58 protein-coding genes and 1 tRNA gene (1 of these 59 cut by a window edge) are annotated in these 54,308 nt (G+C 68.7%); 34 read left to right on the forward strand and 25 right to left on the reverse strand.

Annotated features, from left to right (window positions below; all coding sequences use genetic code 11):
- The first annotated feature begins 231 nt into the window (after positions 1-231).
- The 4 genes from H6900_08815 to H6900_08830 are packed head-to-tail and all read left to right on the forward strand — an operon-like array spanning position 232 to position 4,486.
- Positions 232-1,818, forward strand: a complete 1,587-nt coding sequence (locus H6900_08815) for a L,D-transpeptidase family protein (GenBank protein ID MCC0073377.1) — start codon at positions 232-234, stop codon at positions 1,816-1,818.
- Between the two features lie 51 nt (positions 1,819-1,869).
- On the forward strand, positions 1,870-2,976 hold the full coding sequence (gene lpxD / locus H6900_08820) for a UDP-3-O-(3-hydroxymyristoyl)glucosamine N-acyltransferase (GenBank protein MCC0073378.1): 1,107 nt from the start codon (positions 1,870-1,872) through the stop codon (positions 2,974-2,976).
- Between the two features lie 15 nt (positions 2,977-2,991).
- Positions 2,992-3,279, forward strand: coding sequence for an acyl carrier protein (locus tag H6900_08825; protein ID MCC0073379.1), 288 nt, complete (start codon positions 2,992-2,994; stop codon positions 3,277-3,279).
- Position 3,280: 1 nt separating this feature from the next.
- On the forward strand, positions 3,281-4,486 hold the full coding sequence (locus H6900_08830; GenBank protein ID MCC0073380.1) for a beta-ketoacyl-[acyl-carrier-protein] synthase family protein: 1,206 nt from the start codon (positions 3,281-3,283) through the stop codon (positions 4,484-4,486).
- Here H6900_08830 and H6900_08835 read toward each other — a convergent pair.
- From H6900_08835 to H6900_08850, 4 genes are all read right to left on the reverse strand, one after another.
- The gene (locus H6900_08835; protein ID MCC0073381.1) at positions 4,483-5,118 is read right to left on the reverse strand and encodes an invasion associated locus B family protein; all 636 of its coding nucleotides are present in this window, start codon (positions 5,116-5,118) and stop codon (positions 4,483-4,485) included. The genes H6900_08830 and H6900_08835 overlap by 4 nt on opposite strands.
- 400 nt (positions 5,119-5,518) lie before the next feature.
- Positions 5,519-6,736: an MFS transporter gene (locus tag H6900_08840; protein MCC0073382.1), complete on the reverse strand. Its 1,218-nt coding sequence runs from the start codon at positions 6,734-6,736 to the stop codon at positions 5,519-5,521.
- Between the two features lie 173 nt (positions 6,737-6,909).
- On the reverse strand, positions 6,910-7,839 hold the full coding sequence (gene fabD, locus H6900_08845; protein MCC0073383.1) for an ACP S-malonyltransferase: 930 nt from the start codon (positions 7,837-7,839) through the stop codon (positions 6,910-6,912).
- Between the two features lie 98 nt (positions 7,840-7,937).
- A complete protein-coding gene (locus tag H6900_08850) occupies positions 7,938-9,134 on the reverse strand; it encodes a class I SAM-dependent methyltransferase (GenBank protein MCC0073384.1) in 1,197 nt (398 codons plus the stop codon).
- Positions 9,135-9,377: 243 nt separating this feature from the next.
- Between H6900_08850 and rpsF the strand changes: the two genes are divergently transcribed.
- The 12 genes from rpsF to H6900_08910 all read left to right on the forward strand — a co-directional run bounded on the left by rpsF (position 9,378) and on the right by H6900_08910 (position 18,294).
- Positions 9,378-9,746 carry a 30S ribosomal protein S6 gene (gene rpsF, locus H6900_08855; GenBank protein MCC0073385.1) on the forward strand — a complete coding sequence of 123 codons (369 nt, stop codon included), beginning with the start codon at positions 9,378-9,380 and terminating at the stop codon, positions 9,744-9,746.
- A gap of 25 nt (positions 9,747-9,771) precedes the next feature.
- On the forward strand, positions 9,772-9,999 hold the full coding sequence (locus tag H6900_08860) for a 30S ribosomal protein S18 (GenBank protein MCC0073386.1): 228 nt from the start codon (positions 9,772-9,774) through the stop codon (positions 9,997-9,999).
- A gap of 10 nt (positions 10,000-10,009) precedes the next feature.
- Entirely contained in the window at positions 10,010-10,585 is a 576-nt protein-coding gene (gene rplI, locus H6900_08865; protein MCC0073387.1) for a 50S ribosomal protein L9, read from the forward strand.
- A 150-nt stretch (positions 10,586-10,735) separates the two neighbouring features.
- Positions 10,736-11,149, forward strand: coding sequence for a winged helix-turn-helix transcriptional regulator (locus H6900_08870; protein ID MCC0073388.1), 414 nt, complete (start codon positions 10,736-10,738; stop codon positions 11,147-11,149).
- Positions 11,150-11,271: 122 nt separating this feature from the next.
- Positions 11,272-12,111, forward strand: a complete 840-nt coding sequence (locus H6900_08875) for an amino acid ABC transporter substrate-binding protein (GenBank protein ID MCC0073389.1) — start codon at positions 11,272-11,274, stop codon at positions 12,109-12,111.
- Positions 12,108-12,962, forward strand: a complete 855-nt coding sequence (locus tag H6900_08880) for an amino acid ABC transporter permease (protein MCC0073390.1) — start codon at positions 12,108-12,110, stop codon at positions 12,960-12,962. The genes H6900_08875 and H6900_08880 overlap by 4 nt, the downstream gene beginning before the upstream one ends.
- Before the next feature lie 4 nt (positions 12,963-12,966).
- Positions 12,967-13,704: an amino acid ABC transporter ATP-binding protein gene (locus tag H6900_08885; GenBank protein ID MCC0073391.1), complete on the forward strand. Its 738-nt coding sequence runs from the start codon at positions 12,967-12,969 to the stop codon at positions 13,702-13,704.
- Between the two features lie 68 nt (positions 13,705-13,772).
- Positions 13,773-15,029: an NAD(P)-binding domain-containing protein gene (locus H6900_08890; protein ID MCC0073392.1), complete on the forward strand. Its 1,257-nt coding sequence runs from the start codon at positions 13,773-13,775 to the stop codon at positions 15,027-15,029.
- A complete protein-coding gene (locus tag H6900_08895) occupies positions 15,026-15,925 on the forward strand; it encodes a bile acid:sodium symporter family protein (protein ID MCC0073393.1) in 900 nt (299 codons plus the stop codon). The genes H6900_08890 and H6900_08895 overlap by 4 nt, the downstream gene beginning before the upstream one ends.
- Positions 15,922-16,830 carry an SDR family oxidoreductase gene (locus tag H6900_08900; GenBank protein ID MCC0073394.1) on the forward strand — a complete coding sequence of 303 codons (909 nt, stop codon included), beginning with the start codon at positions 15,922-15,924 and terminating at the stop codon, positions 16,828-16,830. The genes H6900_08895 and H6900_08900 overlap by 4 nt, the downstream gene beginning before the upstream one ends.
- Positions 16,827-17,594 (forward strand): SDR family NAD(P)-dependent oxidoreductase, encoded by a 768-nt coding sequence (locus H6900_08905; GenBank protein MCC0073395.1) that lies wholly within the window; start codon positions 16,827-16,829, stop codon positions 17,592-17,594. Before H6900_08900 ends, H6900_08905 begins: the two co-directional genes overlap by 4 nt.
- Before the next feature lie 31 nt (positions 17,595-17,625).
- Complete coding sequence (locus tag H6900_08910; GenBank protein ID MCC0073396.1) at positions 17,626-18,294, forward strand: hypothetical protein; 669 nt, start codon at positions 17,626-17,628, stop codon at positions 18,292-18,294.
- Positions 18,295-18,411: 117 nt separating this feature from the next.
- Here H6900_08910 and H6900_08915 read toward each other — a convergent pair whose 3' ends face one another.
- Positions 18,412-19,419: a ribose-phosphate pyrophosphokinase gene (locus H6900_08915; protein ID MCC0073397.1), complete on the reverse strand. Its 1,008-nt coding sequence runs from the start codon at positions 19,417-19,419 to the stop codon at positions 18,412-18,414.
- Positions 19,420-19,523: 104 nt separating this feature from the next.
- On the opposite strand from H6900_08915, the gene H6900_08920 reads away from it, so the two are divergent.
- Positions 19,524-20,120 carry a 2-hydroxychromene-2-carboxylate isomerase gene (locus H6900_08920; protein MCC0073398.1) on the forward strand — a complete coding sequence of 199 codons (597 nt, stop codon included), beginning with the start codon at positions 19,524-19,526 and terminating at the stop codon, positions 20,118-20,120.
- The gene (locus H6900_08925) at positions 20,117-20,935 is read left to right on the forward strand and encodes an alpha/beta hydrolase (GenBank protein ID MCC0073399.1); all 819 of its coding nucleotides are present in this window, start codon (positions 20,117-20,119) and stop codon (positions 20,933-20,935) included. Before H6900_08920 ends, H6900_08925 begins: the two co-directional genes overlap by 4 nt.
- 56 nt (positions 20,936-20,991) lie before the next feature.
- Here the strand turns inward: H6900_08925 and H6900_08930 are convergent, their stop codons facing one another.
- Positions 20,992-21,318 carry an elongation factor P gene (locus tag H6900_08930; GenBank protein MCC0073400.1) on the reverse strand — a complete coding sequence of 109 codons (327 nt, stop codon included), beginning with the start codon at positions 21,316-21,318 and terminating at the stop codon, positions 20,992-20,994.
- Between the two features lie 213 nt (positions 21,319-21,531).
- Between H6900_08930 and efp the strand changes: the two genes are divergently transcribed.
- From efp to H6900_08945, 3 genes are read left to right on the forward strand one after another with little or no spacing between them, the layout of a single operon-like run.
- The gene (efp, locus tag H6900_08935) at positions 21,532-22,095 is read left to right on the forward strand and encodes an elongation factor P (GenBank protein ID MCC0073401.1); all 564 of its coding nucleotides are present in this window, start codon (positions 21,532-21,534) and stop codon (positions 22,093-22,095) included.
- A gap of 3 nt (positions 22,096-22,098) precedes the next feature.
- On the forward strand, positions 22,099-22,485 hold the full coding sequence (locus tag H6900_08940; protein MCC0073402.1) for an META domain-containing protein: 387 nt from the start codon (positions 22,099-22,101) through the stop codon (positions 22,483-22,485).
- 53 nt (positions 22,486-22,538) lie between these two features.
- A complete protein-coding gene (locus H6900_08945; GenBank protein MCC0073403.1) occupies positions 22,539-23,144 on the forward strand; it encodes a CDP-alcohol phosphatidyltransferase family protein in 606 nt (201 codons plus the stop codon).
- A gap of 32 nt (positions 23,145-23,176) precedes the next feature.
- On the opposite strand, the gene H6900_08950 is transcribed toward H6900_08945, so the two are convergent.
- From H6900_08950 to H6900_08965, 4 genes are all read right to left on the reverse strand, one after another.
- Positions 23,177-23,253, reverse strand: a tRNA-Arg gene (locus H6900_08950).
- Between the two features lie 35 nt (positions 23,254-23,288).
- Entirely contained in the window at positions 23,289-24,035 is a 747-nt protein-coding gene (locus H6900_08955) for an alpha/beta hydrolase (GenBank protein ID MCC0073404.1), read from the reverse strand.
- On the reverse strand, positions 24,032-24,841 hold the full coding sequence (locus H6900_08960) for a creatininase family protein (protein MCC0073405.1): 810 nt from the start codon (positions 24,839-24,841) through the stop codon (positions 24,032-24,034). The genes H6900_08955 and H6900_08960 overlap by 4 nt, the downstream gene beginning before the upstream one ends.
- A 61-nt stretch (positions 24,842-24,902) precedes the next feature.
- The gene (locus H6900_08965; GenBank protein ID MCC0073406.1) at positions 24,903-25,568 is read right to left on the reverse strand and encodes a DNA-3-methyladenine glycosylase I; all 666 of its coding nucleotides are present in this window, start codon (positions 25,566-25,568) and stop codon (positions 24,903-24,905) included.
- A 135-nt stretch (positions 25,569-25,703) separates the two neighbouring features.
- Here H6900_08965 and thrS point away from each other — a divergent pair, with 135 nt between their 5' ends.
- From thrS to H6900_08995, 6 genes are all read left to right on the forward strand, one after another.
- On the forward strand, positions 25,704-27,650 hold the full coding sequence (gene thrS, locus H6900_08970; protein ID MCC0073407.1) for a threonine--tRNA ligase: 1,947 nt from the start codon (positions 25,704-25,706) through the stop codon (positions 27,648-27,650).
- A 135-nt stretch (positions 27,651-27,785) separates the two neighbouring features.
- The gene (locus H6900_08975; protein MCC0073408.1) at positions 27,786-28,493 is read left to right on the forward strand and encodes a YafY family transcriptional regulator; all 708 of its coding nucleotides are present in this window, start codon (positions 27,786-27,788) and stop codon (positions 28,491-28,493) included.
- Positions 28,494-28,539: 46 nt separating this feature from the next.
- The gene (locus H6900_08980) at positions 28,540-28,911 is read left to right on the forward strand and encodes a VOC family protein (protein ID MCC0073409.1); all 372 of its coding nucleotides are present in this window, start codon (positions 28,540-28,542) and stop codon (positions 28,909-28,911) included.
- Complete coding sequence (locus tag H6900_08985) at positions 28,908-29,327, forward strand: EVE domain-containing protein (protein ID MCC0073410.1); 420 nt, start codon at positions 28,908-28,910, stop codon at positions 29,325-29,327. Before H6900_08980 ends, H6900_08985 begins: the two co-directional genes overlap by 4 nt.
- Before the next feature lie 64 nt (positions 29,328-29,391).
- Complete coding sequence (locus H6900_08990; GenBank protein ID MCC0073411.1) at positions 29,392-29,781, forward strand: DUF2147 domain-containing protein; 390 nt, start codon at positions 29,392-29,394, stop codon at positions 29,779-29,781.
- A 72-nt stretch (positions 29,782-29,853) separates the two neighbouring features.
- The gene (locus tag H6900_08995; protein MCC0073412.1) at positions 29,854-30,774 is read left to right on the forward strand and encodes a DMT family transporter; all 921 of its coding nucleotides are present in this window, start codon (positions 29,854-29,856) and stop codon (positions 30,772-30,774) included.
- Here the strand turns inward: H6900_08995 and H6900_09000 are convergent.
- The 10 genes from H6900_09000 to H6900_09045 all read right to left on the reverse strand — a co-directional run bounded on the left by H6900_09000 (position 30,737) and on the right by H6900_09045 (position 41,014).
- Positions 30,737-31,426 carry an ABC transporter ATP-binding protein gene (locus tag H6900_09000; GenBank protein MCC0073413.1) on the reverse strand — a complete coding sequence of 230 codons (690 nt, stop codon included), beginning with the start codon at positions 31,424-31,426 and terminating at the stop codon, positions 30,737-30,739. The genes H6900_08995 and H6900_09000 overlap by 38 nt on opposite strands.
- The gene (locus H6900_09005) at positions 31,423-32,175 is read right to left on the reverse strand and encodes an ABC transporter ATP-binding protein (GenBank protein ID MCC0073414.1); all 753 of its coding nucleotides are present in this window, start codon (positions 32,173-32,175) and stop codon (positions 31,423-31,425) included. The genes H6900_09000 and H6900_09005 overlap by 4 nt, the downstream gene beginning before the upstream one ends.
- Positions 32,168-33,145: a branched-chain amino acid ABC transporter permease gene (locus H6900_09010; protein MCC0073415.1), complete on the reverse strand. Its 978-nt coding sequence runs from the start codon at positions 33,143-33,145 to the stop codon at positions 32,168-32,170. The genes H6900_09005 and H6900_09010 overlap by 8 nt, the downstream gene beginning before the upstream one ends.
- The gene (locus H6900_09015; protein MCC0073416.1) at positions 33,138-34,055 is read right to left on the reverse strand and encodes a branched-chain amino acid ABC transporter permease; all 918 of its coding nucleotides are present in this window, start codon (positions 34,053-34,055) and stop codon (positions 33,138-33,140) included. The genes H6900_09010 and H6900_09015 overlap by 8 nt, the downstream gene beginning before the upstream one ends.
- Positions 34,056-34,124: 69 nt before the next feature.
- Positions 34,125-35,270 (reverse strand): ABC transporter substrate-binding protein, encoded by a 1,146-nt coding sequence (locus H6900_09020; GenBank protein MCC0073417.1) that lies wholly within the window; start codon positions 35,268-35,270, stop codon positions 34,125-34,127.
- A gap of 634 nt (positions 35,271-35,904) precedes the next feature.
- Positions 35,905-38,496 carry a hypothetical protein gene (locus H6900_09025; GenBank protein MCC0073418.1) on the reverse strand — a complete coding sequence of 864 codons (2,592 nt, stop codon included), beginning with the start codon at positions 38,494-38,496 and terminating at the stop codon, positions 35,905-35,907.
- A complete protein-coding gene (motA, locus tag H6900_09030) occupies positions 38,496-39,365 on the reverse strand; it encodes a flagellar motor stator protein MotA (GenBank protein ID MCC0073419.1) in 870 nt (289 codons plus the stop codon). Before motA ends, H6900_09025 begins: the two co-directional genes overlap by 1 nt.
- Positions 39,366-39,433: 68 nt before the next feature.
- On the reverse strand, positions 39,434-40,015 hold the full coding sequence (locus tag H6900_09035; protein ID MCC0073420.1) for a hypothetical protein: 582 nt from the start codon (positions 40,013-40,015) through the stop codon (positions 39,434-39,436).
- Positions 40,015-40,455: a hypothetical protein gene (locus H6900_09040; GenBank protein MCC0073421.1), complete on the reverse strand. Its 441-nt coding sequence runs from the start codon at positions 40,453-40,455 to the stop codon at positions 40,015-40,017. Before H6900_09040 ends, H6900_09035 begins: the two co-directional genes overlap by 1 nt.
- 10 nt (positions 40,456-40,465) lie before the next feature.
- The gene (locus H6900_09045; GenBank protein ID MCC0073422.1) at positions 40,466-41,014 is read right to left on the reverse strand and encodes a flagellar basal body-associated FliL family protein; all 549 of its coding nucleotides are present in this window, start codon (positions 41,012-41,014) and stop codon (positions 40,466-40,468) included.
- Between the two features lie 128 nt (positions 41,015-41,142).
- On the opposite strand from H6900_09045, the gene fliF reads away from it, so the two are divergent.
- The 4 genes from fliF to fliP are packed head-to-tail and all read left to right on the forward strand — an operon-like array spanning position 41,143 to position 44,340.
- On the forward strand, positions 41,143-42,723 hold the full coding sequence (fliF, locus tag H6900_09050) for a flagellar M-ring protein FliF (protein ID MCC0073423.1): 1,581 nt from the start codon (positions 41,143-41,145) through the stop codon (positions 42,721-42,723).
- Positions 42,723-43,319: a hypothetical protein gene (locus H6900_09055; GenBank protein MCC0073424.1), complete on the forward strand. Its 597-nt coding sequence runs from the start codon at positions 42,723-42,725 to the stop codon at positions 43,317-43,319. Before fliF ends, H6900_09055 begins: the two co-directional genes overlap by 1 nt.
- Entirely contained in the window at positions 43,246-43,611 is a 366-nt protein-coding gene (locus H6900_09060; GenBank protein MCC0073425.1) for a FliM/FliN family flagellar motor switch protein, read from the forward strand. Before H6900_09055 ends, H6900_09060 begins: the two co-directional genes overlap by 74 nt.
- Before the next feature lie 3 nt (positions 43,612-43,614).
- Positions 43,615-44,340 carry a flagellar type III secretion system pore protein FliP gene (gene fliP, locus H6900_09065; protein MCC0073426.1) on the forward strand — a complete coding sequence of 242 codons (726 nt, stop codon included), beginning with the start codon at positions 43,615-43,617 and terminating at the stop codon, positions 44,338-44,340.
- A 22-nt stretch (positions 44,341-44,362) separates the two neighbouring features.
- Here the strand turns inward: fliP and H6900_09070 are convergent, their stop codons facing one another.
- From H6900_09070 to H6900_09080, 3 genes are read right to left on the reverse strand one after another with little or no spacing between them, the layout of a single operon-like run.
- Positions 44,363-45,067, reverse strand: a complete 705-nt coding sequence (locus tag H6900_09070) for a response regulator transcription factor (GenBank protein MCC0073427.1) — start codon at positions 45,065-45,067, stop codon at positions 44,363-44,365.
- Between the two features lie 7 nt (positions 45,068-45,074).
- Entirely contained in the window at positions 45,075-47,051 is a 1,977-nt protein-coding gene (locus H6900_09075; protein MCC0073428.1) for a PAS-domain containing protein, read from the reverse strand.
- 28 nt (positions 47,052-47,079) lie between these two features.
- Positions 47,080-47,646: a hypothetical protein gene (locus H6900_09080; GenBank protein ID MCC0073429.1), complete on the reverse strand. Its 567-nt coding sequence runs from the start codon at positions 47,644-47,646 to the stop codon at positions 47,080-47,082.
- A gap of 169 nt (positions 47,647-47,815) precedes the next feature.
- On the opposite strand from H6900_09080, the gene H6900_09085 reads away from it, so the two are divergent.
- Entirely contained in the window at positions 47,816-48,802 is a 987-nt protein-coding gene (locus H6900_09085; protein ID MCC0073430.1) for a D-glycerate dehydrogenase, read from the forward strand.
- A gap of 174 nt (positions 48,803-48,976) precedes the next feature.
- Here the strand turns inward: H6900_09085 and H6900_09090 are convergent, their stop codons facing one another.
- On the reverse strand, positions 48,977-51,367 hold the full coding sequence (locus H6900_09090) for a DEAD/DEAH box helicase (protein ID MCC0073431.1): 2,391 nt from the start codon (positions 51,365-51,367) through the stop codon (positions 48,977-48,979).
- Positions 51,368-51,839: 472 nt separating this feature from the next.
- Between H6900_09090 and H6900_09095 the strand changes: the two genes are divergently transcribed.
- Positions 51,840-52,436 (forward strand): GyrI-like domain-containing protein, encoded by a 597-nt coding sequence (locus tag H6900_09095; protein MCC0073432.1) that lies wholly within the window; start codon positions 51,840-51,842, stop codon positions 52,434-52,436.
- Positions 52,437-52,611: 175 nt separating this feature from the next.
- Here the strand turns inward: H6900_09095 and H6900_09100 are convergent, their stop codons facing one another.
- Entirely contained in the window at positions 52,612-53,571 is a 960-nt protein-coding gene (locus H6900_09100) for a CoA ester lyase (protein MCC0073433.1), read from the reverse strand.
- 181 nt (positions 53,572-53,752) lie between these two features.
- On the opposite strand from H6900_09100, the gene H6900_09105 reads away from it, so the two are divergent.
- Positions 53,753-54,308: the 5' portion of an isoprenylcysteine carboxylmethyltransferase family protein gene (locus H6900_09105; protein MCC0073434.1), read on the forward strand. The gene runs 65 nt beyond the window's last position; the window shows 556 of its 621 coding nt (coding positions 1-556); it begins with the start codon at positions 53,753-53,755; the stop codon falls past the right edge of the window.

A 54,308-nucleotide genomic window follows, 5' to 3' on the forward strand; every position in this document is an offset into this window, starting at 1 on the left:
GGCGGTGCGTTGCGTCGGGCGTTCCCGCGTGGGTTGCGGCGCGCGGGGCGAGCCGGTGGAATTTGCCGAGCGACAAAGGGAATCGCGGGCTGTCGCAATTGTGAATCGACCTGCTTTCTGCGATCTTGGCACAATTCCGTGATTGTTCGTGAACCTTTGGGCAGGTTCGCGCGACTCACGGGCATCAGACACAGACCTTGACGGAGGCCGGAGATGAGGATTGCGGGACGGATGGCGCCAGGACTGCGCGCGGCGGTCATGGCGGTTGCTCTCGGGGTGACCGCTGTCGCGCCGGCGGCGCTGTTGGGGCCGGGGCAGGCCCTCGCGCAAACCTTTCCGGCGTTTCGACAGGCGCTGGCCGAAGGCGCGGCCGAAAACAGCGCGCTGGCCGCCTATTACCGCGAGAACGGCTTTCAGCCGATCTGGACCGGGGCCCAGGACGCGGCGCGGCGCACCGCGCTGGTCTCGGCGCTGAGCCGCGCGGCCGAGCATGGCCTGCCCGTGGCGCGCTATGACCTGCCCGGTCTGCTGGCGGCTTTCAACGGCGTCGAGACCGAGCGCGACCGCGGCCTGGTCGAGGCGCGCGCCTCGCTGACGTTCCTGCAATACGCGCGCGACATCCATTCGGGCGTGCTGGAACCCTCGACCATCATTCCCGACATCGTGCGCCAGCTTCCGCGTCCCGATCCGACGCAGTTGATGCATGATTTCGTCAACGCCGAGCCGGTCAGCTTCATGCGCAACCTGGCGCCGTCGTCGCCCGAATACGTGCGCCTCTACCGTGCCAAGCACGACCTCGAGACGCAGATCGCCCAGGGCGGCTGGGGGCCGCATGTCCAGGCCGGATCGCTTGCGCCCGGCGACCGTGGCCCGGCGGTGGTGCAACTGCGCAACCGTCTGATCGCCATGGGTTTCCTGCCGCGCAGCCCGTCGGCGCAATATGACGCGCGGATGCAGGCGGCGGTGCTGGAGTTCCAGAATTCCGTCGGCATCGAGGCCGACGGCGTCGCCGGTTCGGACACCATCCGCCAGATCAACGTCGATCCCGAGGACCGCCTGCGGCCGATCGTCGTGGCGATGGAGCGCGAACGCTGGCTGAACATTCCGCGCGGCGACCGGCACGTCTGGGTGAACCTGGTGGATTTTGTCGCCCGCATCGTCGATTTCGACCACGTCACCTTTGAAACCCGTGCGGTGGTCGGCGCGCGCGGCACCCAGACGCCGGAATTCTCGGACGTCATGGAATACATCGAGATCAACCCCGACTGGACCTTGCCGCGGTCGATCGTCGGCGAATACTGGGGCGCTCTGACCTCGGGCGGGGCGCAGCACCTGCAACTGATCGACAACCGCGGCAACGTCGTGCCGCGCGAATATGTGGACATCGGCGCCTATTCGCCCACCACGCTGCCGTTCGAGGTGCGCCAGCCCCCGGGGCCGGGCAACCCGTTGGGCGAGGTCAAGTTCCTGTTCCCCAACCCCTACGCGATCTATCTGCACGACACGCCCTCGCGGTCGCTGTTCGGCCGCCCGGTGCGGGCGTTCTCGCACGGGTGCATCCGCCTGCAACGGCCGCGCGACTTCGCCTTCGAGATCCTGCGCCCGCAAGAGCCGGACCCCCAGCGTTTCTACATGTCGGTGCTGAACTCGGGCCGGCAGACCCAGGTCAACCTGGTGACGCCGATCCCGGTGCATCTGGTCTACCGGACGGCGTATACCTCGGTCGATGGGCGCATGAACTACCGCGATGACGTCTATGGACGTGACGCGCGTCTTTATGACGCCCTGATCAGTGCCGGGGTGGAAGTGGGCGCCTGAGCACGCTACATCGGTCGGGCGTCGAACCCGTCGCCCGACCGGAGGTTTCCCATGCAGCACCGCGTTTCCGATATCGCCGCCGCGCTGGGCGCGCGGTTCGAGGGCGTGGGCGACCTGACCGTCACCGCCGCCGCCGAGCCGAGCGTGGCCGGGCCGTTCGATCTGGCCCTGGCCATGGCGCCCCGCTATGCCGAGGGGCTGTCGCAAGGCCGGGCCCGCGCCGCGATCCTTTGGGAAGGCGCGGATTGGCGCGCGCTGGGGCTCGAGGCGGCGATCTTTGCCCCGCGCCCGCGGCTGGCGATGGCGGTCCTGACCCGCAGTTTCGATCCCGGTCCGGTGCTTGCCCCCGGCATCCACCCCAGCGCGGTGATCGACACCTCGGCCCAGATCGGCCCGGGCGCGGCGATCGGCCCCTTTGTGGTGATCGGCGCCGACGCGCGGATCGGCCCCGAGGCGCGCATCGCCGATCACGTCAGCATCGGCGCGGGGGTGCAGATCGGGGCGCGGGCCCTGATCCTGTCCGGGGTGCGGATCGGTGCGCGGGTGCGGATCGGCGACGATTTCATCGCCCAGCCCGGGTGCGTGATCGGCGGCGACGGGTTCAGTTTCGTGACCGAGGATCGCTCGCGCGTCGAAGAGGCGCGCCAGTCGCTGGGCCAAAACGCCGAAGCCGCGCACCAGGCCTGGTTGCGGATACATTCGCTGGGCGCCGTGCGTATCGGCGACAATGTCGAGGTGGGCGCGAATTCGACCATCGACCGGGGCACGATTCGCGATACCGTGATCGGCCGGGGCACCAAGATCGACAACCTTGTGCAGGTCGGTCACAACGTCATCGTGGGCGAGGATTGCCTGCTGTGCGGGCAGGTCGGCATCGCCGGCTCGACCCGGATCGGCAACCATGTCGTGTTGGGCGGGCAGGCCGGGGTGGTGGACAACATCTCTGTCGGCGACGGCGTGGTCGCGGCGGCGGGCACGCTGATCACGTCGAACGCGCCGGCCGGGCGGATGCTGATGGGCTCGCCCGCCGTTCGCATGGACCAGAATGTCGAGATATACAAAGCCCAGCGGCGACTGCCGAGAATCCTTGCGCAATTCGCCGAGCTTCAGAAAACTGTCAAGAACCTGGTGGAGAAGGGTGCGGGTGGCGAATCCTGACCAGGAGCAGACGGAATGGACGGCGCATATTTGACCGCAAGCGACAATCTCGACAGCCGGGTGATCGCGATCCTGGCGGCGCAGGCCCTGCGGGAGCCCTCGGGGTTGACCGCCGGAACCACGCTGGAAAGCCTGGGCATAGACAGCCTGGGCCTGGCCGAGATCATTTTTGCCATCGAGGAAACCTTTGACGTGACCGTGCCTTTCAACGCCAACGAACCCGAGGGCGAACTGCTGGACCTGCGCACGGTCGGGTCGGTCTGCGCCGCGGTCACGGCCCTGGTTCGCGATCAGAAGGATTGAGATGACGCGGCGCGTGGCGATCACCGGGGCGGGGACAGTCAACGCGCTATCGGCCGACGTGCCGGGCACTTTCGCGGCGCTGGCCGACGGACGGGTGGCGATCGGCCCCCTGGATTTCCCCGATGTCGAGCGGCTGAGCATCCGCATCGGCGCGCCGGTGCGGGACTGGCAGCCCGAAACCCTGTTCACCCGCCAGGAGCTGGCGCTCTATGACCGGGCGGTGCAATTCGCGGTCGAGGCGGGGGGCCAGGCCGTGGCGCAAGCCGGTCTCGTGCTGACCGAGGGCGAGGCGTTGCGCGCCGGCGTGGTCATGGGCACCGGCGGCGGCGGCTACACGACCATCGACGACGCCTATCGCGCGGTGCATGTCGAGGGCAAGAACCGCGTCCACCCCTTTACCGTGCCGCGCCTGATGCATCCGGCGGCGGCGGCGCATCTGGCGATGCGGCACGGGCTCAAGGGTCCGGCGTTCACCGTATCGACTGCCTGCGCCTCGTCCAACCACGCGATGGGGCTGGCGTTCCAGATGGTGCGTTCGGGCGCGGCGCCGGTGATGCTGACCGGCGGCGCCGAGGCGACCTTGTGCTTTGGCGGGCTCAAGGCCTGGGAAGGGTTGCGCGTCATGTCGCCCGACGGCTGCCGTCCCTTTTGCGCCAGCCGCAACGGCATGGTGCAGGGCGAGGGGGCCGCGGTCTTCGTGTTCGAGGACTGGGACCGCGCGACCCGGCGCGGCGCGGCGATTCTGGCCGAGGTGACGGGCTTTGCCATGACCTCGGACGCCTCGGACATCGTGCTGCCCGATCCCGATGGCGCGGTGCGGGCGATGCGCGGCGCCCTGGCCGATGCCGGGCAGGGCGCCGAGGGCGTCGGCTACATCAACGCCCATGGCACCGGCACCGCGGTCAACGACCGGGGCGAGGTCCAGGCGATCCGCACGGTGTTCGGCGATGCGCCGCCGCCGGTGTCCTCGACCAAGTCGATGCACGGGCATCTGCTGGGCGGGGCGGGGGCGGTCGAATTGCTGGCGGTGTTGATGGCGCTGGGCGATGGGGTCATCGCGCCGACCGCCGGCTGGCGCCAGGCCGATCCCGATTGCGCCATCGACATGGTCCCCAATGACGCGCGCCGCGCCCGGGTGGACGCGGCGCTGTCGAACGCCTTTGCGTTCGGCGGCCTGAATGCCTGCCTGGCGGTGCGGCGGGCCTAGTTGTTCTGCGACCGCTGCGCGGCGGCAGCGTTCGACAGGCGCGTCTGAAGATCCTCGTAGGCGGCGGTGAAGCCCGACAGCGAGACGGTCAGCGACACCTCCTGATCCACCGCGACGAAGGGGCGCATCAGCAAGGTCGCGTTCGATCCCGCCTTCATCGCGTCCACTTCGTCGGCCGACAGGCCCATACGGACCAGGCAGCCCACGACGGAACACACGCGGAAGGGTTCGACGCGGATCTGTTCGTCGGCGGGACGGTCGCCGATATACCAGGCCAGCCCCGCCGGCAGGAAGGTTTCGAGCGGCGTGGTCACCGACGCCCCGGCCGAGAACTCGGCCCCGAGGGGCAGTGCAGCGATGCTGATCTCGGCCGTGGGCGAGCCCTGGGCGTCGTTCAGAAGCTGATACATCTCGCAGGCGCCGGTGGGGCCGTTGGCCTCTTCCGGGGGGCAGATGATCTGCCACGAGCCATGGGTCGCGGCGACAAAGGGTTGCGGCGCGGCGGGTTGCGACTGCGCCGGCGCCGGGGTCTGGGCGGGCGCGGCGGACCCGCTGTCCTGCGCCATTGCCGACGAAGCGGCGAGCAGCGCAGCCGTGGCCAGACCCGGAAGCAAGGCAAAACGAAGCGTCATGAACATGTCCTCTGAAACGGTTCGGTCGGCAGCGGGTTAGCACGAACCCGCGCCCAAGTCAGGTGAAATCCGCGTCACCGGCGGCGCGCCGCCCATGGTCGGCGCAGGTCAGCCAACGCGATCCCGGGGGCGTTTCAGGGCCGGCCCGGGGCCGGTCGCACCTGCTGCGAACCGCATCGTCGCGGGCAAAAGCGAAAGGGGCCCGCAAGCTGGACCCCTTTCGACTTTTTTGCTCCCTGTCGGACTGGCCGACTTATGGGTTCGGACGCTAGGGGCAAATTTGCGATGCGTCAACAGGAAATCACCAAAACGCGAGTGCGCCCCCGCTTCGCCCCGCAAGTCGCTGAAACGGGGTCATTTCTCGGGCAGGGCGGCGTTTCTTGCGGCACTGTCGAAAGGGTCAGGCCGCTTTCGGGCGCATGGCCAGCCAGATCAGCGCACCGCCGGCCAGCACCAGGAACGGCAGCATGGCCAGGTTGACCATCTGCCAGCCGGTCTGCACGTCCGAACCCGAGCAATTCATCAACTGCCCCGAGCTGATCGACGCCACGGTCACCCCGCCGAAGACGATCGCATCGTTCACGCCCTGGATGCGCCCGCGCTCGACCCCGGTGTGGGCGCGCGCCAGCATCGTCGTGCCGCCGATGAAGCCAAAGTTCCAGCCGATGCCCAGCAGGATCAGCGCCACGAAGAAGTGTTGCAGGTCCAGACCGCTCATCGCCACGGCGCCGGCGCCGGCCAGGATCACCAGTCCCAGCGCGACGATCTTTTCCACGCCGAACCGCGCGATCAGGTGGCCCGTGAAGAACGACGGCGCATACATGGCCAGCACGTGCGCAGAGACGATGTCGGCCGCGTTCGAGGTCTGGTATCCGCAGCCCACGACCGCCAGCGGGGTCGAGGTCATCACCAGGTTCATCAGCGCGTAGCTGACGGTCGCGCAGATGATGGCGACCACGATCACCGGTTCGCGCAGCAGTTCGCCGCGGCTGCGACCCTCGATCGGGGCGTCACGCGACACCTGTTGCGGCATGGGAATGTCGAGGAAGGCGAACAGCCAGACGCCGACCAGGTTGACCGCGATCACCCCGAAATAGGTGCCCAGAAACGGGATCACCATCGCGTCCGAGGTCACCTTGACCAGTTGCGGCCCGATGATCGCGCTGAGCAACCCGCCGGCCATGACGTAGCTGATCGCCTTGGGCTTGAACGCGTCCGAGGCGGTGTCCGTCGCGGCGAAACGGTAGAACCCCTGCGCCGACATGTAGACGCCCGTGAACAGCGCGGCGATGACGAACATCCAGAACGAATGGTTCAACAGTCCGAAGGCCGCGATGATGGCACCGAAGCAGCCCGCCGCCGAGCCCAGGACAAAGCCCGCGCGCCGCCCGCGGCGCTGCATGAAGGCCGACATCGGCGTCGCCGACAGCATCGAGCCCAGCACCGCCGCCGAGATCGGCAGGGTCGCCCAGCACGGGTTGGGCGCCAGCGACTGGCCGGCAAGCCCCGCGGTGGTGAAGATCATCGGCATCTGGGCACCCAGGATGGCCTGGGCGGCGACCAGAACGGTCACGTTGCGCTTGGCGCGGCGGTCGTCGGGGGCGGTGAGCGTGTTCATGGCCTTGGCGTAACCTGCGCGTGTCGCGTTGAAAAGAGGAATTGTTCACACGGTAAGGAAATGCGCTCGCGCCCAGCCTGCCGCACCTCGGACGAGGCGGCGAGCGGGGCCCGAAACGAAACCCGGTCCAGGCCCGGCGCCTCGGCGGGGGTCGTGCCGGGCCGGCGCTGGCGTCACCCTTTGAGGGCGGCGATGTCGGCGGGGGTGCCCACGGGCTTTGTCGTGGCCTCGCGGCTGATGCGTTTGATCATGCCCGACAGCGCCTTGCCCGCGCCAATCTCCCAGAACTCGGTCACGCCGTGGTCGGCCATCCACGCGACCGATTCGCGCCAGCGCACCGACCCGGTGACCTGGTCCACCAGCAGGCTGCGCAGGGTTTCGGGGTCGCTGACGGCTTCGGCACGGACGTTGGCCACGACCGGCACCCTGGGGGCGGCAAAGGTCACGCCCGCCAGGGCCTCGGCCATGGCGTCGGCTGCGGGCTGCATCAGCGCGCAGTGGAACGGCGCCGAGACGGGCAGCATCAGCGCGCGCTTGGCGCCCCGGGACTTGGCCAGATCGACCGCGCGTTCGACGGCGGCCTTGTGACCGGACACGACCACCTGCGCGGGGTCGTTGTCGTTCGCGGCCTGGCAGACCTGATCCTGCGCGGCCTCGGCCGCGATCTCGGCCGCGGTGGCGAAATCCAGCCCCAGCAGCGCGGCCATCGCGCCCACGCCGACCGGCACTGCGGATTGCATCGCCGTGCCCCGGATGCGCAGCAGGCGCGCGGTGTCGGCCACGCTCAGCGTGCCGGCGGCGGCGAGGGCCGCGTATTCGCCCAGGCTGTGCCCCGCGACATAGGCCGCGTCCGTGATCGCGAACCCTTCGGCTTCGAGCGCGCGCATCGCCGCGAGCGAGGTCGCCATCAGCGCCGGCTGCGCGTTCGCGGTCAGCGTCAGCGTCTCGATGTCGCCGTCCCAGATCAGCGCCGACAGCGGTTCCCCCAACGCCTCGTCCACCTCGTCGAAGATCGCCTTGGCGGCGGGATAGGCCTGGGCCAGATCGCGGCCCATGCCGATGGTCTGGGCACCCTGGCCGGGGAAAACGAATGCGCGGGTCATGGGGGTCTCCGTCAAGCTGGACTGGGGAGAGTGCATAATCCCCTTTCCCCGCCTAGGGAATCGGAAAAACGGGGCGCAGGGTCGCCGCCCGGGCCCGGCTAGCCCGCATAGAGGTAGTCGCGCGTCAGCGGCACGGCCTCTTGCCGGCGGGCGAGTTGCACCTGAAAGACGCATTGCCCGGCGTGGCGGAAGGTCTGCTCGGATGCGACCAGGTAGAATTTCCACATCCGCACGAACCGCTCGTCATAAAGCCGCGCGGCCTCGTCGCGGCGGGCCATGAAGCGGTCGTGCCAGTGGCGCAGGGTCCGGGCGTAGTGCAGGCGCCAGACCTCGACATCGGTGGACACGAGGCCCGTGTGCTCGATCGCCGCCATGGTTTCCGACAGCGCCGGGATGTAGCCACCCGGAAAGATGTATTTGGCGATCCAGGGGTTCGTGGACCCGGGCGGGGTGAAGCGGCCGATGGTGTGGATCAGCGCCACGCCGTCCGGGGTCAGCAGGTCGTGCACCTTCTGGAAATAGGTGCGGAAATTGGGCGCGCCCACATGTTCGAACATCCCGACCGAGACAATGCGGTCGAATGGGCCCGTCACCGCGCGGTAGTCGGTCAGTTCGAACCGCACCCGGTCGTTCAGCCCCGCCGCCTGGGCCCGCTGGCGGGCGATCTTGAGCTGTTCCTCGGACAGGGTGACGCCGGTCACATCGACGCCGAAATCGCGCGCCAGCGTCAACGCCATGCCGCCCCAGCCGCAGCCGATGTCCAGCACCCGCATCCCGGGTTCGAGCCCCAGCTTGCGGGCGATATGGGCCTTTTTCTGCGCTTGCGCCTGTTCCAGCGTGTCGTCGGGCGTCCGGAAATAGGCGCAGGAATATTGGCGGTCCTCGTCCAGAAACAGATCGTAAAGCGCCGCCGACAGGTCATAGTGATGCGCCACATTGCGCCGCGCGCGCCGCGCCTGGTTGCGCTGGCTGATCCCGCGCGTCAGGTCGCGGATCGTCTGCCGGGCGCGGTTTGCGGCGCTGTCGTGGCCCAGCATGATGTTGCGCAGCACGAGTTCCAGCAACCCGTGCAGATCGTCGCCCGCAATGGTCAGGGTGCCCTGCATGTAGGTTTCGCCCAGCGCCAGATGCGGATTGGTGGCCAACTGGCGCAGCGCGTCGGGCGTGTGCACATGAACGGCGACCACAGGCGCCCCGGTGCCGTAACGGCGTGTCGTGCCGTCCGGTGCCGTCAGGTCGAGCGTGCCGGTCTTCACCAGCCGCGACAGGAATCGGTCGATCCATCGATTCCACATGGCGGACCCCCACAATCCGAGTGAATTCGTTGTTACACAAGTGTAATGCGGTGGCGCCATGCGTCAAGGGAACCGTGCGGCGCCTGCGGGCGGGCGGTGCTTTGTGCCTTGCGCGTGGGGCGATTCCCGCTATAAGGCCCCATCCCGCTGCATCCCACGAATCCGGCGCAGTCTCTCGTGGGCGGGCGCGGCGGGGCGTAACGCCCGCCTTGTGAAATGCGCCTCGACAGTATTGGAGACCACATGCCTCTCTACGAGCATGTCATGATTGCGCGTCAGGACCTGTCCAACGCGCAGGCGGAAGGGCTGATCGAGCACTTCTCGACCGTGATTTCCGACAACGGCGGTTCGATCGTCGGCACCGAATATTGGGGCGTCAAGACGATGGCCTACAAGATCAACAAGAACCGCAAGGGCCATTACATGTTCCTGCGCACCGACGCGCCGTCGGCGGCGATCCTGGAAATGGAACGCCTGGCGCGCCTGCATGACGACGTCATGCGCGTGCTGTCGGTCAAGGTGGACGCCCACGAGGACGGCCCCTCGGTGCAGATGCAGAAGCGTGACGAACGCAGCGATCGTGGCGATCGCGGCGACCGCCCGCGCCGCTGATCCGGTCTTGAAGGAGTAAACCCCAATGGCCACCAAACCGTTTTTCCGTCGCCGCAAGGTCTGCCCGTTCTCGGGCGAGAACGCGCCCGCCATCGACTACAAGGACGTGCGCCTGCTGCAACGCTACATTTCCGAGCGCGGCAAGATCGTGCCCGCCCGTATCACCGCCGTTTCGGCCAAGAAGCAGCGCGAACTCGCGCGCGCCATCAAGCGCGCCCGCTTCCTCGCCCTGCTGCCCTATGCCGTGAAGTGAGGACACCGTCATGCAAGTGATTCTGCTGGAACGCGTGGCCAAGCTGGGCCAGATGGGCGACGAGGTGAAGGTGCGCGACGGTTTCGCCCGCAACTTCCTGCTGCCGCAGGGCAAGGCCCTGCGCGCGACCGAAGCCAACAGGCAGGTGTTCGAGGCGCAGAAGGCGCAGCTCGAAGCCCGCAACCTGGAATCCCGCGCCGAAGCTCAGGCGCTGGCCGACAAGCTGGATGGCACCAGCTATGTCGTGATCCGCTCGGCCTCGGACGCCGGGGCGCTCTATGGCTCGGTCACGCCGCGTGACATCGCCGAGGTCGCCACCGCCGAGGGCTTCTCGATCGACCGCCGCCAGGTGGTCCTGCTGGCGCCGATCAAGGCGCTGGGCGTGCATGACCTGACCGTCGTGCTGCACCCCGAGGTTTCGGCCTCGATCAGCGTGAACGTCGCCCGTTCGCCCGAAGAGGCCGAACTTCAGGCCTCGGGCAAGTCGATCCAGGAACTGGCGGCCGAAGCCGAAGCCGCGGCCGAGTTCGAAATCGCGGAACTGTTCGATGACATCGGCGGTGCCGCCGACGAGGACGACTCGTAAGCTCGAGCCCGACACAAAGTGTTGCACGGGGCGCGCATCCACGGGGATGCGCGCCCCGAATGTTTCCGCTGCCCTTGTTCGGTGGGCCCGCGTGCCCTATTCTTGTGCTCAACATCACGATTTGTGCATTTGATTGCCGGAGGGTTCTCGATGGCGCTGCCAATGACCGCAAGTCCCGAAGAGCCCATTGACGCGACCGACCGCGATCCCGGCGCGACCAGCGGCGATTGCGCATCGCGCCCGATCGACGACATGGTCGATCAGGCCCAGGCGGCGGCGACCTTTCTCAAGGCGCTGGCGCACGAGGGGCGGCTTCTGATCTTGTGCTACCTCTCGTCCGGCGAGAAATCGGTGACCGAGCTCGAGCATCTTCTGGGCTCGCGCCAGGCGGCTGTCAGCCAGCAACTGGCGCGTCTCAGGCTGGAGGGGCTGGTGACCTGCCGGCGCGAGGGCAAGGCCATCTACTATTCCTTGGGCGACCAGCGCGCGGCACAGACCATCGGGCTGATGTATGACATGTTCTGCGGCCGCACGATGGACGAGATCGAAGCCGCGCGCGCCTGATCCGCGCCTGCCGCTACGGCAAGAGCCGCGGATTGGCCCTTGCGAATTGGGCCGAGGGGCGCAAAGCTTGACCTGTTGATCAACCGCACCCCGCCAACGGGGGCCAGCAGGGGGCTTGTCCTATGACCGACCGTTTTCCGTTTCTTCGCACCCTGGCTGCGGGCGCCGCGCTGGCCATTGCCCTGGTGGGCGGGGCGGCGCAGGCGCAGGACACGGGCACCGTGGACGACGCGCGTCTGGTCCATCCCGGGTTTCTGACCGTCGGCACCTCGGACCCGGTCTATCCGCCGTGGATGATGAACGATTCGCCCGAATCGGGCGAGGGGTTCGAGAACGCGCTGATCTATGCGCTGGCCGCCGAAATGGGCTTTGCGCACGATCAGGTGCAGTGGGTGCGGCTGACCTTTGACCAGATCATCGCACCGGGCGACAAGCCGTTCGATTTTGCCATCAACCAGGTGTCCGTCACCCCCGCCCGGGCCGAGGTGGTCAGCTTCAGCCAGGTCTATTACCAGTCCGACAAGGCGGTGATCGCGTTGCCGGGCTCGCCGGTGATCGGCGCCACCAGCTTTGCCGATCTGCGCCAGGCTCGTTGGGGTGCGGCGATTGGCACGACCGACCTGATCTACCTGGAGACCGTTCTGGGTGTCGGCGATGTCGCGGTCTACGACGACCAGGTCGGGGTGTTCCAGGCGATGCAGGCCGGGCAGATCGACGCCACCGTGGCCGCGGTGCCGACGGCCCTGTTCGCCACCGCCGTGCAGATCCCCGAGGCCTCGATCGTGGCGATCCTGCCGCCGGACGCCCATGACGAAGGCCACGGCCTGCTGTTCCAGAAAGACAATCCGCTGGTGCCCTGGGTCGATGCGGCGCTGTCGCGGCTGATCGAACGCGGCACCGTGCAAGAGCTGGTGAACACCTGGCTGGTTGCCGACCCGTCGCTGCCCGTCATCACCGAATGATCCCCCGACAGCCCACGTCGCCCCCGCCGCCGCCCCGGCGGCGGGGGTTCGACTGGCGCACCGCGCTGGTGCCGACGCTGATCGGGGGCGCCTGCATCGTCGTCGTGTTCGGCGGGCTGGCCTGGCTCATCGCCATCAACCCGAACTGGCCGCGCATCCAGGCGCAGTTCTTCAGCCTGGACCACATGCTGGCGGCCTTGCCGCGCGTGGCCCGGGGCTTTGTCACCAACATGACGGTCTGGCTGATCGCGCTGGCCTGCATCGCGGTCTGGGCGTTGGTGCTGGCGGTGGTGCGCAGCCTGCGCGGGCCCTGGTTCGCGCCGTTCCGGCTGATGGTGATGCTTTACATCGACCTCTTTCGCGGCCTGCCGGCGCTGCTGCTGGTGATCCTGTTCGGCTTCGGCATTCCCGCGCTCAGGCTGGGGGGGCTTCCGAACTCGGGCCTGTTCTGGGGCGGGGTGGCGATGGTGCTCAGCTATTCCGCCTATGTCTGCGAGATCTACCGCGCCGGCATCGACGCCGTGCACGAGGGACAGCGCGCCGCCGCCCGCGCGCTGGGCCTGACGGAATGGCAGGCGATGGTCTACGCGATCCTGCCGCAGGCGCTGCGCAACGCGGTGCCCAGCCTGATGAACATCGTTGTCGCGCTGCAAAAGGACGTGGCGCTGCTGTCGGTGATCGGGGTGCGCGACGCGGTGCGCGAGGCGCAGATCTACACCGCGACCACGTTCAACTATTCCTCGCTGGTTGCGGCGGCGCTGCTGTTCTTGCTGGCGACGATCCCGATGGCGCGGCTGGCCGACTGGATCACCCACCGCGACCGCGTGCGGCGCTTGCAGATCGCGGACTAGGCCGATGATCGAGATCCGCGAGCTCACAAAGTATTTCGGCGACCACCTGGTGCTGGACCGGGTGGATCTGACCGTCGCCCGGCACGAGGTGGTCTGCCTGATCGGGGCCTCGGGCTCGGGCAAGTCCACGCTGCTGCGCTGCATCAACCGTCTGATCGAACCCGACTGGGGCGAGATCCGGCTGGATGGCCGGCCGATCACCGATCCGTCCTTTGGCCGGACCGGGCTGCAACGCCGGGTCGGCATCGTGTTCCAAAGCTACAACCTGTTTCCGCACATGCGGGTGCTCGACAACGTGACGCTGGCCCCGCGCAAGGCGCAGGGTGTGCCACGCGCGCAGGCCGAGGTCCGGGCGATGGAGGTTCTGACGCTTCTGGGCATGGACCGTTTCGCGCGGGCCTATCCCGAACAGCTCTCGGGCGGTCAGCAACAGCGGGTGGCGTTGGCGCGGGCCCTGGCGGGCGCGCCCGATGTGCTGCTTCTGGACGAAGTGACGGCGGCGCTGGACCCCGAACTGGTGGGCGAGGTGATGGAGGCGATCCGCGGGCTGAAGTCCCGTGGCCTGACGATGGTGATCGTCACGCATGAAATGGGCTTCGCGCGCGATCTCGCGGACCGGGTGTGTTTTCTGGACGGCGGGCGCATCGTCGAAGAGGCGCCTCCGGCCCAGCTTTTCGGTGCGCCCGAACATCCGCGCACGCAGGCGTTCCTGCGCCGGTTGCTGGACGGTGGCCGATTGTGACGGGCGCGCCCGAGGAAGGGGAGGGGATTGTGCAGGATTTGCCGATTGCGTTGATCGGGGCCGGGCCGATGGGGCTGGCCTGCGCCAAGGTTCTGGTCGAACAGGGGATCGCCTTTCAGGGGTTTGAACTGCATTCCGACGTGGGCGGGCTGTGGGACATCGCCGGGCCGCGGTCCACGATGTATGACAGCGCGCATCTGATCTCGTCGCGCACAAAGACCGAGTTTCGCGATTTCCCGATGGACCCGGGCGTGGCGGACTATCCCTCGCACCGGGTGCTCAAGGATTATTTCCACGCCTTCGCCGACCGTTTCGACCTGCGCCGCCATTACCGCTTTGGCGCCGAGGTGCTGCGCTGCGAGCCTCTGGATGCGGGGTGGCGCGTGGTCTGGCGTCAGGACGGCGCCGAACACGAGGGGCGCTTTGGCGGGGTGATGATCGCCAACGGCACGTTGAGCGAGCCGAACATGCCCGCTTTCGTCGGCGATTTCGCGGGCGAGTTGATCCACTCGGCGCAGTATCGGCACCACGATCAGATGCGCGGCAAGCGGGTGCTGGTGATCGGGGGCGGGAACTCGGGGTGCGATATCGTGGTGGACGCGGTGCACCACGGGGAATGCGCCGACCTGTCGCTCAGGCGGGGCTATCATTTCGTGCCGAAATACGTCTTTGGCAAACCGGCCGACACGCTGGGGCGCTTGCCCCTGCCGATGGCACTGAAGCGGCGCGTGGACGGGATGATCCTGCGCTGGTTCGCGGGCGACCCGCAGCGCGTGGGCTTTCCCGCGCCCGATCACAAGCTCTATGAAAGCCACCCGGTGGTGAACTCGCTGGCGATCTTTCACGCCGGGCACGGCGACATCCGCGTCCGTCCCGACATCGCCCGGTTCGACGGGCAGACGGTGCATTTCAAGGACGGCACGCAGGCCGACTATGATCTGGTGATCGCGGCCACCGGCTACCTGCTGCACTATCCGTTCATCGACCGCGCCTTGCTGAACTGGCAGGGCGCCGCGCCGCATCTGTTCCTGAACTGCCTGCACCCCGACCGTGACGACCTGTTCGTCATGGGCATGGTCGAGGCGACGGGCCTGGGCTGGCAGGGCCGCCACGAACAGGCCGAGATGGTCGCGCGCTACATCAAGGGCCTGCGCTCGGGCAGCGCCGGGGCGCGCGCCATTCAGGCGGAAAAGGCACGCGGCTTCCAGCGCGTCACCGGTGGCATGGAATACGTCGATCTGCCGCGCATGGCCTATTATGTCGAACGCAGTGCCTATCGCACAGCGGTCACGCAGCGCATCAAGGCCTTGGGAGGGCAGCCATGAGCGGCGATATCGACAGCGTGATGCTGAATTTCAGCCCCGGCTCGCTGATGCTGCTGAACGGCATCCTGGCGGTGGTGATGTTCGCCATCGCGCTGGACCTGAAGCTTGAGCATTTCCGCGCCCTGATCCGGGCGCCCAGGCCGGTGATCGCGGGCTTTCTGTCGCAATTCCTGGTGCTGCCCGCCGCCACCTATCTGCTGGTCCTGGCGATGCAGCCGCGCCCCTCGATCGCGCTGGGGCTCATTCTGGTGGCGGCCTGCCCGGGCGGCAACATCAGCAATTTCCTGACCCACCGGGCCGGCGGCAACACGGCCCTGTCGGTCAGCCTGACGGCCATCGCGACGGTCGGAGCCCTGGTGCTGACGCCGCTCAACATCGCGCTGTGGGGCGGTCTTTATGCGCCGACGCGGGCGATCCTGCACGCGACGCGCATCGACCCGGTGCAGGTGGCGGTGACGGTGGCCTTTCTGCTGGTGCTGCCGCTGGCGCTGGGAATGCTGGTCAATGCCCGCGCGCCCGCCTGGGCCGCGCGCATCCGCCGGCCCATGCAGATCCTGTCGATGGTGATCTTCGTCGGCTTCATCGCGGCCGCGCTGGCCGCGAACTGGCAGTATTTCCTGGATCTCGCGGGCCTGGTCGCGGGCCTGGTCATCGCGCACAACACGCTGGCGCTGGCGCTGGGCTTTCTGGTCGCGCTGGCGTTCCGCGTCAGCCCCGCCGACCGCCGCGCGATCACCATCGAGACCGGCATCCAGAATTCGGGCCTGGGGCTGATCCTGATCTTCGCCTTTTTCGGCGGGCTTGGCGGGATGGCGGTGGTCGCGGCCTTCTGGGGCATGTGGCACGCGGTTTCGGGCCTGCTGCTGGCGACGCTGTGGTCGCGGAGGCCGGCATGACGCGCATCCTTGTCACCGGGGCGGGCGGCAACGTCGGGCGCGCGCTTCTGGCGGGATTGCTGGGGCATACCGTCCTGGCCACCGATGTCGCCCCGGGGTTCGAACCCTGCGACGTGACCGGCGACGACCCCGACCGCGTGATCGGCGCTTTCCGGCCAGAGGTCGTGGTGCATCTGGCCTCGATCGTGACGCCGCCGAAAGGGTCCACCCGCGACTTTGAATGGCGGGTGGATGTGCAGGGGTCGCGCAATGTGCTGGACGCCTGCCTGCGCCACGGGGTGCGGCGGCTGGTGGTGACCTCCTCGGGGGCGGCCTATGGCTATCACGCCGACAACCCGGTTCCGCTGCGCGAAAGCGACCCGCTGCGCGGCAACCCCGAGTTCCCCTATGCCGACCACAAGCGCCAGGTCGAGGCCATGCTGGCCACGGCCCGCGCCGAACACCCGGCACTGGAGCAGGTGGTGCTGCGCGTCGGCACCGTGCTGGGCGAGGGGGTCGACAATCAGATCACCGCCTTGTTCCGACGCAAGCGCCTGCTCAAGGTCAAGGGCGCGGACAGCCCCTTCGTCTTCATCTGGACGCAGGACCTGGCGGCGATCCTGACGCGCGCGGCGACCGACGGTCCGGCGGGGATCTTCAACGTGGCGGGCGACGGGGCGCTGGGCGTGGAGGCGCTGGCGGCAGCGATGGAGAAACCCGTGCTGACATTGCCCGCCTGGTTGCTGACCGCCGCGCTGGCGGTGGCGCGTCCGCTGCGCCTCAGCCGTTATGGGCCGGAACAGGTGCGTTTCCTGCAATACCGCCCGGTCCTGGACAACACCGCGCTGAAACGCGACTTCGGCGTCACCCCGGCGCTGACCTCGGCGCAGGTCTTCGACCTGTGGCGCCGCTGGGCAAACCCGTGAAATGCGCGGTCATCACCGGCGGCGGCGGCGGGCTGGGCCGCGCCCTGGCTCAGGGGCTTCAGGCGCGAGGCTGGTTCACGGCGCTGATGGACCTGCCGGAGGGATTTGCGGGGTTGCAGGCGGGCCCCCGGCAAAGCCTGCACCCGTGTGACGTGACCGACCCGGCGCAGGTGCGCGCCTGTGTTGCCGATCTGCGGGCGCAGCACCCGTCGATCGACCTGGCGGTCTACAACGCCGGCGTGACGCTGATCGCGCCGTTCGCGGGGATGGACCCGGCCGCGCATCGACGAGCGTTCGAGATCAACTATTGGGGCGCGGTCACGCTGGCCGCCGAACTCTTGCCCGACCTGCGCGCGGCGCGGGGCACGCATCTGGCGATCACCTCGGTTGCCGGCTTCGCGCCGCTGAAACACCGCACCGCCTATGCGGCCTCGAAACACGCGCTGACCGGGTTCTTCGCCTCGCTCCGGGCCGAGGAGGCCCCGCACGGTGTCCAAGTCGCCCTTGCCGCGCCGTCCTTCGTGGCGACGAACCCGGGCGCGGCCTATGGCCCCGACGGGATCGGCCGACCGGGCGCGGCCCGCGACGGGATCGACGCGATGACCCCGGGCCAGGCGGCACAGGCGATCCTCGAGGGGCTGGAGCGGCGGCGCGCGTTCATCCCCGTCGGCCGGGTCGCGCGGCTGAGCTGGTGGCTCAACCGCCTGTCGCCCGGGCTCTACGCACGCCTGATGGTCCGCAGCGTGGCGCGCGAAACCTCTTGACGCAGAAAGGGTTGCGCCCTTGGGTAAGGACATGCTCCGAACCCTTGCCCTGCTGCTGATCCTGGCCGCCTGCGGCCGCCCGCTGACGCCGCACGAGACCGACCTCGCCGCGCGGCTGTTCGGCGACACGCTGGACCCCGCGCCGGTGCGCCTGCACGACACCTCGCTGGTCGGCCTGACCGAGCACCGCTTTGCCACGCGCCCCCGCACCACCTGCCGCGAGCGCCTGGGCCCCCCGCCCACCGGCCCCTTTGAAACCGGCCGCATCGCCGGCGTGGCGCTGGGCAATCACCTGCACTTCCGGCCCGATGTCTTTCGCCCCGATTTCACCCGCCGCGCGGATGGCACGCTGCCGCTGGCGGCGGCGATGTTCCTCGCGCATGAACTGACGCATGTCTGGCAATGGCAGAACCGGGCGCTGACCGGCTATTCGCCGCTGCGGGTCGGGGCCGAACACCGCCCGGGCACCGACCCCTATCTCTTCGATCCCCAGACGAACGCGCATTTCCTCGACTACGGATACGAACAACAGGCCAGTCTGGTCGAGGAATACGTCTGCTGCATGGCCCTCGATGCCGAGGGCGCCCGCACCGCGCGGTTGCACGATCTCCTGGCCCAGGTCATGGCGCCGGGCGCGCTGCCGCAAGCCCCCGTTTCATTGCCCTGGGACGGGGCCGAGACGCGCGGCATCTGCGGCTGACCGCCCCTTCTTTGTGCCGGAAATATCCTCGGGGGTATCCAAAGGGGGTGGAAAACCCCCTTTGGCGGGGGGTGCGGGGGGCTGGCCCCCCGCCGCCTGCGTCAATCGCCGCCCGCGTCAACGCGAGTAGAAGCCCTCGTAGATCGGCGTCAGGGTCTCCATGTCGAACAGCGACGAGACCGAGGTGCCGTTCCAGGTGTTCAGGATCGCCTGGGCGAACATCGGCGCGGTCGGCACGATGCGAATATTGGGCGCGGCCTTCACCGCGTCGGTCGGCTCGATGGAATCGGTGATGACCAGCGTCTTCATGACCGAATTGCGGATCCGTTCGACCGCCGGGCCCGACAGCACGCCGTGCGTGATGTAGCTGTGCACCTCGGTCGCGCCGGCGTCCATCAACACCTCGGCGGCCTTGCACAGGGTGCCGGCGGTATCGCAGATGTCGTCCACGATGATGCAGGTCTTGCCCCGCACGTCCCCGATCACCGTCATTTCCGCGATTTCGCCCGGCTTCTCGCGGCGCTTGTCCACGATGGACAGCGGCGCGTTGATGCGCTTGGCCAACTCGCGCGCGCGCGCGACCCCGCCCACGTCGGGCGAGACCACCATCACCTCGGCCCGCCGGTCCCGGAACGTGTGCATCACGTCCAGCGCAAAGATCGGCGCGGCATAGAGGTTGTCCACCGGAATGTCGAAGAACCCCTGGATCTGCGTCGCGTGCAGATCCAGCGTCAGCACGCGGTCGATCCCGGCCTCGGTGATCAGGTTCGAGACCAGCTTGGCGGAAATCGGCGTGCGGGCCTTGGTCCGGCGGTCCTGGCGGGCATAGCCGAAATAGGGGATCACGGCGGTGATCCGCGCCGCCGACGAGCGTTTCAGCGCGTCGGCAATGATCAGCAATTCCATCAGGTTGTCGTTCGCCGGGTTCGAGGTCGGCTGGATGATGAACATGTCCTCGCCGCGGACATTCTCATAGACCTCGACGAAGATCTCCTGATCGTTGAACCGCTCGACGCGCGCATCCACCAGGTTCACCTGCATCCCTCGATGCAGCGACATGCGGCGCGCGATGGCCTTTGCAAGCGGCTTGTTGGCATTGCCGGCGATGAGTTTCGGTTCGGTCATGGCGCATGTCTCGATGGGGATAGGGCAGGAGAGTCGGGCTGTTGACACCGCTTATCACCCCGCTAGGGTCTTGCAAACCCAGAGGTCCCGGAGACGCCCCCAGCATGCAACAGATTGACTATTACCTCACCGTGATCTCGCCCTGGACCTATCTGGCGGGCGCCCGTCCGGCAGAGATCGCGGCGCGCCACGGCGCCAGCCTGCGCTACAAGCCGGTCGATCCGACCGCGCTGTTCGCGCGCACCGGCGGTTTGCCGCTTGCGCAGCGCCACGAAAGCCGGCAGGCCTATCGTTTGCAGGAACTGCGCCGCCAGTCGCGCAAGACCGGCCTGCCGCTGACGATGCGACCCGCCTTTTTCCCGGCCAATCCGGCGCCCGCCGCCTATGCGATCATCGCCGCGCAGGAAAAGGGCGGCGGCGACCTGGACGCGCTGGTGCGCGCGCTTTGCGCCGCCTGCTGGACCGAGGAGAGGAATGTCGCCGACGACGAGGTCATCGCCGAATGCCTGGTCCGCGCCGGCTTTCCGGCCAGCCTGACCATGTCCGGCATGTTGATCGGCGCCGAAACCTATGCGCGCAACCTCGAAGAGGCCGTCGCCGCCGGGGTCTTCGGCTTTCCGTTCTTTGTTGTCGAGGGCGAAGGCTTCTGGGGTCAGGACCGGCTCGACGATCTGGACCTGTTCCTGGCGGGCCAGCTTTGAGCGGATTGCATAGCCTGCGGCTGGGAACGCCGGGCGCCCCGCCCGCGGTCCTGGCGCATTGCTTCCTGGGCAATGGCGGCAGCTGGCGGCGGATGCTGGCGGCGATGGCGCCGCTCGATGCGCTGTCGCTCGATCTGCCGGGGCACGGCGGCAGCGCGATGCCGGACGATCCGGGCGATTTCCATGCGCTGACGGCCGCCGCCATCGCCCTGCATGTGGCGCGCCCGTCGCTGCTGGTCGGGCATTCCTTTGGCGCGGCCTCGATGTTGCGCCACGCGCTGGGCAATCCCGCGACCGCGACCGGCCTTGTGCTGATCGAGCCGGTGTTCTTCGCCGCCGCGCGGGGCACGCCGGCGTTCGCGCCCTACCGCGCCAGCGAGCGGGCGCTGCACGCGGCCGTGCGCGCGGGGGACCTGGACGTTGCCGCGCGCGAGTTCCTGGCGCTGAACCCCGGCTCGCCGGACTGGGACGCCCTGCCGCCGCCCGTGCAACGGCAGATGGCGGCGCAGATGCGCCTGGTCGCCGCGACCGAGGCCGGGCTCTTTGGCGACAGCGGCGGGCTGTGCGCGCCGGGGGTGATGGAGGGGTTCGACCCTCCCGTGCTGCTGATGGTCGGCAGCGACACGACGCCGATTTTTCACGCCACGGCCAACGCCTTGGCCCAGCGTCTGCCGCGCGCCGAGGTGGTCGTGGTTGCGGGGGCCGGGCATATGGCGCCGATCACCCACCCGGCCGACACCGCGCGCGCGATCGACGCCTGGCGACGCCGGACCGGGCAGCCCCTGGCCGAGACGGAAACCCCCTGCGTCGGCTGACACAGGGGGTTTCGGATTCGATGATCGCGCGGTTCGACAAACGCGCGGTTCGGGGGTCAGGCGGCTTCGGCCTCGGCCTCGGCGGCGGCCATGCGGCGCTCGCTTTCCTCGCGCGACAGCGCGACCGAGGTGCGCACCCCGGCGGCCACGAATTGCATCAGCCCCGACACGACGCGCTCGTTCGGGTCGATGCCGGCGCAGCTCAACACCTCGCGGCCGTCGCGCGACCGCGCCCAACGGGCGATCTGCTCGGGGCCGTTGCCATATTTCTTGTCGTCGGCGATTGCGTCGTCCAGTGCCGCCAGCACGACCGCGGCAAACAGTTTGCGCGCGCGCTGGCCCTGCTCGTGATTGTACGCCGTGCCATCCACGGAGTCGAACATACTTACCGTCCTTATTCTTGCTCTTGCATTTCCGGGCGTTCGCCTCTTTAACGGTTTGACGCGGCGATTCGCTACCGATCTATTGCATGTCTGTCATGCGCTGTATGCATGGCTTGGGTCTGGCGTCGCCTCTTGGCCTTGGCTTGCGCGGGTGAACCCTGCACGATATAGGCTTGCCGCAAGCAATCTCAACATTTTCACAAGAGTTTTCTCATGGCCAAGATCAACGGCAATGAAATCCGCCCGGGCGCGGTTCTGGAGCACGACAATGGCCTGTGGGTCGCGGTCAAGGTGAACCATGTCAAGCCCGGCAAGGGCGGCGCCTTTGCCCAGGTCGAGCTGAAGAACCTGCGCGACGGCCGCAAGCTGAACGAGCGCTTCCGGTCCGAGGACAAGGTCGAGGTGGTCAAACTGGAACGCAAGGATCAACAGTTTCTTTACGAAGCCGATTCCATGCTGACCTTCATGGATTCGGAAACCTTCGAGCAGATCGAACTGCCCGCCGATCTGTTGGGCGACCGCCGCCCGTTCCTGCAAGACGGCATGACCGTCACCATCGAATACTACGGCGACGAGGCGCTCAATGTCGCGCTGCCGCCCAAGGTCGTCTGCAAGATCATCGAAACCGAGCCGGTCGTCAAAGGCCAGACCGCCGCCAACAGCTTCAAGCCGGCAGTCCTGGACAACGGCCTGCGCATCATGGTGCCGCCCTTCGTCGCCCAGGACGAGGATATCGTCGTCCACACCGAGACCTTCGAGTATTCCGAAAGGGCCTGACCCATGCGTGCGGTCGCGGTTGCCGTTCTGTTGTCCCTGGCCGGGTGCACCGGCGCAGGTGCGGGCCCCGAAGGGGACTGGCGGGTGGTCGAACTGGATGGCACGGCCATCGCTCCCGCGGACGGGGTGACGCTGGCGCTGGCCGATGGTCAGGCCACGGGCCGCTCAGGGTGCAACCGGTTCACCGGGGGGTATGCGCTGGGCTCAGGGTTCACCTTTGGCCCGCTGGCCGCGACCCGCATGGCCTGTTTCGGCCGCGCGGCCGAGCTGGAAACGCTGTTCAACCGCGTCACGGGGCAGGTCGATGGCTGGCGCCGCGAAGACGCGGCTTTGGTGCTGATGGCGGGCGCGCGGCCCGTCCTGCGCGCGGTTCCCGCGGAATCCCGGTAACGTTCGGCCCCGGTCCCGCGTATCGGAAAGCACAGCCGAATTCGGGGGATCCCATGCTCGACCGATACCTGCGCCCGCTCATCGACCCGCCGCTCGACCGTCTGGGGCGGGCGCTGGCCGGGCTCGGCATCGGCGCGAACGCGGTAACGGCGCTGGGTTTGGCGCTGGGACTGGGCGCCGCGCTGGCAGTGGCGCTGGGCGCGTTCGGCGTGGCGCTGGCCCTGATGTTGGCCTCGCGGCTGGCGGACGGGCTGGACGGCGCAGTCGCGCGCGCGACCCGGCCCAGCGATTTTGGCGGGGTCTTCGACATCGCCGCCGATTTCGTGTTCTATGCGGCGCTTCCCCTGGCCTTTGTCTGGGCCGACCCCGTCGCGAACGGGCTGGCCGGTGCCGCGCTGATCGCCGGTTTCTACGTCAATGCCGCCAGCTTCCTGGGGTATGCCATCCTGGCGGCCAAGCAGGGCCGCACGACGCGCGCGCGCGGCCAGAAATCCTGGTATCACGCCGGAGGGTTGATGGAAGGCACGGAAACCATCGCCTTTTTCGCCGCGTTCTGCCTGTGGCCCGGGGTCTTTCCGGCGCTGGCCTGGGTCTTTGCCGCGCTCTGCCTGCTGACCGCGACGGCCCGACTGGCCCAGATGCACCAGACTTTCGACTGAGGGCGACGCGCCGGGCCCAAGGCCGGTGCCGATGGCGATCCCGGGAGGACTCGAACCCCCAACCCCCTGATTAGAAGTCAGGTGCTCTATCCGGTTGAGCTACGGGACCGCTGGCGCCGTTCATGGGCCAGCGCGCGGGTTCCGTCAAGGCGTGAGCGGCAGATCGGCCAACGTGCGGGCCAGAAGCGCCAGGTTGTCGGGTTCGGAAAAGCGGTGATCGGCGCCTTTCACCAGCGACAGGGTCAGATCCGGGCTGTCGGCGTGTTCGAACAGCCTGAGCGCCACCGATACCGGCACGTCGGTGTCGTTCGACCCTTGCAGCAGCCGCACCGGGAACGGCAGGGGCAGGGGGCTGCGCAACACCAGGCGGGTGCGGCCGTCCTCGATCAGGCGGCGCGTGATGCGATAGGGGGCGTCGTCATACTCGGACGGCAGATCGACGACACCGTCGGCGTCCAGACGGGCGCGCTGATCGTCGGAAAAGTCGGACCACAGGCCGTCCTCGGTGAAATCGGGCGCCGCGGCGATGCCGACCAGCGCCGCCACCCGGTCGGGCATCGCGCGCGCCACCAGCAGTGCGATCCATCCGCCCATGGACGAGCCCACCAAGACCTGGGGCCCATCGGTCAGCGCGCGGATCGCCTCCATGGCGTCCTGGGACCAGTCGCCGATGCAACCGTCGAGGAAATCGCCGCTGGACTGCCCGTGGCCCGAATAGTCGAAGCGCAGGAAGGCCCGGCCCCGGTCCCGGGCCCAGTGTTCCAGGAATTGCGCCTTGGTGCCCGTCATGTCGGATTTGAAGCCGCCCAGGAACACCACGCCCGGCCCGGTGCCCGGCGTCCGGACATAGGCGATGCGGCGGCCTTGCGGGGTCGTCAGGACCTGCGTCAACGGAACGGCACCCCCATCGTGCCCGCGCCGCGCCGGTCGGCGGGGTCGGCCCAGGTGGCGGGGTCGCAGATCAGCGCGGCCAGTGCATTGGCGCCGGCTTCCAGCATCCTCTCGCCCTTTTCGGCGGTGGCGCGGCTGGCATTCCCGGCCATGCCGTTGCCGGTGATATGCGGGAAGGGACGCCAACGATAGGCGGTCTTGCCGGCCTTGAGGAACCCTGCGCCGTCCATCCCGTCGATGACCGAGGCCAGGTCCGAGGTGTCCACCAGATCCGGTTCGCAGGCCAGCATCATCGAGGTCTCGGCCTCGCCGCCATGCATCACGCCGGGCTGGTCCTGGCAATGCTGCGCCAGATCCTCGCCGGCCTCGGCGACATAGGTGGCGCCGACCAGAACGGCGTCGATCTGCGAGCCCAGCTCGTCGCAGATCTGCTGCATGGCGACCATGTTGCCGCCGTGCGAGTTGGAAATCAGGATGTGCCGAAATCCGTGCCGGGTGATCGACACGATCAGGTCATGCAGCACGGCGCGAAACGTCGCGTGGCTCAGCGTCAGCGTGCCACCAAAGGGCATGTGATGTTCGCTGAGGCCCGACCAGACGACCGGCGCGACGACCACGGGGCGCGTGGCGCAAGCCTTGCGCGCGGCGCGCATGTTGACTTCGTAACCAAGGCGCGTGTCGGTCATGGTCGGCAGATGGGGGCCGTGCTGCTCGATCGAGGCGATTGGCAGGATCACCACCGCATCCTGGGCGGCCAGCGCGCGCAGTTCGTGCGCCTTGAGGCGGGACCAGTCGGTTTCTTGCATCGGGGGCCTCCTGTCTGTGCGGGGTCATGATGCACGGGTCAGGCGAAAGGGCAAGCCGGCGTCACAGGCTTTGCGCCAGCACGCGGCTGATGGTGGTCAGGCTTTGCCCCGACTGCGCGCGCCAGGTGTCAAACGCCGCCTGCACCTGCGCCCAGGCCTTTTTCGAGGTCGGTGCCTTGTCGATGACGCCTTCGGCCACCAGCCGGGCGGTCACGTCCTGCGACAGGACAAAGCCGTCCTTGCCCATCTGCCGCAGCATGTAGGGGCCGGTCGCGCCGCCCAGTCGCGCGCCTTGGGACTGCAACCATTGGATCAGGCCGGCGTAATCCTCGGCCGGCCAGTCGCCGATGCGGCGGCCGAAACTGCCCGACTCGGCGCTGACCCGACGGATGAAGTGCGCGTTGTCCAGGATCGCGCGCAGCTTGGGCGGGCTGCGGATGACGCGCGTGTCCGCGCACAGGTCGTAGAACCAGTCCTCGGGCTGAAAGGTCACGAAGCCGATGTCGAAGCCGTGAAACGCGGCCTCGATCCCGGGCCATTTGGTATCGACCACCTTCCAGCTGATCCCCGCCTGCAAGATGCCGCGCGCCATCTGCGCCAGCCACCGCGTATCGGGGATCGCGGCCAGCGCGTCGGCCCCCAGCGGCACGGGGATGTCCTTCAGCACCGCCTCGACGCTGCCCTTGCGGCTGGCGGCGATGGCCAGGATCTCGTCATAGCTGCGCATGGTCTCTCTCCGGATTTGCGCCGATCCTGCGCGCCTGCGCGCCGATTGACAAGCGGCGCGCGACGGTTCATGCAGGCGCCGACAGACCCGCAACCGGGCGCTCCGTGGGCGCCAGAACGACGAGGAGCTTGGCCGATGAGCCAGATTTCCCTGAAATTCCCTGATGGTAACACGCGCCAGTATGACGCCGGCGTGACCCCCGCGCAGGTCGCGCAATCCATCGCACCGTCGCTGGCCAAGGCCGCGATTTCGGCGCAGGTGAACGGCCAGCACTGGGACCTGCAATGGCCCATCCAGGGCGATGCGACGATCTCGTTGAACACGATGAAGGACGACGGCCCGGCGCTGGAACTGATCCGTCACGATCTAGCGCATGTCATGGCCCGCGCGGTGCAGGAAATCTGGCCCGACACCAAGGTCACCATCGGCCCGGTGCGCGATTACGGCTGGTTCTATGACTTTGACCGGGCCGAGCCCTTCACGCCCGAGGACCTGGGCCAGATCGAGGCGCGGATGAAGCAGATCATCAACGCACGCGAACCGGTCAAGACCGAGGTCTGGTCCCGCGCCGACGCGCTGGCCTATTACGAGCGCACGGGCGAACCCTACAAGGTCGAACTGGTCAACCGCATCCCGGCCGACCAGTCGATCCGCATGTATTGGCACGGGCCCTGGCAGGACCTGTGCCGCGGGCCGCACCTGCAACACACGGGGCAACTGCCGGCCGATGCGTTCAAGCTGACCCATGTCGCGGGGGCCTATTGGCTGGGCGACAGCACGCGGCCGATGCTGCAACGCATCTATGGCGTGGCGTTCAAGTCGCGCGACGACCTGAAGGCGCACATGACCATGCTCGAGGAGGCCGCCAAGCGCGACCACCGCAAGCTGGGCCGCGAGATGGACCTGTTCCACATGCAGGAGGAGGCGCCGGGCCAGGTGTTCTGGCACGCGAACGGCTGGACGATCTACACGCAGCTTCAGGACTACATGCGCCGCAAGCAGCGCGCCGGCGGCTATGTCGAGGTGAACACGCCGCAGGTCGTGAACCGCAAGCTCTGGGAGGCCTCGGGTCACTGGGAGAACTACCGCGAGAACATGTTCATCGTCGAGGTGGACGAGGAAGGCGCCAAGGAAAAGGTCGTCAACGCGCTGAAACCGATGAACTGCCCCTGCCATGTGCAGATATTCAACCACGGCATCAAGAGTTATCGCGACCTGCCGCTGCGGATGGCGGAATTCGGCTCGTGCGCGCGCTACGAACCCTCGGGCGCGCTGCACGGGATCATGCGGGTGCGCGGCTTCACCCAGGACGACGCGCATATCTTTGCCACCGAAGAGCAGATCGAAAGCGAAGCGAAGCGGTTCATCGAATTCCTGGCCGATGTCTATGCGCAGCTCGGCTTTGACACGTGGCGCATCAAGCTGTCGACGCGGCCCGAGAAGCGCATCGGCACCGAGGAAAGCTGGGATCACGCCGAGGCGGCCCTGGCCAACGCGGTGACCGCGGCGGGTCACGCCTATGAGCTGTTCGAAGGCGAGGGGGCGTTTTACGGGCCCAAGCTGGAGTTCGTTCTGACCGACGCCATCGGCCGCGACTGGCAATGCGGGACCTTCCAGGTGGACCCGAACCTGCCCGAGCGGCTGGATGCGGAATATGTCGGGTCCGACGGGGCAAAGCACCGCCCGCTGATGCTGCACCGCGCCTGCCTGGGCTCGTTCGAACGCTTCATCGGCATCCTGATCGAGAACTACGCGGGCAAGCTGCCGATGTGGCTGGCGCCGAAGCAGGTGGTCGTGGCCTCGATCGTGTCCGAGGCGGACGCCTATGTGCGCGAGGTCGCCGCGGCGCTGACCGCCGCCGGCCTGCGGGTCGAGGCCGACACCCGCAACGAGAAGATCAACTACAAGGTCCGCGAGCATTCGCTGGCCAAGGTCCCGGTGATCCTGGCGGTGGGCGCGCGCGAGGTGGCCGAGCGCACGGTTTCGGTGCGCCGGCTGGGCGATACCCGCACCGAGACATGCGCGCTCGACGGTCTGGTGGCGGAGCTGACGGCCGAGGCCGTGGCGCCCGATCTGCGCTAGGGGGGCGGTTTCGCCTTCGGACGGCGGCCTTCCAGGCCGCAGCCCTCGGGCGACCCGGCGCGGCGCTGAAGCGCCGCGCGGGGGCGTTCCGCCCTCTTGCCGGCGTGTCGCCTTTGCGTCAGCCTTGGTGACGTCATGACCGCCCGCGCCGAACGCCTGCTTGCCGTGTTGCAGATCCTGCGCCGCCATCGTCAACCGGTGGCTGCGCAGCGCATCGCTGGCGAGACCGGCACCAGTCTGCGCACCGTCTATCGCGACATCGACGCCCTGCGCGCCCAGGGCGCGGCCATCGAGGGCGAGGCCGGGCTGGGCTATGTCCTGCGCCCCGGGTTCCTGCTGCCGCCGCTGATGTTCACCGAGGACGAGATCGAGGCCCTGGTTCTGGGCGCCCGTCTGGTTGCCAGCCGTGGCGACCCCACGCTGGCCGCCGCCGCCGCCGAAGCCGTGGCGCGGATCGGCGCGGTTTTGCCGGGGCGGCTGCGCGACCTGGCCGAGAGCGCGGCGCTGCTGGTGCCGACAGGCGCGCGGCGCGACGCGCCCCACATGGCCGCGCTCAGGCGCGCGATTCGCGCCGAGCGCAAGGTGGAGATCCGCTACCGCGACAAGTCCGGCACCGAGACACGGCGCGTGGTCTGGCCCTTTGCGATGGGGTTTTTCGACAGCGTGCAGGTTTTGGTCGCCTGGTGCGAGACCCGCCAGGCGGTGCGCCACTTTCGAGAGGACCGTATCGCCGACTGCGCGGTGCTCGAGCTGCGCTACCCGCAGCGGCGGGCGCGCCTGCTGCGCGACTGGGCCACGGCCGAGAAAATCCGCGCCGCGGGGGTGGCTGCTGACAGATCCTGACAGCCGGCGCTGGCACAAGCGGGCATCGCAACCAGGGAGATCCGCGATGCAAGACTGTCCGATGATGATCCATTATGTCCGCGACCCGGTCGCCAGCACCCGCTTCTATGCCGATGCGCTGGGCGTGCCGGTGATCCATGAAAGCGCCGATTTCGCCATGCTCGCGCTGGGGGCGGGGATGCGCCTGGGCCTGTGGCGGGCCGGCGCGGTCGCGCCCGCTGCGTCCGGTGCGGCGGGCTGCGGCGAGCTTTGCGTGGCGTTGCCCGACGCGGCGGCGCTGGATGCGCTGCATGCCCGGCTTGCGGCGCAGGGCGCGCGGGTGACGCAGCCCCCCGCCGCGATGGGGTTCGGACGGGCGTTCACCGTCCTTGATCCGGACGGCCACCGGCTGCGCCCCTATGTTCCGGCGGCGCGATGAGCGGGCGGGCCTGGGTCGCCGTCGTCTCGGCCGATCATGTGCGGATCGGTCTGGCGGGGGGCTTCGTGCAGGTCTGCCATGGCAAGGCGGCGCCTCTGCGCCGCCTGAGCCCGGGCGACCGCGTGGCCTGCTATTCCCCGCGCGAGGCAATGCGGGCGGGTGCGCCGGTGCAGGCCTTCACCGCGCTGGGGCGGGTGCGCGAGGGCGCGCCCTACGCGGTGCCGATGGCGCCGGGGTTCGTGCCTTTCCGCCGCGATGTCCATTGGCTGAAGGCCGGGGTCGCGCCGATCCGGCCGCTGCTGGCGCAGCTCAGCTTCGGGGGCCCGAACTGGGGCTACCGGCTGCGCCTCGGGCTGTTCGCGGTGACCGAATGCGACATGGACCAGATCGCCCGGGCGATGGGAGCCGCCGACTGACGCGACAACCCCCTTGCCAGAACCGCGCCCGCCCCCGAGGATGCGCCGAGGGAGGACCCACAACATGAAATCACCGATTCTGATCCTTGCGGCGCTGGCTCTGGGCACCGGGGCCGCGCTGGCCGATCCTGTCGAGGGACGGTGGAGCACCCAGCCCGACGACAACGGCAACACCGGGGTGGTCGAGATCACCCAGTGCGGCAACCGCTTTTGCGGCACGCTGATCGAATCGCGCCACGCCGATGGAAGCACCTTCCAGTCGGAAAACGTCGGCCGACGCATCGTCTGGGACATGGAGCCGCGCGGAGATGGCGCCTATCGGGACGGCCAGATCTGGGCACCGGACCGCGACCAGACCTATCGCTCGCGCATGGATCTGCAGGGCAACCATCTGACCGTGGCGGGCTGTGTCCTGTTCATCTGCCGCGATCAGACCTGGACCCGCACCGACTGAATGCGCATCTTCCGGGTCGCCGCTTGGCGCACGGGCGGGCAAGGTAAGCCCCTGACAAGGTAAGGGAACCCGATGTCCGGCGCGGATTGGTCCAGACTGCTGCTGCTCTCGCTCTTGTGGGGCGGGTCGTTCTTTTTCGTGGGTGTCGCGGTGCCCGTTCTGCCGCCCTTCACGATCGTCCTGGCGCGGGTGGGCCTGGCGGCGCTGGTGCTGGGCGCGGCCTTGCCGCTGTTCGGCCTGCCCGTGCCCAGGGGTTCGGGACCCTGGGCGGCGCTGCTGGTGATGGGGGTGCTGAACAACCTGATCCCGTTCAGCCTGTTCGCGCTGGCGCAGGGGCAGATCTCGTCGGGGCTGGCGTCGATCCTGAACGCGACGACGCCGCTTTGGGGGGTGATCGTCGCGCATCTGGCGACCCGGGACGAACGCATGACCCCGGCGCGCGTGATCGGTGTGCTGGTCGGGTTCGCGGGCGTCGCGGTGATGATGGGGCCGGGTGTTCTGGGCGAAAGCGGCGGCCACTTGTGGGGGCAGATCGCCTGTCTGGGCGCGGCGCTGAGCTATGCGCTGGCGGGCGTCTGGGGACGGCGGTTCCGGGGCAGCGGCCTGCCGCCCCTGAGCGTCGCCTTCGGTCAATGTCTGAGCGCGGCGGTGCTGCTCGTGCCGGTCGTCGCCCTGCGCGAGGCCCCCTGGACCCTGCCGATGCCGGCGCCCCACGTGCTGTGGGCGCTGGTGGGGATGGCGGTGCTGTCCACCTCGTTCGCCTATGCGCTGTATTTCGGCCTGATCCAGAGCGCGGGCGCGGTCAACGCCTTTCTCGTCACCTTCCTGATCCCGGTGAGCGCGGTGGCGCTGGGCGTGGCCTTTCTGGGCGAGACGCTGCTCCCCCGTCAGGTCGCCGGCATGGGCCTGATCGCGCTGGGGCTCATGGTCATCGACGGGCGGCTGTGGCGACGGATCACAGGCCCAGGTAGCGGTGCTCGACCTCGGGTGTGATCGCGGCGGGCTCGCCGGTCCAGACGGTGCGCCCGCGTTCGAGGATCACACAGGCGTCGGCGATCGGCTTCAACTCGCTCAAGGTTTTGTCCACCACCAGGATCGACTGGCCGTCGCGCTTCAGCCGGGCGATGGCGGCCCAGATTTCCTTGCGGATCACGGGGGCCAGCCCCTCGGTTGCTTCGTCCAGAACCAGCAGGCGCGGGTTGGTCATCAGCGCGCGCCCGATCGCCAGCATCTGCTGTTCGCCGCCCGAAAGCGTGCGCGCCTGTTGCCCCGCCCGTTCGCCCAGACGCGGGAAAAACCCCTGCACGCGTTCCAGCGTCCAGGCGCCGGGACGCGCGGCGGCGATCAGGTTCTCGGTCACGGTGAGGGTGGCAAAGCAGCGCCGCCCCTCGGGCACCAGGCCGATGCCCAGACGCGCCGCGCGGTAGGACGGCAGGGCGGTGATGTCCTGCCCGTCAAAGCGCACGCGCCCCTTGTAGGGCGCCTGCATCCGGCACAAGGTGCGGATGGTCGTGGACTTGCCCATGCCGTTGCGCCCCATCAGCGCCACGCATTGGCCGGGTTGCACTGTCAGGTCCACGCCGAACAGCGCCTGCGAGGCGCCGTAAAACACCTCGATCCCGTCAACTTCGGCCAGTGGGGTCATGGTGTCTCCTCGCCCAGATAGGCCTCGCGCACCTGAGGGTCGTTGCGGATCTGATCGACCGAACCCGTCGCGATGACGCGCCCGTAGACCAGCACGCTGATCCGGTCGGCCAGGGCAAAGACCGCGTCCATGTCGTGTTCGACCAACAGGATCGGCGCCTGTTGCTTGAGCGCGCGCAGAAACTGCACCAGGGTGCCGACCCCTTCGGCCCCCATGCCGGCCATGGGTTCGTCCAGCAGGAAGCAGGCCGGTTCGAGGGCCAGCGCGACCGCGATCTCCAGCAGCCGCCGCTCGCCGTGGCTGAGTTCGGCCGAGGGCACGCTGGCGCGCCCGTCAAGCCCGACCCGGGCCAGGATCGACTGCGCGCCGGCGATCAGGCCCTTGTCGCGTTGCACGGGTTTCAGAAACCGGAACGGATGGCCCTGCCGCGCCTGAAGCGCCAGCATGACATTGCGCCGCGCCGAAAACTCGGGGATGAGCGAGGATATCTGGAACGTGCGCCCCAGCCCCATCCGCGCCCGCTGCGCGGTGCTGAGGCGCGTCACGTCGCGCCCGCGAAAGGCGATGGTGCCGCTGTCCGGCGCCAGCCGTCCGGCGATCTGCCCGATCAGCGTGGACTTGCCCGCGCCGTTCGGCCCGATCAGGGCGTGGATCTCGCCAGGTTCCAGGGTCAGCGACACGTCGTCGGTCGCCCTGAGCGCGCCAAAGCTCTTGGACAGGTGCGAGAGGGTCAGGACCGGCTCAGCCATGGCGCTCTCTCCCCGCGATCAGGCCGATCAGGCCGCCGCGCGCGAACAGCACGACGCCCAGCAGAACCAGGCCCAGCCACAGTTTCCAGTGTTCGGTCATGCCGCCGAAAGTGACCTCGAATCCGACCAGGATCGCCGCCCCCGCGACCGGCCCGAAAATCCGGCCGACGCCGCCCAGGATGATGATGACGATGAGTTCGCCAGACATCGGCCAGGCCAGCATCGACGGGCTGGTGAAGCGGCTGAGATCGGCCATCAGCGCCCCCGCCAGTCCGGTGATCGCCCCCGACAGCGCAAAGGCTGCCAGTTGCACGCCAAAGGGGTTGATGCCGACCGCGGCCGCGCGATCGGGGTTCTGGCGGATCGCCATCAGCGCCGCGCCAAAGCGCGAGGCGCGGATCAGTGCGAACAGGCCGACACCGGCCATCAGCAGGCCCCAGCAGATCACGAACAGGTCCCACGGCCGCATCGTGTTCAGGCCGGGAAAACGATTGCGAACATAGATCGGAAGGCCGTCCTCGCCGCCATAGGCCGGCCACGAGACGGCGAAATAATAGACCATCTGCGCAAAGGCCAGCGTGATCATGATGAAGAAGATGCCCTCGGTCCGCAGGCTCAGGGCCCCGATGAGCGCCGCGACCGCGCCGGCGACCAGCATCGCCACGGGCCAGATCACCAGCATCTGGTTCGATCCGGGCAGACCCAGGATCGGCGCGCCACTGCCCGCGTGTTGCGCCAGGATGCCGGCGACGTAGCCGCCCAGCCCGAAGAACGCCGCATGGCCAAAGGACACCATCCCGCCGAGGCCCAGCGCGATGTTCAGCCCCACGCCGGCCAGCGCCAGCACGGCGATGCGGGTGCACAGCGTGATGGTGAACGGCTCGCCGGCCCAGAGCGCCCAGATCGGCACGGCCAGCAATCCCAGGGCCAGCACCGCGTTGACGGCGTATTCGCGATGGTGGTTACGCATGGGCGGGGAACAACCCTTGGGGGCGCAGGATCAGGACCAGCGCCATGAGCAGATAGATCAGCATCGACGCCAGCGCCGCGCCGATCACCGTCGCCTGCGAGGGGTCCAGGAACAGGCCAAAGGCGCGCGGCAGCAGGAAGCGGCCCATCGTGTCGATGATGCCGACCATCAGCGCGCCGACCATGGCGCCCTTGATCGACCCGATGCCGCCGATGACGATCACGACAAAGGCCAGGATCAGCACCGGCTCGCCCATGCCGACCTGCACCGCCTGCACCGCGCCGACCAGCGCGCCCGCCAGCCCCGCCAGCCCCGCACCCAGCGCGAAGACAAGCGTGTAGAGGGCGCGGATATTCACCCCCAGCGCGGCAATCATCTCGCGGTCGTTTTCGCCCGCCCGGATGCGGATGCCCAGGCGGGTCCGGTTGATCAGCAGACTGAGCCCCAGCGCCACCGCCAGGCCGAACCCGATCAGCGCCAGCCGATACAGCGGGTATTCCGTCAGGCCCAGATCGACCGTGCCTTGCAGCAGGGCGGGCGTGTTCAGATACAGCGGAAACGGGCCGAAAACGATCTTGGTGCCCTCGGTCAGGATCAGGATCAGCGCAAAGGTTGCCAGGACCTGGTCCAGGTGGTCGCGCGCGTAGAGCCGGCGCAGGATCGCGATCTCGATCAGGGCCCCTGCGGCGGCGGCGGCCGAGGCGCCGGCGATCAGGCCCAGCCAGAAGTTGCCCGTCGCGGCGGCCGCGGCGGCGCAGAAAAAGGCCCCCAGCATGTAGAGCGAGCCATGCGCCAGATTGATCAGGCCCATGACGCCGAACACCAGCGTCAGGCCGGCGGACATGAGAAACAGCATCAGGCCGAACTGCAAACCGTTCAGCAGCTGTTCAAAAAAGAGCGCAGCACTCACGGCACACCTTTCCTCTGGGTTGCGGGGAAGGGGGGGCGCCCCGCCGTGACGGGGCACCCGTGCCGTTGTTTACTGCATCGCGCACTGGCTGGCGTAGACGTCCTGATAGTCGGTGATCGCCAGGCCCAGCAGGCGGTTGGTGATCTCGCCATCGGCATTGACCACCTCACGCATATAGACGTTCTGGATCGGGTGCTGGTTGTTGCCGAACCGGAAGGCGCCCCGGACCGACGCGAAATCGGCCGCGCGCAGGGCAGCGCGGAACGCGTCGGTATCGTTCACGTCCGCCGCGGCGACTGCCGACAGGATCAGGTTCGCCGTGTCGAAGGACTGGCTCGCATAGAGCGACGGGGTGCGCCCATAGGCCGCGCGGAAGGCGGCGACAAAGGCGGCGTTCGCCGCGTTGTCGAGGTCCGGCGACCATTGGCCCGCGTTGACCACGCCCAGCGCCGCCTCGCCCATGCCGGGCAGGCTGTCCTGGCCGACGGTGAAGGCCGTCGAGATCAGCGGCAGATCCACGCCCGACTGGGCGTATTGCCGCACGAAGCTGATGCCCATGCCGCCCGGCAGGAAGATGAACACGCTGTCCGCGCCCGACGCCCGGATCTGCGCGATTTCGGCGGCGTAATCGGTCTGGCCCAGCTGGGTATAGATTTCGCCGGCGACCTCGCCCGTGTAGCGCCGCTTGAACCCGGTCAGCGCGTCGGTGCCGGCCGGGTAGTTGGGCGCCAGGATGAAGGTATGCGTCATGCCGTGATCGGCGGCATAGGCGCCCGCCGCCTCGTGCAGCATGTCGTTTTGCCACGCGGCGTTGAAATAGAACGGGTTGCAACCGGCGCCGGCCAGCGCCGACGGGCCCGCGTTCGGCGAGATGTAGAACACATCCTGCGCGGTGACGGCGGGAACCACGGCCATGGCGAGGTTCGACCAGATGATCCCCGTCAGGATTTGCGCGTGCTCGGCCTGGATCATGCGGTCGGCAATCTGAACCGCCTGTTCGGGGCGCTGGCCGTCGTCCTCGACCACCAGATGGATCTGGTCGCCACCGTTCAGGTCGAGCGCCAGCTGGAACGCGTCGCGGATGTCGGTGCCAATCCCGGCGCCGCCGCCGGACAGCGTGGTGATCAGGCCGACGGTCACCGGGTCGGCCGAGGCCGCGCCTGCGCCGAGAACCAGGGCCGATAGGCCGGCTGTCATTGTCATGCGAAACGTCATGATCTTCTCCCTGTTACAGTGTTCGCCTTCGTTCGGGGCGAATCGGAGCAAGCCTAGCAAACACCGCCCGAAGTGCAAATTTTTTAACTTTGAAATATTCCGGCGCGCCTCGCGCCCGTCCACCGAGCGGACGGCCGTGTCCTGACCGGTGCCAGCCCGGTTCCGCAGCCGTCCGCGGACCGCGAGAGGCCGGTCGCGGTGCCTGAACCCGGTTGCCGGGGCAGGGTTTGGGCGGGCGCGCCTTGCCTTTGGGGGAAACGGCGCTCTGGGTCGGGTCCGGAGTCGTGGCCCGGTGTGGTGCGCGGGCTGCCGCTGCGCGCGATCGGTCCGGGGCGCGGGGATGCGCCGGAAGGCCGCGTCCGGACAGCAGGCAGTATCCCGGAATTTTTTCACAGCCCGGGCGCGAATGCGCGCCGGGAAAAGGTCCCCGTCGAAACCGCCCAAACGGGGCGCAAACGGATGTCCTGGGCCCGGCAAGGACGCGGCCGGCATCCGCCGCGACCGATGCCCATGGCCCCGGTTCTTGGCGGCGGCACCCGGGGCGGCGCGAGCGGAGTGGCGCGAGGCGCGGCCAAGGGCACCTCGGTTTCCCCCGGATTGGCGGCGCGCGGTCCCGATTGCAACCGGGCGGGCGTCACGGTCTGCTCGGCGCGGCCACCAAGGGTGCCAGGGCATTGCGCAACCGTTCGCTTTCGGCCAGCAGGGTCGAACTGCGGCTGACCAGACCCAGGCGATCGAACTGCCGCGCGATATCGGCTGGTTCGGGCCTTGCTGCGGGCCGGGTCGCTTCGGGCTCGGCGCCGGTCCCGGAGAGAGCTGCCGTCGCAGTCAGGTCGTCGCGGCCCCCGGTGCCAGCCGCCTCCGCCGCCGGCAGACCGGGCGACGGTGGTTGACCGTCCCCGTTGCCCACGGGCCTGTCCCCTGGGCTGGGGTCGGGCGGGTTCGGCCCCAGGGACGGGGCGGTCGAGACCCCGCCCTGGATTTCGGATGAAACCCCCGTGGCGAACCGGCCTGACGGTTCGGGTTCTTGCGGGGCCGGCGCGGCGCCCGGGCCGGGGCGCCCGGCGTCGGGACCGCCCGTCTCGATCCCTGGCGCGCTGCCGGTTCGGGGGGCGGGCGGGGCGTCGGTTTGCAGGTCCCGTGCGATTTCGGCATGGCCGGGCGCGCGCCCCAACAGATCCCCCAGGTCGCCGGGCAAATCCGCCGATGGGCCGCCAGCGGCGGAAAGGCTCTCGACCAATGGCCAATCGCCGGCCGCGATGGCGTTGCGCAGGGCCTGGTCGGGGATGCCCAAAGCCGCGAACTCTGCCGCCGCCCCCGCGCTATCACCCAGCCGGGCAAGCGCCGCCGCACGGATCTGGCGGGACACCGTGTCATCGTGCCCTTGCAGGCGATCCAGGGCCTGCCGTGGCTCGCCCTCGGCCAACGACGCGCGAGCGAGCATATGCGCGGCATCGGGCGACGGGTCGGTCCCGACCAGATCCGCGACGGGCGTCACCAACCCCAGGTCAATGAGCCGGCCGGCCAGAGCCAGGCGGGTGTCGCGGCTCAGGGCCCGATCGCGCCAATCTTCGCGCGCCAGAACGCTTTGCACGATCCCGAGGTCGCTGCCGCGCCGGGCCAGATTGTTCCAGACCTCGTCGCGCAACTGGTCCAGCAGGCGGCGGTTTTCACCGGTCTCGGCCATCCATCGTTCCAGTCGATCCAGCGTCGCAAAGGCATCCTCGCTCATGCCCGAGCGGGCCTGAACCCGCAGGATCGACGCCATGAGGGCCGGACCGCTGTCGCTGTTCCTCTCGGTCGCGGCCAGCGCGGAGGCGTCCTCCAGATACGGCGCCGGCACCGCGGCCTGTGTTTCCAGGGCCAGGTCCAGGCGTGCCTGAACGTCGGGCGGGTCGTCACGATTGTCATGTTCCAGCCGCAGCAGCGCGTCGGCGCTGTAGCCGCGCGCCCGGTCCAGCATCGCCTGCAGCAGCCCGCCGTCCGAGGGCGGGAACCAAGGCGATCGGGTCACGCTGTCGGCGACCACGCGCGCCGCATCGATGGCACCGGACTGTGCCAGGATCTCGACCATTCGGGCACCGAGAAGCGCGCGCAGCACCCCTGGCAGGCGGCTGAAGGTCAGCGAAAGCGGGGTTGCCAGGTCGGGGCTTGCCTGGATCGGGGCGCCGGCCAGAACCGCCATCACCGCGGCAACCCCACCGCAATCGGCGCTTTGCGCCAGTCGCATTCGCGAGTTCGAGGCACGATCCTCCAGCACGTCTGCCATGCCCAGCGCAAGGTCGCGGCCAGCGACAGGGTCGGGGGCGTTTTCCAGCAGGGCACGGGCTTCGGCCCCGAAACCGGAGGCGAGATAGAGGGTGATAAGGTCCAGCCGGGCCTCGGGATCGGGTTGGTCGAATTCCGCAAAAAGGGATCGGGTCAAGCGGCCATAGGTTTCGGAAAACCCATCGTCGCCAAGATCGAGAAGGGTGTCGAGGATCTCTGCCCCCTGGCAGGTGGCGGCCAACCGGGCCGGGGCCGGGGCATCGGGATCGGGGCGGTCCAGAACGGAGGCGATGCGCATGTTTTCCGGAAGGGCGGCGGCGGGCGCATTGTCCGACGCCAGCAAGACGCCCGGTTCCGCGCGCTCAGGGGCGGGATCGAGCAGACCTTGCCCCAACGCCCGCGACAGGCTGAGGCCGAGATCGCGTGCGAGCGACTGCAATTGCGGCTGCGGCGCGGGTGTCGGAGCCGGCGCGGGTTGCGCGGCCAGGCTTTGCGCGAAGGCGCTGCCGGCCGCGCGCGCGGTATCGATGGGATCAATCACCACGCGCGCGTCGGGCACGGGGCGCGGTGGTGCCGGTGGCGTGGCCACCGCCGCGATGGGGTCCGTCGGCGCATCGCGAAGGTCGAGGATGACCAACCCTGGCCGATCTTCCCACGCGCGCAGTGCGCAGTCACACGCAAGGGTCAATTGCAGCCGGTTCCCCTGCGCCGCGGCGGCGGCGAGACGGGTGCGCGGAATGCGGGCGAAGAGGCGGGACAGGTCGAACGTGGCGTCAGCGGGGGCGAGGACGATCCCCCGTTCCGTTCCCGTGCCGGACAGGCGCCAGCCGGTTCCGGCCGGCATCTGCAGCACAAGCCTGGTGAAATCCGCGTGCTCGCCGGCACTGACCGGCACGACCTGGGCCAGCGCGGACTGGGTCAAGGTCAGCCAGAACAGCAGGGCGGCGAGCCAGCGCATCAGGCCGCCTCGCGCTTCAGGTTGCGCATGGCTTCTTCGAGGTTGCCGTAGCTGGGCCGGACGTGGTGCGGGGTGTTCTGGCGGCCGACCTCGATGCACATGTTGGCCGGATGGTTGTGTAGGTTGGCGATCAGAACCTCGCGGATCAGCTTGTAGAAATGCGAGTCGTCCTCGACCACGGCGCGCATCTTGGCGGCGAAGGGACCGACGAAACCATAGGCGATGAAGACCCCCAGAAAGGTCCCGACGAGCGCGCCGCCGATCAGACCGCCCAGCACTTCGGGCGGCTGGTCGATCGCGGCCATGGTCTTGATGACGCCCAGCACGGCGGCGACGATGCCCAGCGCCGGAAGGCCGTCGGCGACCGTCTGCATGGCATGGCTCGAATGCAGCGCGTGGTGCAGCGTCGATTCCATCCGCTTGTCCAGCACCTCCTCGACCTGGAGCGGGTCGTCGTAGCTGAGGGTGATCGAGCGCAAGGTGTCGCAGATCAGTTCGACGGCCTCGTGGTCTTTCAGGACCTTCGGATAGCGGCCGAAGATGTCCGATGTTTCGGGGGCCTCGATGTGTTCCTCCAACGCGACCGGGTTCTGCCGCGCCAGCCGGATAAGTTCGAACAGCAGGCACAGAAGGTCCTGATAATCGGCGGGTTTCCAGTTCGCGCCCTTGAAGACCTTGCCGATATCCTTGATCGTCTGCTTGACCCCGGCGCCGTCGTTGGCGATCAGAAAGGCCCCGATCGCCGCGCCCATGATCATCGTCAGTTCGAAGGGCAGCGAATGCAGGATGATCCCGAAATGGCCCCCGGCAGCGACATAGCCGCCAAACACCATCACGAAGACGACGACGATGCCTATGATGCCGATCATGAAACGCTCCGTTCCTGCTTTGGGCCAATCTGGCGTGGGAACCTTAAGAAAGCCTCACCGCCGGTCCGTCATTCGCGCGGAACCAGGGCATTGCGTCCGGCGAGGATCGCGCTGAACCCGTAGGCCTGCCTGGGATCCAGTCCGGCGAGAATCGCCGCCGCGCTGGTGGGGGACAGCCGTCCCAGGAAGCCCGCCGCGAATTCGGGGTCCATCTCGGAGAAGACGGCGGCCGCCTGTTCGGGTTCCATGGCTTCGAACACGCTGACCAGGCGGGCGATATCGTCCTCGGCCGCGCGATCGGCCTGCGCCATGGTGGCCGAGAGTTCGGCCTCGGCACTTTGAAGTGCGTCGATCTGGGCCTGCACCCGCTGCTGCGCGGCCGCGAGGAGCGCCTCGCGTTCCTGCAGATCGGCTTCGCGCTGGTTGACGCTGCGCTCGCGCTCGCGGATTTCCAGCGTCAGTTGCGCGTCGCTCACAGGGCTGGAGCGCAGAGCCGCCACCGCGGGGACCGGGTCTTGCGCCATCGCCATCCCCAGGCCCGAAACCGCGCGCAGGCCCGCGGCCAACACGAACAGCGCCGAAAGGGCCGGCAGGACGCGTGCGCGGCGCGCGGGACGCGGGCGGCGGCGCCGGGACAGGAGGGGGGCCATCAGAACGCTCCCGGCCCTTGCCGTCTGCGCAGGACCCGCGCGCGCGTCGGCGCCGCACCGTGGTCGTCGTCCTGCGGTTCGGGCGCAGTCTGGCGGGGGGCGGCGTCCGTCGGCCAGGGCGAGGGAGGGCGCGCCGTCGTGTGGGTCCCCCGGTCCTCGGGGAGGTCATGCATCGACGCGACGAGCAATTCCAGCTTTCGCGCGACGGTTTCGGCGCGGTCCACCTGCCCGTCCAACCGCCCGCCGACCCGCCCGGCCGTTTCCTGCGCCACGGTCAGCGACCGGGCCAGCGCGTCCACTTGAGCGGAGAGGACCGCGATCGCGCTGCCGACCCCGCCTTCCAGGGTGCCCAGGGCTTTGAGCCGGCGGGACAGGATGGCGCAGTAGATCGCGGCCCCCAGGGCGGCGGCGGTCAGCAGAAGATCGGAGAGATAGGTCATCGCAAGCCCCTCAGTTGAAAACGAATTCCATGACCAGCAGGTCGTTGACCATGCCCGGTCCGGTGACGATCTGGACCCGGCGCAGCATCTGCGCGCGCAGGCGCAGCAGCGCGGCCGGCTCTTGCAGTTCATGCGGGTCCAGCGCGCGCAGATAGATGTTCAGCACATCCATGATTCGCGGCATCAGGTGCTGCACGTCACCTTCGTTGCCCGAGGGGACCTCGAGCTGCGCGGAAAACCGCAAGTGCCGCGATTCGGCGCGCGGCCCCATGTTCACCGTGATCGGATCGAGCGGCACAAATCCCACATCGCCGGAATGCCCGGAGTCCCCGGAGCTGCCGCCATGGCTCGCCGCCGCAGGGTCAGGCGTGCCGTGTTCCGGCGTGGCGCCATGCGATCCCGCCGATCCGGCGCCGCCGGGCAGCAACGAATCGATCAGCCCCGCATAGGTCGCGTAGAATCCGCCGCCCGCGCCGGCCAAGGCCAGGACCAGCCCCAGAATCAGCGGAAGTTTCGACGATCTGGCCGGGGTTTCAGCGGTTGCGGCGGCGTTGGACATGGCGGCGGGACCCTGTGCAGTTTCCTGTTCTCTCCGCCGGTTTTCGCATGATCTGGCTAACCGATTGTTAATCGAAACGGGTCAAGGATCGCCTCATCGGGACAGAAGGTCCACGAGGGGGATACGCATTGGAACAGCTGCTGTCAGTCTGGAACGCCCTGGAACCGCGCCGCCGGCTCCTTGCGGTCGGCGCGACGGTCGGGGTCTTCGTGGCCGTGCTCATGTTGGCGCGTCTGGCCACCACGCCGGGCCTGTCGCTGCTCTATTCCGGGCTTGAGGGGGCGCAGGCGGGCGAGGTGATCCAGGCGCTCGATCAGCGTGGCATCGCCTACGAGGTGCGCGGCGACGCGATCTATGTCGATTCGTCGCAACGCGATGAAACGCGGATGTCGCTGGCGGCCCAGGGGCTGCCTGCGAATTCGGCCACCGGATACGAGCTGCTGGACGGTCTGACCGGCTTCGGCACCACCGCGCAGATGTTCGACGCCGCCTATTGGCGCGCAAAGGAGGGCGAACTCGCGCGCACGATCATGGCCAGCCCCCATATCCGCTTTGCCCGCGTGCATCTGGCCCAGGGCACGACGCAGCCGTTCCAGCGCGCGCAGCAGTCGTCGGCCTCGGTCACGGTGACGCCGGCGGGGGTTCCGTTGACGCCGCAACAGGCTCAGGCGCTCCGCTATCTGGTGGCCTCGGCCGTTGCGGGGCTGAGCGCCGAGAATGTCTCGGTGATCGATTCCAACGGCGGGGTCGTGATCGGAGAGGACGCCGGCCCGATGACCCAGGCGAACGACCGCGCGCAGGCCTTGCGGCATAACGTCGAGCGCCTGCTCGAGGCCCGCGTCGGCCCGGGTCGCGCCGTGGTCGAGGTGAATGTCGATACGGTGACCGACCGGGAAACCATTACCGAACGGCTGATCGACCCCAGCCAGCGCGCGGCGGTGTCCCAGGAAAGCGAGGAGCGCAACGCGACGTCCAGCGATTCGGGCGGCGGCGCGGTGACTGTGGCCTCGAACCTGCCGGATGGCGAGGCCGCCCAGAACGGTGGCCAGGCCCAATCGCGCGAGACCCTGTCGCGCGCCCGCACCAGCTGGGAGGTGTCACGCACCAGCCGCGAGGTCGAACGCGGCCCCGGCGCGATTCGGCGGCTGACGGTGGCGGTTCTGATCGACGGCCTGCACGCGGTCGATGCGAACGGCGATCCCCAGTGGCAACCCCGCCCCGATGACGAACTGGCCGCCTTGCGCGAACTCGTGGCCTCGGCCGTCGGCTTCGACGAGGCGCGCGGCGACGTGATCACCCTGCGGTCCCTGCCGTTCGATCTGACCGGCATCGAGGTCGGCACCGCGGGAACGGTGGGATGGTTCGACCGGCTGGGTCTGGACGCGATGGGGCTCATCCGATTGGCGGCTCTGGCGGCGGTCGTGCTGTTCCTCGCGCTTTTCGTGCTGCGGCCGATCCTGCGCGCACCCGCCCGGGGGGACAGCGCCGATCTGTTGCCCGGCCTGTCGCCCCCGCCCCCCGCCGCGGGCCCGGTGCTGACCGGCGAAATCGACGACGAGGCGCCGGGCGCCGCCGCGCTGCGCGTGGCCGAGGATCGCGCCGCGCCCCCCGATCCGGTTGAGCGGATGCGCCAGCTGATCGCGGAACGCCAGGACGAGACGCTGGAAATCCTGCGCAACTGGATGGAAGAACCCGAGGAGCCCCGCTGATGCCCAGTCCCCTGCGACTCGAGGTGTTCGAAACCCCGGACACGCTGGACGGCCCCGCGCTGCTGATGCCCGAGGACATCGAGGACATCCGCCTCAACGCCTATGAACGCGGCTATGTCGCCGGATGGGAAGATGGCGGCACCCAGTCCGCGAGCGATGCGGCCACGCGCCGCGCGGCGGTCGAGCGCCAGGTCGAGCAGTTGACCTTCACCTATCACGAGGCCCGCGGGCATGTGCTCAAGGGGCTCGAACCGCTGTTGAGGGCGATGATCGACGCCGTTCTGCCGGCTGCGGCGCGGGCGTCGGTGGCGCCCGTGGCGATGGAACAACTCATGCCCCTGGCGCTTGCCGCGACCGAGACGCCGATCACCTTGCGAGTCGGGCGCGGCAGTCTTTCGGCCTTCGAAGACGCGTTCGAGGGTCAGCCGCTGCCGCCTCTCACGCTGATCGAAACCGACGATCTGGACGCGGGGCAGGCGGAATTCGCCTTTGGCGCTGCCGAGACCCGGATCGACCTCAGCCATGCCGCCCGCGCGATCGCCGAGGCGATCGGCCGTTTCTACCGCATCCAGTCCGAGGAGACCCGCCGTGCCTGATACCCAATCCGCCCCGAGCACCGCCAGCAACAACCTGGGCCGGGGCGCCTTTACCCAGGTTCCGATCGAGATCACGGTATCCGTCGGCCGCGCGCGGCCCCTGGTCCGCGACCTGCTGCGGCTTCAGCGCGACAGCGTGCTGCCCCTGGACCGCCGTGTCGAGGACCCGGTCGAACTGTTCGTCGGCGACCGCCTGATCGCGCGCGGTGTTCTCGAAGAACTGGAGGGCGAGCAGGCGGGCCAGATGGTCGTGCGGCTGACCGAGGTCGCCGATCTGTCGAACGGGCTGTAGGCGATGCGCCGCGCAGTCGCGATTCTGGCGCTGCTGGCGCTGCTGGTCTGGCCCATCGCCGCATCGGCGCAAGAGGTGACTCTGTCGATGGGCGAGGGGGGCGGGCTGGCGGTCCGCTCCGTGCAGCTCATGGTGTTGCTGACCCTTCTCAGCCTGGTGCCGGGGCTGATGGTCATGGTCACCTGCTTTCCCTTCATCGTCACGGTGCTGGCGATCCTGCGGCAGGCGATCGGGTTGCAGCAGTCGCCGCCGTCGATGCTGCTGACCACGCTGGCGCTGTTCCTGACCTATTTCGTGATGGAACCGGTCTTTACGGCGGCCTGGGACGCGGGTGTGGTGCCGCTTCAGGCGGGGCAGATCGGCGTGGACGAGGCCATGGCGCGCGCGATCGTGCCCTTTCGCGGCTTCATGGCGGCACGCATCGACCCCGACACCTGGCAGGGTCTGGCCACGCTGCGGCCCGACGCGCCCGTCTTTTCGCCCGACGGTCCGCTGTCGGTGCTGGTGCCGTCCTTCCTGTTGTCGGAACTGTCGCGCGCGTTCGAGGTCGGCTTCGTGATCTTCCTGCCGTTCCTCATCATCGACCTGGTGGTGGCGGCGGTGCTGATGTCGATGGGCATGATGATGGTTCCGCCGGCGGTGGTGTCGCTGCCGTTCAAACTGGCGTTCTTCGTCGTGGCGGATGGCTGGACGCTGGTGTCGGCTTCGTTGGTGCGGGGCTATTTCTGACCCGCCGCCGGGCGCGCGCGGCTCAACTCCAGTGCACGTCGCCCAGAAAGATGTATCCCGCGCCATAGATCGTCTTGATCAGGCGCGGGTTCTTGGGGTCCTCGCCCAGCTTCGCGCGCAACCGCGAGATGCGGACATCCATCGCCCGGTCAAAGCTTTCACCGGCCGCGCCGCCCAGGCTTTCCTGCATCTGCGTGCGCGAGATCAGCCGTTTCGGGGCATCCAGGAACAGGCGCAGGACCTCGCCCTCGGCGTGGCTGAAGGGCACCTCGGCGCCGTCCGCGCCGATCAGCACGTAGCGGTCGAACTGGGCCTCCCAGCCGTTGAACCGCGCGATGCTGCCGCCGCTGCCCTGCGCCGGCCGACCCTTGCGCAGGCGGGCACGGATCCGGGCCACGACCTCGGCCGGTTCGAAGGGTTTGATGATGTAGTCGTCAGCCCCCAGTTCCAGGCCTGTCACCCGGTCGTGTGGCGCCGCGCGGCCCGAGATGATGATGATCGTCGCGCCCGATTCCAGCGCCAGGCGGTGCACCAGGGCCAGGCCGTCGCGGTCCGGCAGGCCCAGATCGACCAGACAGACATCGGGCGCGGTGCGTTTCAGCGCCGCCTCGAATTCGGTCGCGCGCGAGTAGCTGGACGTGCGAAACCCGGCCTCGGTCAGCGCATCGGCCAGGATGCAGCGGATTTCGGCCTCGTCGTCGAGGATGGCGACATGGGGTTGGGACATGGGGCTCCTATGGGGCGAACGTCCGGGCCGTCGGGCCGTGCAACGCCGCGTCCAGATCATCCGGTTCGAAGGGTTTCTGCAAGACCCCGAATTCGGCGGCGGCGGCGGCATGGAGGGAATCGTGGGGCGGCAGCGAGGTCATCAGCAGCGACGGCAGGGTCGGCCGCGCCGCGCGCAACTGGCGCAACAGCGCGAGCCCCGTGGCCTCGCCCGGAAGCTGGATGTCGGACAATACGGCGCCGATCTCGGGGATCTGGGACAGGGCCAGTGCGTCGCTGGCGGTTTCGGCTTCGATCACCTGATGGCCCAGGCCGACCAGGATCTCGCGCACATGGGTGCGGATCTCGGGGCTGTCTTCGACCAGCAGAACCAGGCGCGACTGGTTGGGCGCCGGATCGGCGGCGGGCCGCAGGGGCAGGCGCAGCGTGACGCGCGCGCCGCCGGCGGTCCGGTTCGACAAGCGCACCGATCCGCCGGCAAGCGAGGCCTGGTCGAACACCATCGCCAGCCCCAGCCCCGAGCCCTCGCCGCCCTTGGTGGTGAAAAAGGGATCGAGGCCGCGCTTCAACGCTTCGTCGGAAAACCCGGGGCCCGTGTCCTCGACCGTAAGCTCCAGCCAGGTATCGCGCACGCGACGCGCATCCAGACGGACCGTGCCGCCAGTCTGGCTGGTTGGCGCCGTGGCCGACGCGCGGCCGGCCGTGCCGCAGATCGCGTCGCGCGCGTTCAGGATCAGGTTGAGCAACGCATCCTGAACCGCGCCCGGGTCCAGCATCATGCGCGGCAGGCCCGGCTCCAGCGCGATCTGCAGTCGGGTGCCCTCGGGCAGGGACGGCGACGCCATCATGCGAAGGTCGTCGAGCAACGCCTCCAGATCGACCGGCTCGGGCCTGAGGGCGCGCTCGCCCGAGATCTCGCCGATCCGTTGCAGCAAGGTGCCGCCGCGTCGGGCCGCGGCCAGCGTCGCGCGCACCGCCTCGGCCGCCTCGTGGTCCAGGCGCGGATCGCGCGCCAGTTTGCCCTGCAAGCCCAGGATGATCGTCAGCAGATTGGCGAAATCATGCGCCAGCCCCGAGGTCAGCTGCGCCGCCAGCTCGCGTTTTCGGGTCTGCATCAGGGCCGCGCGGGCCTGCGTTTCGGCGGTGATGTCGGTGGACAGAAGGTAAATGCCGCCCGGCCGGCCATCGAGATCGGGGGTCAGCGCGACCCGCAAGCGCCGGCCGCTGTCTTCGTGGGTGATCTCGCAGACCGCCGGCTCACCCGCCAGGGCGCGCTGCATCGGCGGCAGGATGCGCGCGAAGGTGCCCGGGCCCAGCGCAATCGAGGCATGCAGCCCGACAACGTCACCGGGGGCGCCGGGGATCAGCGCCGACAGGTGTTTGTTCGAATAGGTAAAAACCAGATCGCGGTCCAGGTGGGCGATATGCGCGGGCGCCATCTCGGTCATCAGGCGGGTGCGCGCTTCGCTTTCGGTCAGTTCGCGCTTGGCCTCTTGCAGCGCCGCGTTGGCCGAGGCGAGCGCCCGGTTCGCCAGACCGAGGCGCTCTGCATGGGCCAGAACCTGATCCGAGAGTTCCTCGGACCGGGCACGCAGCAATTGTTCCTGGACCTTGATTTCGGTGATGTCGGTATAGACCGTGACCCAGCCGCCCTGGGCCAGCGGCGCGCCTTCGACCGAGATCCAGCGCCCGTTGGCGCGCTGACGCTCCATGTAGTGCGGCTGAAAGGCGCGCGCGGTCTCGACGCGCTGGCGGACGGCCTCGGCCGGGTCGCTTTGCGGGCCGTATTCCCCGGCCTCGACCAGATAGCGGATCGTATCCTCGAACGAGGCGCCGCGCGCGACCAGGGCATCGGGCAGGCCGAACATGGCCTGATAACGGGGGTTGCAGACCGCCAGTTTCAGGTCGCTGTCGAAGATCGACAGCGCCTGCTGGATCAGGCTCAATCCGGCGCGGGTCAGCTTTTCGATCGGCTCGGCGTGCATGGGCGCAACTTAGCGCCGGCGCCGGCCGCTAGTCCAGCGTTTCGCCGGGGTCGATGCCCCAGACCATACTGCGTTCGACCCACCCCGAGGTGCCGTCCACCGTCATTTCGCACCAGTCCGGGTTGCATTCGGAAATCCGCCCGACGACCCCGCGTTCGAGCTGCGCGACCTCGGGGGCGTTGGCCGCGGGTCGGGTGCGCATCGGCGCCATGTCCGTGGTGATGAGCAGCGTGCGCACGCCCGACAGCATCTGGAAACTGATCCACCCGCCCTGGCCCTCGGAATCCTCGACCCGGCGCCAGCGGTCGAATTCGCCAGTGACGCGCAGCGGCAGGTCGCGCAGGTTGTAGACCCAGTCGATGCGGTGGCTGTCCGATGGGCCGCGGCGCGCATAGGTGCGCGAGGACTTGAGCGACACATAGCGCGGCAACGGCAGCCCGGTTTCCGGCCCGACCGAGGGGTCGGCCGCCCCGGACCGTTCGGCCGGGTCTTCTCCGGTTTGGGCCAGGGACTGGTCCGGCGTCTGGCCCCGGGCCACCGTCCCGGTGCCCAGCAACAGCGCCGACAACGCGGCGATGGCGATTGCCCGTTTCATCCTGTCCTGCCCGGCCCGCTTGCGCGGTCCTGTTGTCGCCAGCGGCCCCCGGGTAATTTTATTTCGTGCCGGGGTGCGCGGATGGCTTGTGCCTCGGTTCGCTCTGGGTCACTTTGCCAAAAAACGGGCCGCGATGAAAGGCCCCCGATCGAAGACACCGGAGGTTCCCATGCCCCTCAAGCGTTTGCATGTCGTCGTCACCCGGCGCCTGCCCGATCCCGTGGAAACGCGGCTGAAGGAGCTGTTCGACGCCGAATTGCGCGACGACGACACCCGGATGAGCCGCGAGGACCTGGTCGAGGCGATGAAACGCGCCGACGTTCTGGTGCCGACGGTAACCGACTCGATCGACGCGGCGCTGCTGGCGCAGGCGGGCGAGCGGCTGAAACTGATCGCGAACTACGGCGCGGGGGTTGACCACATCGACGTGCAATCTGCCCGCCAGCGCGGGATCCTGGTGTCGAATACGCCGGGCGTGGTGACCGAGGATACCGCGGACATGACGCTGGCGCTGATGCTGGCCGTGACCCGCAAGATTCCCCAGGGCCTGGCCGAGATGCAGGCCGGCGACTGGCGCGGCTGGTCGCCGATGGCGCATCTGGGCGGTCGGATCGGCGGCAAGCGGCTGGGCATTCTGGGGATGGGCCGGATCGGCCAGGCGGTGGCGCGGCGCGCGCAGGCCTTCGGGATGCAGATCCACTATCACAACCGCCGGCGCCTGCGCCCCGAGGTCGAGGGCCCGCTGGAGGCGACCTACTGGGAAAGCCTCGACCAGATGGTCGCGCGCATGGACGTGATCAGCATCAACTGCCCGCACACGCCCTCGACCTTTCACCTGATGAACGCACGGCGGCTGAAGCTGATGAAACCCTCGGCGGTGATCGTCAACACGTCGCGCGGCGAGGTGATAGACGAGAACGCGCTGACGCGGATGCTGCGCGCGGGCGAGTTGGGCGGCGCCGGTCTCGACGTTTTCGAACACGGCCACGAGATCAATCCGCGACTGCGCGAACTGTCGAATGTCGTGCTTTTGCCGCATATGGGGTCGGCCACGCTCGAAGGGCGGATCGAGATGGGCGAAAAGGTCATCCTGAACATCAAGACCTTCGCCGACGGCCACCGGCCGCCGGATCAGGTGCTTCCCGGGATGCTGTAACGCCTGTGGCAAGCGCCGGGAGGGTTTTCCACCCTCCCGGACCCTCCCGGAGGATATTTGCAGCACAAAGAAGGGCCGCGCCACCAAAGGGTCAATCGCCCTGTCGGGGCCTGAAATACCCCTTGGGCACAAGGCTGAAAGGCGAGGGGGGGCAGCGCCCCCCCGGTGTTTGTTTCAGCGTTTGGGCCGCGTCGGGCGATGGTCGCCGCCGGTCGGGCGGGGCTTTCGATCCGGGGCCTTCTTGCCTTTGGGCGGGGCCAGGCGGGCCGAGGGATTGCGCGCGGCCTCGGGATCGATCCGGGGGCGGGCGGGTTTCGCCGGCCGGTCGGCCGCGGTCATGTCCCTGGCGGGCGCGTCCTTGCCGCGCCTGTCATCGCGCGCGGGGCGCTCGGCGGTGTATTTCGCAAATTTGCGCGCCGGGCCCGCGTCGTCGCCGCGTTTGGGTGCGCGCGGTTTGCGGGTGCTGTCGTCGCCCTTGGGGCTGTAGGGACGCTTGGCGCCGGGCGCGTCGCCTTGCGCCTTGCGGTCGCGCGGCGCGTAGGGCCGTTCGGCGCTGCGTTCGCCGGCGGCGCGTTCCTCACGCGGGCGATACGCGGGTTTGGGGCGATCCGCGCTGTCCTCACGCGCGCGATAGGCGGGCTTGGGGCGATCGGCGTTGTCCTCACGCGGGCGATACGCGGGTTTGGGACGATCCGCGCTGTCCTCGCGTGGGCGATAGGCGGGTTTGGGGCGATCCGCGCTGTCCTCACGCGCGCGATACGCGGGTTTGGGACGATCCGCGCTGTCCTCACGCGCGCGATAGGCGGGTTTGGGACGATCCGCGCTGTCCTCACGCGCGCGATAGGCGGGTTTGGGGCGATCCGCGCTGTCCTCGCGGCGGGGCGGGCGGCTGTCGCCGTCCGGGCGCGGTGCGCGGGCCGGACGCTCGGCATCGTCGCGACGGGGCCGCGGGGCAGGGCGCTCGCCCTCGGGCGGGGCGTCGGCACGGGTCACGGGGATGCCCTGCTCCAGCGCCATGTCCTCGCCCAGGGCGTTGAAGAAGCGGTCCGCGCAATCGTCATGCAGTTGCGCCAGGGTGTGATCGTCGTAGATGCGGATCGCCCCGATGTCGGCCTTGGTCAGCTGGCCGGCACGGCACAGCATCGGCAGCAGCCAGCGCGGTTCGGCCCGTTCGTTGCGACCGACGCCCAACCGCACCCAGAAGCTGCGTTCGAATTCTGCGCGGGCGCGCGGCTTCGGGCCGTCGGCGCTGACCGGCACCACGTCCTCGGGCGCCGAGCGGGCCGCGAAATAGAACCGCGAGACGGCCGCCGCCAGTTCGCGCGCGGTGAAGCGTTCGGCCAGCATGGCGATGGTGTCGGCCTCGTCCGGGGTTTCCGGCGCGGTCAGTGCGGCGTCGGTGAGCAGCCGTTCGGCATCGCGGGCGGACACTTCGGCCGCGGTGGGTGCCGGGCCCCAGTCGGCCTCGACCCCGGCCATTTTCAGCAGGCGCTCGGCCTTGCGCTGGGCCGCGGTCGGCACCACCAGCACGCTCACGCCCTTCTTGCCGGCGCGCCCGGTGCGGCCCGAACGGTGCAGCAGCGTTTCCTTGTTGGTGGGCAGGTCGGCGTGGATCACCAGTTCCAGCCCCGGCAGGTCGATGCCGCGCGCGGCCACATCGGTTGCCACGCAGACCCGCGCGCGCCCGTCGCGCATCGCCTGAAGTGCGCGGGCGCGTTCGTCCTGCGCCAGTTCGCCCGACAGCGGCACCACCGGGAAGCCGCGGTTCAGGAACCGGGCGGTCAGGTGGTTCACGGCGGCGCGGGTCTTGCAGAAGACCAGGGCGTTGCGGGCCTCGTAAAAGCGCAGGGTGTTGACGATGGCGTGTTCGGCATCCTCGGCGGCGACCACCATGGCGCGATAGGCAATGTCGCCATGCTGTTCGCGCGGCGCGGCCGTTGCCAGGCGCTGCGCGTCGCGCTGATAGGTTTGCGCCAAGCGTTCGATCTCGCGCGAGACGGTGGCCGAGAAGAGCAGCGTGCGGCGATCCTCGGGCAGGGCTTGCAGGATGAATTCAAGATCCTCGCGAAAGCCGAGGTCGAGCATCTCGTCGGCTTCGTCCAGAACCACGGCGCGCACGGTGGTCAGGTCGATCGTCGAGCGTTCGATATGGTCGCGCAGGCGCCCCGGGGTGCCGACGACGATGTGCGCGCCACGTTCCAGCGCCCGGCGTTCGGTGCGGATGTCCATCCCGCCGACGCAACTGGCCAACACCGCGCCCGCCGGGCCGTAGAGCCATTCGAATTCGCGGCGGACCTGCAAGGCAAGCTCGCGGGTCGGCGCAATGACCAGCGCGCGGGGGGTGTCGGGGGGCGGCATCTGGTCGCCCTCCATCAGCAGGTCACCGGCCATCGCCAGGCCAAAGGCCACGGTCTTGCCCGAGCCCGTCTGTGCCGAGACCAGCAGGTCCTTTCCGGTCAGGGCAGGGTCGAGCATGGCCTCCTGCACCGGCGTCAGGGTGTCATAGCCCTGTTCGGCGAGCGCGGTCGCCAGAGGAGCGGGCAGAGAGGGCAGGGCGGAGGTCATGGGAATGTCCGGCATATAAAGAGAAGCCGCCCCAATACGCCCGGGCGGCGGCGCTGTATAGGGGAGAATAGCAAGACAGGCACGGCCCGGCCAAGCCAATACAGGGGCGAAGGGGGCTTGCGGGGGCAATCGACGATCGAAAACGACGAACGCGGGTCTTTTCGGCGCGTCCCGGCCCGCCGTTTCGCGGTCATGTGGTGGGCGTGGGGCGCGGCCCGGCTTGGCAAGCTGGGGCCGGGGCTGTATCCCCTCGGCAGGGGTGCAAAGTGCGCGCACCGGGGAGAATGGCGCGGGGGGCGGGCTCTGGGTGCGGGTTGGAATGTGGCGCTGTGGGGCTGGTGGGACACGCCGATCGCGGGCCATGACGCGGTTCCAGCGGACGCGGCGATCTGCGATTTTTCGAACATGATCCCCTGGAAATAGCCCATCAGGGCGCAAGAAATGATCGTTTTCTGCCATAGGAGACCCTGTGATGGTCAAAGACCCTCTATTGTCAGGCAAACCCGGAATTGTTGAATTCGTGCAGGTTCCGGCAATGACCTACCTTGCCATCGAGGGGCAGGGCGCGCCCGGGGACGCGGCCTACAGGTTGGCGGTCGGGGCGCTCTATCCCCTGGCCTATGGCGCGCGCTTCGCCGGCAAGGTGCGGGGGATCGACGAAAAGGTCGGGCCGCTGGAGGGGCTGTGGTGGGCCGACGACATGACCGCGTTTCTGTCCGGTCGTCGCGAAGACTGGCGCTGGCGGATGATGATCCGGGCGCCGTCGTGGCTGGATGAGGTCGCGTTCCAGGGCCTGCGCGTTGCCGCCCGGCAGAAAAAGGCCATGGACAGCGCGCGAATTGCGGCGCTGGACCAGGTCGCGCTGACCACGCTGGACGAGGGGGCCTGCGTTCAGGCGCTGCACGTCGGCCCCTATGCCGACGAAGGCCCGCTGATCCAGAGAATGCACGCCGAGGCGGCGGCGCGGGGCCGGGCGCTGAGAGGGCGCCACCACGAGATCTATCTTTCGGACCCGGCGCGGGTCGCGCCCGAGCGGCTGAAGACGATTTTGCGCCAGCCTGTCACTTGATGCACGCATAGGGGGGAGCGGTGGCGGGTTTTTCCCCCTTGACGGTTTTCGGGCGGCTCTGCCCCCTGGGAACCGTCCGTGTCCCGGGGAAAAACAGCGCGCGCCGGATCTCTCCGACGCGCGCGCCTCCTCCGGTGGCCGTTTGGGTCCTCCTCCCGCGCGGCCCGGGTGTTCCTCAGCCTTTGGCGATCAGTTCGGCCTGTTTCACGATCACCTCGGCCTGCTTCATCGAGGCGATGTCGATCAACTTGCCCTTGTAGGTCGTGGCGCCCTGGCCATTCGCCTTGGCCTCTTCCATCGCGGCCAGGATTGCGCGGGCGTCGGCCACGGCAGCGTCCGACGGGGTGAAGACCTCGTTCGCCAGTGTGACCTGCTTGGGGTGGATCGCCCATTTGCCGACCATGCCCAGCGTGGCCGAACGGCGGGCCTGCGCGCGGAACCCGTCGTCATCCGAGAAATCGCCGAACGGGCCGTCCACCGGCAGCACGCCATGCGTGCGGCAGGCGGCGACAATGGCGGTCTGCGCCCAGTGCCAGGGATCGGACCAATAGGACTGGCCCTCGCGCAGCATGTAGTAGTTTTCCTGCGTGCCCCCGATGCCGGTGGTCTGCATCCCCATCGAAGCCGCGAAATCGGCCGCGCCCAGGCTCATCGCTTGCAGGCGCGGGCTCGAGGCCGCGATCTCTTCGACATGGGCGATCCCGGCGGCGCTTTCGATGATGACTTCGAAGCTGATCGGCCGGGTGCGGCCCCTGGCGCGCTCGATCGCGGTGACGAGCGCGTCCACCGCGTAAACATCGGCCGCGCAGCCGACCTTGGGGATCATGATCTGATCCAGCCGGTCGCTGGCCTGTTCCAGCAGGTCCACGACATCGCGATACCACCAGGGCGTGTCCAGCCCGTTGATGCGCACGCTGAGCAGCTTGTTGCCCCAGTCGATGTCATGCGTCGCGCGGATGACGTTGGCGCGGGCCTGATCCTTGTCCGAGGGGGCGACGGAATCCTCGAGATCGAGGTTGATCACATCCGCCGCCGAGGCCGCCATCTTTTCGAACAGCGCCGTGCGCGACCCCGGGCCGAACAGTTGGCAACGATTGGGACGGGCGGGAGCGGGGGGCTGGATGCGAAAGGACATTCGGGCCTCGGGCAAGGAAATTGCGTTTGGATTGGCGCCTTGGTTATTATCTTGCGCGGGTGGATGCAAGGGGATTCTGCGCCTGCGAGAGGCCCGACATTGCGCCGCGGCAAGCCCCTCGATTGACGCCCCGGCGCGTCGGGTCTATGCGATGCGCTGGCCCTTGCAGCAAGGAAACCCCATGTCCGAGACCGCCGTGAAGCCCGTGAACCAGAAGATCCGCTTCTGGATTGTTCGCCTGGCCTTTCTTGCCTGTGTGCCACTGATCGTTCTGGCGCGTCCGATCTGGTCCGACTGGTCGCTGGCCACGGCCATCCTGCGGTCGCTGGGCACGCTGATGCTGGTGGCGGGGGTGCTCTACCGGGTGTGGGCGATCCTGTATATCGGCGGGCGCAAGAACGCCGAGGTGGTGCAGGACGGCCCCTATTCCATGAGCCGCCACCCCCTGTATTTCGGCACGACGCTGGCGATGGCGGGCTTTGGGCTGATGCTGAATTCGCTGGTTTTCGCGCTGTTGCTGGGCGGGCTGTCGCTGCTGATCCTGTCCGCGACCGCCGCACGCGAGGAACGCTTTCTGCGCGCCGAGTTCGGCGCCGGCTATGACCGGTTCGCCCAGCGGGTGACGACCCGCGTGTTGCCGCGTCTTGCGCTGTTCCACACGGCCGAGACGGTGACCTTCAAGCCGCGGATCCTGCGCACGAACATCGCCGATGCGCTGGGCTTTCTGATCCTCATTC

The organism is Rhodobacter sp. (genome assembly GCA_020637515.1).
Classification (GTDB): Bacteria; Pseudomonadota; Alphaproteobacteria; order Rhodobacterales; family Rhodobacteraceae; genus Pararhodobacter.

Bases quoted from the DNA above. Each gene is read 5' to 3' on its own strand.
- H6900_08815 (MCC0073377.1), top strand. From the start codon at position 232: ATGGCGCCAGGACTGCGCGCGGCGGTCATGGCGGTTGCTCTCGGGGTG.
- lpxD (MCC0073378.1), top strand. From the start codon at position 1,870: ATGCAGCACCGCGTTTCCGATATCGCCGCCGCGCTGGGCGCGCGGTTC.
- H6900_08825 (MCC0073379.1), top strand. From the start codon at position 2,992: ATGGACGGCGCATATTTGACCGCAAGCGACAATCTCGACAGCCGGGTG.
- H6900_08830 (MCC0073380.1), top strand. From the start codon at position 3,281: ATGACGCGGCGCGTGGCGATCACCGGGGCGGGGACAGTCAACGCGCTA.
- H6900_08835 (MCC0073381.1), bottom strand. From the start codon at position 5,118: ATGACGCTTCGTTTTGCCTTGCTTCCGGGTCTGGCCACGGCTGCGCTG.
- H6900_08840 (MCC0073382.1), bottom strand. From the start codon at position 6,736: ATGAACACGCTCACCGCCCCCGACGACCGCCGCGCCAAGCGCAACGTG.
- fabD (MCC0073383.1), bottom strand. From the start codon at position 7,839: ATGACCCGCGCATTCGTTTTCCCCGGCCAGGGTGCCCAGACCATCGGC.
- H6900_08850 (MCC0073384.1), bottom strand. From the start codon at position 9,134: ATGTGGAATCGATGGATCGACCGATTCCTGTCGCGGCTGGTGAAGACC.
- rpsF (MCC0073385.1), top strand. From the start codon at position 9,378: ATGCCTCTCTACGAGCATGTCATGATTGCGCGTCAGGACCTGTCCAAC.
- H6900_08860 (MCC0073386.1), top strand. From the start codon at position 9,772: ATGGCCACCAAACCGTTTTTCCGTCGCCGCAAGGTCTGCCCGTTCTCG.
- rplI (MCC0073387.1), top strand. From the start codon at position 10,010: ATGCAAGTGATTCTGCTGGAACGCGTGGCCAAGCTGGGCCAGATGGGC.
- H6900_08870 (MCC0073388.1), top strand. From the start codon at position 10,736: ATGGCGCTGCCAATGACCGCAAGTCCCGAAGAGCCCATTGACGCGACC.
- H6900_08875 (MCC0073389.1), top strand. From the start codon at position 11,272: ATGACCGACCGTTTTCCGTTTCTTCGCACCCTGGCTGCGGGCGCCGCG.
- H6900_08880 (MCC0073390.1), top strand. From the start codon at position 12,108: ATGATCCCCCGACAGCCCACGTCGCCCCCGCCGCCGCCCCGGCGGCGG.
- H6900_08885 (MCC0073391.1), top strand. From the start codon at position 12,967: ATGATCGAGATCCGCGAGCTCACAAAGTATTTCGGCGACCACCTGGTG.
- H6900_08890 (MCC0073392.1), top strand. From the start codon at position 13,773: ATGGGGCTGGCCTGCGCCAAGGTTCTGGTCGAACAGGGGATCGCCTTT.
- H6900_08895 (MCC0073393.1), top strand. From the start codon at position 15,026: ATGAGCGGCGATATCGACAGCGTGATGCTGAATTTCAGCCCCGGCTCG.
- H6900_08900 (MCC0073394.1), top strand. From the start codon at position 15,922: ATGACGCGCATCCTTGTCACCGGGGCGGGCGGCAACGTCGGGCGCGCG.
- H6900_08910 (MCC0073396.1), top strand. From the start codon at position 17,626: ATGCTCCGAACCCTTGCCCTGCTGCTGATCCTGGCCGCCTGCGGCCGC.
- H6900_08915 (MCC0073397.1), bottom strand. From the start codon at position 19,419: ATGACCGAACCGAAACTCATCGCCGGCAATGCCAACAAGCCGCTTGCA.
- H6900_08920 (MCC0073398.1), top strand. From the start codon at position 19,524: ATGCAACAGATTGACTATTACCTCACCGTGATCTCGCCCTGGACCTAT.
- H6900_08930 (MCC0073400.1), bottom strand. From the start codon at position 21,318: ATGTTCGACTCCGTGGATGGCACGGCGTACAATCACGAGCAGGGCCAG.
- efp (MCC0073401.1), top strand. From the start codon at position 21,532: ATGGCCAAGATCAACGGCAATGAAATCCGCCCGGGCGCGGTTCTGGAG.
- H6900_08940 (MCC0073402.1), top strand. From the start codon at position 22,099: ATGCGTGCGGTCGCGGTTGCCGTTCTGTTGTCCCTGGCCGGGTGCACC.
- H6900_08945 (MCC0073403.1), top strand. From the start codon at position 22,539: ATGCTCGACCGATACCTGCGCCCGCTCATCGACCCGCCGCTCGACCGT.
- H6900_08960 (MCC0073405.1), bottom strand. From the start codon at position 24,841: ATGCAAGAAACCGACTGGTCCCGCCTCAAGGCGCACGAACTGCGCGCG.
- H6900_08965 (MCC0073406.1), bottom strand. From the start codon at position 25,568: ATGCGCAGCTATGACGAGATCCTGGCCATCGCCGCCAGCCGCAAGGGC.
- thrS (MCC0073407.1), top strand. From the start codon at position 25,704: ATGAGCCAGATTTCCCTGAAATTCCCTGATGGTAACACGCGCCAGTAT.
- H6900_08975 (MCC0073408.1), top strand. From the start codon at position 27,786: ATGACCGCCCGCGCCGAACGCCTGCTTGCCGTGTTGCAGATCCTGCGC.
- H6900_08980 (MCC0073409.1), top strand. From the start codon at position 28,540: ATGCAAGACTGTCCGATGATGATCCATTATGTCCGCGACCCGGTCGCC.
- H6900_08985 (MCC0073410.1), top strand. From the start codon at position 28,908: ATGAGCGGGCGGGCCTGGGTCGCCGTCGTCTCGGCCGATCATGTGCGG.
- H6900_08990 (MCC0073411.1), top strand. From the start codon at position 29,392: ATGAAATCACCGATTCTGATCCTTGCGGCGCTGGCTCTGGGCACCGGG.
- H6900_08995 (MCC0073412.1), top strand. From the start codon at position 29,854: ATGTCCGGCGCGGATTGGTCCAGACTGCTGCTGCTCTCGCTCTTGTGG.
- H6900_09000 (MCC0073413.1), bottom strand. From the start codon at position 31,426: ATGACCCCACTGGCCGAAGTTGACGGGATCGAGGTGTTTTACGGCGCC.
- H6900_09005 (MCC0073414.1), bottom strand. From the start codon at position 32,175: ATGGCTGAGCCGGTCCTGACCCTCTCGCACCTGTCCAAGAGCTTTGGC.
- H6900_09010 (MCC0073415.1), bottom strand. From the start codon at position 33,145: ATGCGTAACCACCATCGCGAATACGCCGTCAACGCGGTGCTGGCCCTG.
- H6900_09020 (MCC0073417.1), bottom strand. From the start codon at position 35,270: ATGACGTTTCGCATGACAATGACAGCCGGCCTATCGGCCCTGGTTCTC.
- H6900_09025 (MCC0073418.1), bottom strand. From the start codon at position 38,496: ATGCGCTGGCTCGCCGCCCTGCTGTTCTGGCTGACCTTGACCCAGTCC.
- motA (MCC0073419.1), bottom strand. From the start codon at position 39,365: ATGATCGGCATCATAGGCATCGTCGTCGTCTTCGTGATGGTGTTTGGC.
- H6900_09035 (MCC0073420.1), bottom strand. From the start codon at position 40,015: ATGGCCCCCCTCCTGTCCCGGCGCCGCCGCCCGCGTCCCGCGCGCCGC.
- H6900_09040 (MCC0073421.1), bottom strand. From the start codon at position 40,455: ATGACCTATCTCTCCGATCTTCTGCTGACCGCCGCCGCCCTGGGGGCC.
- H6900_09045 (MCC0073422.1), bottom strand. From the start codon at position 41,014: ATGTCCAACGCCGCCGCAACCGCTGAAACCCCGGCCAGATCGTCGAAA.
- H6900_09055 (MCC0073424.1), top strand. From the start codon at position 42,723: ATGCCCAGTCCCCTGCGACTCGAGGTGTTCGAAACCCCGGACACGCTG.
- H6900_09060 (MCC0073425.1), top strand. From the start codon at position 43,246: ATGCCGCCCGCGCGATCGCCGAGGCGATCGGCCGTTTCTACCGCATCC.
- fliP (MCC0073426.1), top strand. From the start codon at position 43,615: ATGCGCCGCGCAGTCGCGATTCTGGCGCTGCTGGCGCTGCTGGTCTGG.
- H6900_09070 (MCC0073427.1), bottom strand. From the start codon at position 45,067: ATGTCCCAACCCCATGTCGCCATCCTCGACGACGAGGCCGAAATCCGC.
- H6900_09075 (MCC0073428.1), bottom strand. From the start codon at position 47,051: ATGCACGCCGAGCCGATCGAAAAGCTGACCCGCGCCGGATTGAGCCTG.
- H6900_09080 (MCC0073429.1), bottom strand. From the start codon at position 47,646: ATGAAACGGGCAATCGCCATCGCCGCGTTGTCGGCGCTGTTGCTGGGC.
- H6900_09085 (MCC0073430.1), top strand. From the start codon at position 47,816: ATGCCCCTCAAGCGTTTGCATGTCGTCGTCACCCGGCGCCTGCCCGAT.
- H6900_09090 (MCC0073431.1), bottom strand. From the start codon at position 51,367: ATGACCTCCGCCCTGCCCTCTCTGCCCGCTCCTCTGGCGACCGCGCTC.
- H6900_09095 (MCC0073432.1), top strand. From the start codon at position 51,840: ATGGTCAAAGACCCTCTATTGTCAGGCAAACCCGGAATTGTTGAATTC.
- H6900_09100 (MCC0073433.1), bottom strand. From the start codon at position 53,571: ATGTCCTTTCGCATCCAGCCCCCCGCTCCCGCCCGTCCCAATCGTTGC.